Genomic DNA, 56946 nt, shown 5'->3' with positions numbered 1-56946 from the left:
CATTCCCGGTGCGCGCGGAACGGTCGTCACCGAGCAGTCGCCGTTCGGCATCCCGCTGGACGTCGCCTACCCGCGCATCGTCGAGGAAGGCCTGGACGAGCTGCTCACCGCCGCCCAGCAGGGCCTCGCGGACTGGCGCCGGGCCGGGATCGACGGGCGCACCGGTGTGGTGCTGGAGATCCTCGATCGGCTGCACAAGCGGGTGTTCGAGCTGGCCAACGCGGTCCAGCACACCAGCGGGCAGGCGTTCGTGATGGCGTTCCAGGCCGGCGGCGCGCACGCGCTGGACCGGGCCCTCGAGGCGGTCGCCTACGCGCACGAAGAGATGCACCGGTACCCGGCCACCGCGGCGTGGGAGAAGCCGGCCAAGGGCGACCCGATCCGGATGGAGAAGACGTTCACCGTCACCGGCCGCGGCGTCGCGCTGGTGATCGGCTGCAACACGTTCCCGACCTGGAACTCCTGGCCCGGCCTGTTCGCCTCGCTCGTCACCGGCAACGCGGTCGTCGTCAAGCCGCACCCGCTGGCGGTCCTGCCGCTCGCGATCACGGTCGACGTGTGCCGCGAGGTGCTCGCCGAGGCCGGATTCGACCCCAACCTGGTGACGCTGGCGACCGAGCGGGCCGGCGACGGCCTGGCCAAGCCGCTCGCGCAGCGGCCCGAGGTCAAGCTGATCGACTTCACCGGCGGCAGCGAGTTCGGCGAGTGGCTCGAGCAGAACGCGACCCAGGCGACCGTCTTCACCGAGAAGGCCGGCGTGAACGCGATGATCATCGACTCCACCGACTCCTTCAAGGCGCTGTGCAACAACCTCGCCTTCACCCTGAGCCTGTACTCCGGCCAGATGTGCACCACCACCCAGAACCTGTTCGTCCCGGCCGGCGGGATCGAGACCGACGAGGGCCACAAGTCCTTCGACGAGGTCGGCCAGGGCATCGCGACCGCGATCAGCAAGCTGCTCGGCGACGAAGCCCGCGCGGTCGAGATCCTCGGCGGCATCGTCAACCAGGCGGTGATCAGCCGCCTCGAGCTCGCCCCGGAGTACGGCGACGTGGTGCTCGAGTCGCGTGCGATCGAGCACCCGGCCTTCCCGGACGCCGTCGTACGGACGCCGCTGCTGGTCGCGATCGACGCCGAGGACGCCGACGTGTACCGGCGGGAGTGCTTCGGGCCGGTCTCGTTCCTGGTCAGGACCGCGGACACGGCGCAGTCGATCGACCTGTTCACGTCGACCGTGACCGAGGGCGGTGCGATGACCGCCGGCATCTACTCGACCGACAGCAAGATCCTCGACGAGGCCCGGGACGCGGCCCTCGACGCGGGCGTCGCCTTGTCCGAGAACCTGACCGGCCAGGTGTTCGTGAACCAGTCCGCCGCGTTCAGCGACTTCCACGGCACCGGCGCGAACCCGGCCGCCAACGCGACGTACACCGACGGGGCGTACGTCGCGAGCCGCTTCCGCGTCATTCAGTCCCGCCGCCACGTTGGGTGACAGCGGTCCTGCACGCACAGTGAAAATGACGTTAAAAAATAACTGAGCGCTACCGCTTGCGTTTTTGGATCCCACCCCCGACACTCTCAGTTAGTTGAGAGCGTAACAACTTATGCACGGGGGATCTGGGGTGGAACTGGGGACGGGCAGACCTGCCCGAATAGTGGCGCTGGTGCCTGCCCACAACGAGGAAGCGGCGCTACCGGCCGCGCTGGACTCGCTGTGGCGGCAGACCAGGCGACCGGACCGCGTGATCGTGGTCGCGGACAACTGCACCGACGGGACCGTCGCGCTGGCCACGGGGGCCGGCGCGGAGGTCTTCGAAACCGTCGGCAATCTGGACAAGAAGGCAGGCGGCCTGAACCAGGCGCTCGCCATCCTGCTACCGGTGCTGACGCCGGACGACCGCGTGCTGGTGATGGACGCGGACGGCGTACTCGCGCCGAGCTTCCTCGAGACCGCACTGCGGGAGCTGGCCGACGACTCGGTCGGGGCGGTCGGCGGGATCTTCTGGGGCGAGCCGGGCCACGGCCTGCTCGGCGAGGTGCAACGCAACGAGTACGCGCGGTACGCCCGCGACATCGCCCGGAAGAACGGCCGTGCGATGGTGCTGACCGGTACGGCGACCCTGCATCGCGTCGACGTCCTGACCCGCATCGCCGCTGCCCGCGGCCGCGACCTGCCGGGTCCGCGCGGCCTGGTGTACGACACCACCGCGCTGACCGAGGACAACGAGATCACGCTCGCGATCAAGTCGCTCGGCTACCGCTGTGTGTCGCCGGAGGACTGCTGGGTGATCACCGAGGTGATGCCGACCTGGCGGGACCTGTGGCGGCAGCGCCTGCGCTGGCAGCGCGGAGCGATCGAGAACCTGCGCGCGTACGGGATCAACCGCGTCACGCTCCCGTACGCCGGGCAGCAACTCGGCATGGGGATCGGGGTGATCGCGATGTGGTCGTTCGTGCTGCTCACCGTCCTGACGGCCGGCAACGGCCTGCGTGTGCAGCCGCTCTGGCTGTCGGTCGGCCTGATCTTCGTCGCCGAACGCGTCGTGACGGTACGCCGTCGCGGCGCCCGGCCCATGCTGCTCGCGGCCGTGATGGTCGTCGAGTGGGCCTACGACCTGTTCCTGCAGTGCGTTCTGTTGCGCGCTGTCTGGGACTCGGTGCGCCGGGCCGAGGCCCGCTGGCACCACGTCACGTCATTCAATCCACTGATCACAAGGAAGCCTCATGTACGGACACCAAAGTTTGACCTTGCCCGGAACCACGTTGGCCGCCACCGGCGCGGCGACCCAGACCCTCGGCTTGCTGGTGGCCGGGTTCGCACTCCTGTTCGCCGGACTCGCGGTGCTGAAGTTGCTGCCGAAGCGTCGTTGAGCTGACCCTGATGCGGAAGGTATGACTGAATCATCTCCATCCGCCGACCCGTCCAGGAGACCGACCGTGACTGAAAGCTTGACCGAGGCACTCGCTTACTACGACAGCTGGCTGGCGTTCAACCAGCGTTATCAGCGGGTGCCGGGCATCCAGGTCGCGGTGTACGCCGGGGACGCGATCGCGTTCTCGGCGGCGTACGGACTCGCGGACGTGGAGAACGACGTACCGCTGACCGAGCAGCACCTGTTCCGGATCGCCTCGCACTCGAAGACGTTCACCGCGACGGCTGTGATGCAGCTGGTCGAGCAGGGCCGGTTGCGGCTGGACGACAAGGTCGAGCAGCACGTGACCGAGATCGTCGGTACGCCGCTGGGCCAGCGGACCGTCCGCGAGCTGCTGGCGCACGCGGGCGGTGTCACCCGGGACGGTCTCGACGCGGACTGGTGGCAGCTGTCCACCAGCTTCCCGGACCGCGACGAGCTGCTCGCGGTACTGCGGAGCGAGTCGTCCGCCGTGATCCCGGAGAACGACCGCTTCAAGTACTCGAACATCGGCTACGGCCTGCTCGGTCTCGTCATCGAGGCGGCGTCCGGTACGCCGTACAACACCTACGTCCAGACCGCGATCGTCGACAAGCTCGGGCTGGCCGGTCTCGGTCCAGAGCTCGACCCGGCCCGGCTCACGGAGTACGCGGCCGGCTACAGCGCGCTGGCGTACGCCGACAAGCGTGTCCCGATCGAGCACATCGACACCCGGGCGCTGGCGTCGGCAACCGGGTTCTTCGGCAACGCACGCGACCTGGTCACCTACTTCTCCGCGCACCTGCCCGGCGACGACCGGCTGCTCACGGACAAGTCGAAGCGTGAGATGCAGCACCCGCTGTGGACCACCGGCGCGGACGACAAGGCGCGCTACGGCCTCGGTCTCGCGGTGACGAAGGTCGGCGACGTGGACGTCTTCGGCCACGGCGGCGGGTACCCGGGCCACATCACCCGGACGCTCGTCGACCCGGAACGGCGCCTCGTCGTGTCGGCGCTCACCAACGCGATCGATGGTCCCGCGGCGCAGATGGCGGAGGGCCTGCTCCGGCTTCTGAACCTGGCCGACTCGAAGGACCGGGTCGAAGAGTCAGGGCTGGGCCGGTTCACCGGACGGTTCGCGAACCTCTGGGGCATCACCGACTTCGTCCTGCTCGGCGGCCGCCTCTACGCCACCGACCCCTCCGGGCCGAACCCGGCCGAGGAGCCGCAGGAGCTCGAGGCCGACGGCGACACGCTGCGGGTCACCGGCGGCAACGGCTACGGCTCGTACGGCGAGTCGTACCGCTTCAGCTTCGACGCCAACGGCGCGGTCGAGTCGGTCCGCGGCTCCAGCGGTCTCAGCCTGCACCCCATCGAGAAGTTCGCCCTCCCGGAGCGGGTTACCGTGGCCAAGTGACCATTCACGGCGACCATCCGTTCCTGCCGGCCGAGTCCGAGCGGAGTCCGGTCCGGCGGTTCCGCGGGCGGCTGCCGTCACCGGTCGGCCTGTGGACGACGTCGTACGACGGGAAGCGGGCCGGGCTCACCGTGTCGTCGATGCTGGTGGCCGACGGTGAGCCCGGGTACGTGATCGGGCTGATCGATCCGGACTCGGACCTGTGGGAAACGTTGCGCGAGGCAAGGACCGCGGTGGTGTCGCTGCTCGGCGCCCCGCACCAGCAGCTCGCCGACGCTTTCGGGTACGTCGCTCCGGCCCCAGGCGGACCGTTCCGGTTGATCGACTGGACGGACACCGCTTGGGGCCCGGCGCCGGTCGGCGTCAGCACCTGGGCCGGCTGCACGCTGGTCGACCCGGACCCGCCCGAGGTCGGCTGGGGTCTGCAGGTGCAGCTGGAGATCGTCCACGTGGAGCTGACCGCCGACGAGGCTCCGGCACTGGTCCACCGACGGGGCCGATACACGACGATCTAATCTGTGCCCTATGCGTGCCACAGTGATCCATGCCCCGTTCGACGTCCGGCTGGAAGAGCTTGCGGACCCGAAGATCGAGGGGCCGGGCGATGCGGTGGTCAAGGTCGTTGCCTCATGCATCTGTGGGTCCGACCTCTGGCCGTACCGCGGTGAGCCGCCGGTGAAGCAGCCGCGGCCGATCGGGCACGAGTTCGTCGGCATCGTCCAGGACGTCGGCTCCGAGGTCCGGACGGTCAAGCCGGGCGACTTCGTCGTCGCGCCGTTCGTGGTCAGCGACGGGACCTGCCCGAACTGCCTGGCCGGCTACCAGACCGCGTGCCAGAACATCGTCGGCTACGGCCAGGGCAAGGCCGACGGCGGCCAGGGCGAGTACGTCCGGCTCCCGTACGCCGACGGCACGCTCGTCGCGACGCCCGGGATGCCCGCCGACTCGCTCGTCCCGTCGCTGCTCACGCTGTCCGACGTGATGGGCACCGGCTGGCACGCGGCGCGGTCCGCGCGGGTGAAGGCCGGTGACACGGTCGTCGTCGTCGGCGACGGCGCGGTCGGCCTCTGCGGCGTACTCGCGGCCTCGCGGCAGGGTGCGGAGCGGATCGTTGCCTTGTCGCGGCATGAGTCCCGGCAGAAGCTGGCGAAGGAATTCGGTGCCACGGACATCATTTCCGAACGCGGCGACGCGGCCCGCGACGCCGTCCTCGAACTGACCCGGGGCGTCGGGGCCGACGCGGTGCTGGAATGTGTCGGTACCGCCCAGTCGATGACGACCGCGTTCGACGTCGCCCGGGCCGGGTCGACGGTCGGGTTCGTGGGCGTGCCGCACGGGGTCGAGGTCCCGATCAGCAGGATGTTCCGGAACAACATCGGGCTCGCGGGCGGCGCGGCGCCGTGCCGGGCGTACCTGCCGGACCTGATGACCGACGTACTGGGCGGTGAGATCAACCCCGGCAAGGTGTTCGATTCGGAGCTCCCGCTGGCCGACGTGGCCGAGGGGTACGTCGCGATGCACGAGCGCCGCGCGATCAAGGTGCTGCTGCGGCCCTGAAACGCACAGCGGGTTTGCGCACAAGGCTCCTGACGGGTCAATATGTGCGCGCTCTCACACTGTCAAGGTGCGAGGGGTCACGGCTGCGCAACGCGCTTGCGCGGATCGTTGACACCCGCCGGTAACCGTCCCAGGCTTGGGCCGTCAAGGGGGCATCGTTGTCACAGGCGGCTCCATCCAATGATCGGAGAGTGAATCATGCGTGGTGGTCTGAGTAAGACCCTGGCGCTGGTGGGTGCTGCGGGTCTTCTCGCGGTGAGCGCCTGCGGAAACAGCGACGACAGCGGCGGCGGCGGTGGCAACTCGTCCGCGAGCAAGGACGTCACTGTCTTCACCTGGTGGGCCGACGGTGGTGAGAAGGCCGGCCTGGACGGCCTGGTGTCGGTGTTCGGTACCGACTGCAAGGACTACAAGTTCGTGAACTCGGCCGTCGCCGGCGGCGCGGGCTCGAACGCGAAGCAGGTGCTGGCCAACGACCTGCAGGCGGGCAAGCCGCCGTCGACGTTCCAGGCGCACGCCGGTGCGGAGCTGAAGGACTACATCAACGCCGGCCAGGTCGACGACATCAGCCAGCTGTACAAGGACTTCGGGCTGGACAAGGCGTTCCCGCAGAACCTGATCGACAACCTGACGGTGGACGGCAAGATCTACTCGATCCCGGCGAACGTGCACCGGGCGAACGTGGTCTGGGCGAACCCGACGGTGCTGAAGAAGGCGAGCATCGACGGCACGAAGGCCCCGGCCAACGTGGACGCGTGGATCGCCGACCTGACCAAGCTGAAGGCTGCCGGTGTGGCCGCCCCGCTGGCGATCTCCAAGGGCTTTGCCCAGGAGATGCTGGTCGAGGCCGTGCTGCTGGCCGAGCTCGGTCCGGACAAGTTCAAGGGTCTGTGGGACGGTAAGACCGACTGGGCCGGCGGCGACGTCACCGCGGCGCTGAACAAGTACAAGACGCTGCTGACCTTCACCAACACCGACCGCGAGGCGATCGACTGGCCGGACGCGCTCGGCTACGTGAACTCCGGCAAGGCCGGCTACACGCTGATGGGTGACTGGGTCGCCGCGCAGCAGGTGGCGGACAAGGTCCCGGACTCGGCGTACACCTACTGGCCGTCGCCGGGCACTGCCGACGACTTCCAGTTCCTGTCGGACTCGTTCACGCTGCCGACCAACGGCGCGGACCCCGACGGCGCCAAGTGCTGGCTGAAGACGGTCGGTTCGGCCGAGGGCCAGAAGGCGTTCAACACCAAGAAGGGCTCGATCCCGGCCCGCTCGGACGCCGACCCGGCCGACTACCCGAAGTACCAGCAGGGCGCGATGGCCGACTGGAAGAGCAAGACGATCGTTCCGTCCTGCGCCCACGGTGCCGCGTGCACGCTGGGTCAGAACAACGACATCCTGTCCGCGATCAGCCAGTTCAGCGGCAGCCCGGACGTCGCCAAGCTGCAGTCGGCGCTCGGCACCGCGATGAAGACGAGCTGATGCAGGGCGAGTTGCGGAACCGATCCGAGACGGAGGACTGAGCGTGCACGGAAGAATCCGCACCTGGGGACCTGGTGCCCTGGTGCTGCTGCCGACCGTGCTGCTGCTCGGGTACTTCGTCTACGGGCTGATCGCGTGGTCCTTCAACACCTCGCTGACCGACCGGCACACCGCCCGCAAGGGTCCGGCGAGCTATGTCGGGTTCGAGAACTACACGAACCTGTTCGGCGAGGAACGGTTCCAAAACTCGCTGAAGAACCTCGGCGTGCTCACGGTGGCGTTCATCGTGGGCACGCTGGTCTTCGGCCTGCTCTGGGCATTGCTGCTCGAGAAGGGCGTGCCCGGCGAGTCGGTCTTCCGGTCCATCTACCTGTTCCCGATGGCGATCTCGATGATCGCCTCGGGCGTCGTCTGGGGCTGGTTGCTGAACCCGTCCCAGGGCGAGGACGCACGTGGACTGAACCGGTTGTTCGAGATCCTCCATCTGCATTTCCTGGAGAATCCCTGGTGGACCGCCGGCAGTAGATGGACGACGATGGCGTCCATCGCGCTGCCCGCGGTCTGGCAGATGTCGGGCTACATCATGGCGCTGTTCCTGGCCGGCTTCCGGGGTATCCCACCGGAGCTGCGCGAGGCGGCCCGCGTCGACGGGGCGTCGGAGTTCAAGCTCTACCGGCATGTGCTGTTCCCGCAGCTGTCGCCGATCGCGCTGTCCGCGCTGATCATCCTCGGCCACATCTCACTGAAGCTGTTCGACCTGATCTACGCGATCACCGGGCCGAACCAGTTCCGTACCGAGGTGCCGGCCATCCTGATGTGGAACACCCTGCTACGCAGCGATCTGGCCAAGGCGTCCGCGATCGGGATCGTCATGCTCGCGGTCGTCGCCGTACTCGTCATCCCGTACCTCGCGTGGACCGTCCGGCAGGAGAACGAGCAATGACCGCCGTAGATGCCGCGACCGGCCACTCCGCCGCCGCGATCCGGCAGAAGCCTCGCCGCGGAGCGACCTCCGACGGCACAACCCGGCGCAGCCGGACCATCCGCTACGTACTGCTGCTGTTGTTCCTGCTGTTCGTGCTGATCCCGGTGTACGTCGTACTGATCACCAGCTTCAAGACCTCCGGTGACACCACCGCTGCTTCGCAGTGGAACCTGCCGAAGGAATGGACGCTGGAGCCTTGGCGCAAGGCCTGGGACGTGCTGCAGCCGTACATGATCCGGTCGCTGTCGCTGGCGATCCCGGCCGCGATCATCTCGTCGCTGATCGGATCGGTGAACGGGTTCGTGCTGGCCCGCTGGCGGTTCCCGGGCGCGAACATCGTGTTCGCGTTCATCCTGTTCGGGATGTTCATCCCGTACCAGGCGGTGATGCTGCCGCTGCGTACGACGTTCACCGAGCTGGACGTGACCCGGGGCGTGCCGACGCTGATCATCGCGCACTGCATCTACGGCATCCCGATCTGCACGCTGATCTTCCGGAACTACTACGCCACGATCGTGCCGAACGAGATCATCGAGTCGGCCCGGGTGGACGGCGCCGGGCTGGTCCAGACGTACGCGCGGATCATCCTGCCGATCTCGATCTCCGGCTTCGTGGTGACGCTGATCTGGCAGTTCACCTCGGTCTGGAACGACTTCCTGTTCGCGCTGTTCCTGACCCAGCAGAACAACGGTCCGGTGACGTTGGGCCTGGCCGCGCTGGCCGGCGGGCAGAAGGTCGACTATGCCGCGAGCATGGCCGGCGCTCTGATCACGTCGTTCCCGACGCTGATCGTCTACATCCTGCTCGGCCGCTGGTTCATCGGCGGCCTGATGGCCGGCGCCCTGAAGGGCTGACCTTCGTTGAGCACGCACCAACCACTCCGCGCGCCGCGGAATGGTTGGTGCGTGCACAAAGGTGGGTACGGCGGGTTGTCCACAGGACGCGCGCACCGGACTGCGGCGGACCGGTTCCGGACGGTAATCTCACGAAGGTGACCAAGTCTCCACGCGGACGGGACGGGCGGCGCAGCCACTTACGGCTCGTCCCCGATCCGGGCGAGCCGCACGGGCCGACGGCGGGTGTCGATGTCGACACGACGCCGAGCGTTGCCGTGCTGGAGACCCTGCTCGAAACGCTCTCGCTCGACCTGGCCGCGGTGCCGGCCGCGCTGCATCCGGTGATCGCGGAGGCGTCGGTGGCCCGCTCGGCCTCGATGCTCGCGGATCAACTGTGGCCGGCCGGGCGTCCGGACGAGATCGGCGAGGTGGAGCGATTCTTCTGGGCCGACGCCGCGCGGGTGCTCGGTGAGCGGCGCGACCCCGAATCGTTCGTCCTGCTGACGAGTCTGGCCCGGACGGTCGGTCCGGCCGGGCGGTTGCCGTTGCAGCGGGCCCATGTTTCCCGGCTGCGCACGCAGGACGCTGTGCCCGAGTGGGTGACGCGGATCGCCGGCTTCCGGCTGACCAGCGCGATCGTGTCCGAGGACATCACCGGCGACGGCCTGAGCGTCGTGCTCGACTACGACGACGAGCAGCACCCGCACACCGTGGTGGTGTTCATCGACAACAACCTCGGCGCGATCGTCAAGGACGTGTTCGTCGGCCCGCCGGTCGACCGGGTGCTGGAGGCGTACCAGCGCGGCGGCCGGGTGACGATCCGCACGGTGCGGCCCTCGACCGCGGCCGGGATCATCCTGCAGGCGCTGGGGGAGACCCGCGACTACGACGATCCGCCGGTCAGCGAGGACTTCGAGTTCTTCACCGGCCTGCTGGTGAACCGGCTGACCCAGTTGCCGGAGCGACCGATCCGCCCGCCGATCCGGCCGCTGCTGTCCCCGCGTCAGCGCGATCAGTTGGTCGAGGAGTTCCTCGAGTCCGCGCCTTCGCTGCCGGCCGATGCCGCCGACATCGTTCGGCTGTGGATCGACCACGCGGTGGATCACACCGTCGGCGGTCCGCTGCGCGTCAGCGCCGTCCTGGTCGAGCTTTTCCTTGCCCACTGGCTGCCGCGCAAGGTCCTTGCCGACAGCACGTACTTCGACGCGGTTCCCGTTGCGGTGAAGGCCTGGCTCCGGTTCGCGGGCGACCGCACGCAGTTGCCGCTGGATGCGATCGACGAGGCAGTCGATGCCGTCGACATCTGGCAGCCCGCGCTCGAGGCCGCCGCGATGATCGACCCGGTCGGCTCGAAGCCCGGCGAGCGCGTCTTCCTCGACGACACCACGAACGACCTGGAAGACGCTTACCGAGCCCTTGCCGGCCTAGGCTCCCCGCCCCAACCGGACCTGCGCGGCCTCGACAACTCGCAAGCGGCCACCCTGTCCGTCCTGGCTCCGCACGCCTGGCTGATGGCCGGCGAAACCCTCGGGACGGCGTACGCCCCCGACGCGTTCGACATCGCCGAGCGCCTGGTCCGCGACGCCCCCGACCTCCTGGCCAAGGCCCGCCTCTCCACCTGGCCCCGCGCCATCGTCTGGCTCCTCGCCCACCGCCACCGCCTCGTCGGCCCCGGCGAGCCCCTCACGCCGTACGCCCTGGCCACAGACCTCTCCTCCTCCCCGGCGACCCTCCGCAAAACCGCCAAACTATTGACCGACACCCTGATCCTCCCGCTCTGATCCCAGTCACCGGGCCCGGCGCGGATCGGGTTGAGCCGCGGCGGACAATGGGTGCATGCATGTGCGTGCGCCGGAGTTGCGGGGTCGGGGTTGGTTGAACACTGGTGGTCAGGAGTTGTCGCTTGCTGACTTCCGGGGGCGCTTTTTGCTGCTCGACTTCTGGGCGTTCTGCTGCATCAACTGCCTGCACGTGCTGGACGAGTTGCGGCCGTTGGAGGAGAAGTACGGCGATGCGCTGGTGATCGTCGGCGTGCACTCGCCGAAGTTCGCGCATGAGGGCGAAGAGGCCGCGGTCCGGGCTGCTGTCGAGCGGTACGAGGTGGGGCATCCGGTGCTCGATGACCCGGACCTGATCACCTGGCAGAACTACACCGCCCGCGCCTGGCCGACACTCGTGCTGGTCGACCCGAACGGGTACATCGTCGCGCAGTACTCCGGCGAGGGGCACGCGCACGCACTCGACGCCCTGCTGGCCGAGCTGATCGAGCAGCACGAGCAGGCCGGGACGCTCACCCGCGGCAAGTCGCCGTACGTCGCACCTGTTGCCGAGTCCACCGATCTTCGCTTCCCAGCAAAAGCCGTTGCTTTGGACAACGGGCTGCTCGTCGCGGACGCCGGCAACCACAGCATCGTCGAGCTCGCCGCCGACGCGACCACCGTCGTACGCCGGATCGGCACCGGCCGCCGCGGGTTCACCGACGGATCCGCCGACGAGGCGTCGTTCTCGGAGCCTAACGGGCTTGTGCTGCTTCCACCCGACGTCGCCGACCGGCTTGGGTACGACGTGGTAGTCGCCGACACCGTGAACCATGCCCTGCGGGGGATCTCCTTGGCGGACGGGCACGTGCGGACGTTGGTTGGCACGGGCAAGCAGTGGATGGACGGCGACGGCACCGACGTACTCAGCTCGCCGTGGGACGTGGCGTGGTGGGGCGACACGGTATGGATCGCGATGGCCGGCGTACATCAGCTGTGGACGTTCGACCCGTTCAGCGGCGTCACCGAGGTTGCCGCGGGTACGACCAACGAAGGGCTGAAGGACGGTCCACTCAAGGATGCGTGGTTCGCGCAGACCAGTGGGCTCGCAGCGGATGGCGATCGGCTGTGGCTGGCCGACTCCGAGATCTCTGCGCTGCGGTGGATCGACACCGAGGTACACACTGCGATCGGGACCGGGCTGTTCGACTTCGGCCTGCGCGACGGGAAGGCGGGCGAGGCCCTGCTGCAGCATCCGCTCGGGGTCACGGCTCTCCCCGATGGGTCGATCGCGATCGCCGACACCTACAACGGCGCCGTACGCCGCTATGACCCGCGCACCGAGGTCGTCGAGACGATGGCGACCGGCCTGGCCGAGCCCAGCGGCGCGGTTGTCGTAGGCAACGAACTCCTGGTCGTCGAGTCGGCAGCCCACCGCCTCACCCGGGTGCCGCTGGGAGCGTCCGCGATCGCCGACGAGTTCAGCACGCAGACCCAGCGCCCGCCGATGGATGTGGCCGCCGGCGAGGTCACCCTGGAGGTCGTCTTCACCCCGCCTCCCGGGCAGAAACTCGACGACCGCTACGGCCCGTCCACTCGTCTCCTCGTCTCCGCGACCCCCGACACGCTGCTGCGTGAAGGTGCTGGCGACTCCAGCGAACTCGTTCGCCGGCTCGTCATCGACCCGCACGCGGGCACCGGCGTCCTCCATGTCGCCGTCCAGGCCGCGTCCTGCGACGATGCGTCCGAGGTGGAGTTCCCCGCGTGCCACATGCACCGGCAGGACTGGGGCGTGCCGATCCGCGTCACCCCCGACGGCCCCGACCGGGTCGAGCTGGTGCTCTCCGGAGGCAAGTAGCGAACGCTTCCGGGGGCGACGGCCGGGAGCGTACCGTGAGAGCGTGGCATCGAGATCCTTGCCGCAGCGCGCGGTTCGCGCGGTCGGCGAAAGCCCGGTTTCGGAGCGGCTCGCCCATGCGCAGGAGCTGGTGTACCAACGCCTGATCGACCGGGTCCGTGACAGCCCGCTGCACACCGACGTACTCGGTCATTCGTTGCATCCGTCGCTCACCGACGTGACCACCGGGTGCTGGCTCGGTACGTCGCTTCTCGATCTCGCGGGCGGATCCCAGTCGCGTCGCGGGGCGACGGTCCTCGCCGGGTTCGGGCTGCTGGCGTCCCTGCCGACGGCGCTCGCCGGCGCAGCCGACTGGGCGGAGCTGTCGGGCGAGGAACGCCGGATCGGCGCGGTCCACGCGATCGGCGCGGACACGGCGACGTTCCTGTTCGCCGGCTCGCTCGTCGCTCGTCTGCGCGGGAAGCACGGACTCGGTGTGAGGCTCGCCATGGCCGGGAACCTGGTGATGGCCGGTGCCGGTTTCCTCGGCGGGCACCTGGCTCTGCACCGCGGAACCGCTCGCCGTCCTGCGGCCAATTAGCCGTTTGGTGAATGGGTACAGAGAGGTAGCTTTGACGATGTAGGACGACTCGCTGGGAGGCTCGCATGAGCATCGGTGTGGGGATCTTTCTGATGGTGGTCGGCGCCGTGCTCGCGTTCGCCGTCCGCGACACCTGGGACGCCGTGAACCTGCAGGTCGTCGGCTACATCCTGATGCTCGCCGGCCTGGCCGGCATCCTGCTCTCCTTCTACATCACCAACCGCCGCCGCCGCGTGGACACCGACGCCATCGACCCGGCCGTCGAGGAGGAGTACCGCGTCGTCGAGGAACACCACCGCGACATCAAGGAGTAGGCACAGTTCCCGGTCATCCCTGAGGAAGGCTCAGGGACAGCTCGGGGGATCTGCCTGATCCAGCGGCCGCGCCTTGCCGCCTACTGTCGATGCGACAACGTGGGTGGGCTCGAGAAGAGGCGGACGATGGCGGAGAACAAGCAGCTCGGCGTGATCCTGCTGGTGGCGGCGGCCGGGCTGGCGTTCTGGCAGTTCGGGGACAAGGACTCCGACGACACGCACAAGGTCGACGACAAGATCACCACGGTGCAGCTCGCCGCCGATCACTCCGACATCACGATCAACGTGTCCGACGACGACACGACCACCGTCCAGGAGCAGCGCAAGTACTGGTTCTTCAAGCACGGTGACGCGTACTCCGTGAAGGACGGCGTACTCAAGCTCGATGGTGACTGCGGCTGGCAGTGCAACGCCGACTTCGAGATCACCGTCCCGCGCGGCACGAAGATCACCGGCGAGAACGGCAGCGGCGACCTGGAGCTGACCGGTGTCGCCGGCGTCGACGCCAAGTCCCGCTCGGGCAAGGTCGAACTCCGCGACATCAACGGCGATGTGAACCTGGACGTCACCTCGGGGGACGTGTCGGTCAGCAACCTCACCGGCAAGCTGGACGTGAAGGCGAACTCGGGCGACATCGAGGCTGCAGGCCTGAAGGGCGGCCCGGTCGACGTCGAGACCTCGTCAGGAGACATGGAGCTCCAGCTCGCCGAGGCCAACGACGTGCGCGCGAAGGGGACGAGCGGCGACATCGAGATCTCCGCGCCCGGCGGCGACTACAAGGTCTCCACGGAGTCCCGGACCGGCGACGTCGAGAACTCCCTCGGCAACTCCACGGATGGCTCCCACAGCCTCACCGCGACCACGACCTCAGGCGACATCGAGCTCCACGCCCGGTAGTTCAGCGGTGGAGCTCGCCGCGGGAGACGGCTTCTGCGAGGTCGTCGCCGGTGGTGCCGTAGAAGGTGCGGGCCCAGAGGGTGTCGTCGTACCAGTAGGGCCCGTCGTCGCCGGGGAGTGAGGCTGGGGCGGTGCCGCGCTTGAGGGCTCGGCGGCAGTCGGCGCAGAGGGGGAGGGTGAGGGTCGTGCCGTCGGCTTCCACCTGGGTGGATTTGCCGGCGGACCGGCCGTGGAGCGGGTTGAAGGCGCACAGGTCCGGTACGGCGTCCGCGCGGCCGGTGACCGCGACGTCGTACTCGCGGCGTGCTTTGTCCAGGAGCACCATCGCGCCGACCAGATCCACCAAGGACGTGGAGGAGTCGAGCACCTTCCCGGCCGCCGCGTGATCGTCGAGTGCCGCCTGCTGATGCGCGAGGCCGGGACCGTCGGTCGTCGGCAGCGCGGCGAGCTTCGTGCCGAGCGTGGTCAGCTCGGCCGTCGTGTCCCGTTCCAGCCGCCGGCGTCGCTCGGCCGCGACGGTCGCGGCAACGTGCGGCGGGATGCGGAAGGCCTTCTCCCACTGGGGTGCGCGCCGCCGCAGCCCGATCACCAGACCGAGCAGCACCAGCACGACAAGTCCGCCGACGATCGACAGCGCGACGACCCAACCGTGCCCGCCCGACTCGTCGTCCGAGGACGAGGAGCCCGACGTGGGCTGCGACGTCGGACGAGGTGACGTCGACGGGATCCCCGGCGCGGCGAGCAGCTCGTACATCCGGGCCAGCACCTCGGTCGGCCCGGCGTCGTACCCCTCGTCGTCCAGCGCGCGTTCCCGCGCCGCCTGCAGCTTGTCGTCGCTGACCTGCGGTACGTCGCGCGCCTCGTACCACGGGAAGCGGTCCCCGCCGTCGACCACGACGTACAACCCCGGCTTGCGCAGCGCGTCCGTCACCAGGGTGAGCACGGTGCTCTCCTGCCCCTGGAACTCGTCGCTCGGCGTCAGCGGCAGGATGATCGTGTAGATCGGGTACCCGACCGCCTTCGCCTTCGTCCGTACGTCGGCCCGCAGCTTGTCCGGCAGCGCCGACGCGTACGCCGGATCGATGTACAGCGGGTCCTTGGTCAGGGCCGTCGCGATCTCCCGGGCCCGTTCCGCGGGCGTCCGGGCCGCCTCGGCCTCGGCCGGGACCGCGACCAGCAACACCAAAGCCGCCAGGCAGCTCAACAGCCCCTTCACGCGCTTCCCTTCCGACGCCGGGCGCCGATCGCCGCCACGATCAACACGAATCCGGCGAGCATCCCGCCGCCGATCATCCCGAGCGCGCCGCCGCCGAGACCGTTCCCGATCGCCTTGCCGACGGTGAACTTCTCCTCCGGGTACGAAGGCTCCGGCTCGGTCGGCACCGGTTCGGTCCGGGCCGGCCCGGGCGAGTAGCGAGCGTTCAGCTCGACCTCGCCCAGGTACTTCGAGAGCTGGGCGCTCAGGGTCTCGTCCTTGTCCCGCCACGTGCTCTCCGGCGCGTACGCCGCGAGCTCGTGCGCCACGCCGTACGCCGTGTCGCCGTCCATCACGACGTACACCCCCGGCTTCCCGTTCGCCGCGGCCAGCCGGCCCGCGAGCAGGTTGGCGTCGTCCTTCTCCGGAAACCACTGTCCGGTCGGTACGACGGCGACGAAGACCGGCATCTTCGCCGCCGAGATCACCCGCAGCATCTCGTTGCCATCAGCAATCGAGACGAAGTCCGGATCGACGTACAGCCCCTGCTTCGCCCAGGCCGCGGTAGCCGCGGCGATCCGGGGATCGGCGGGCGTGGCCGCCCAGGCCGTCCCGGTCAGTGTGAAGGCAGTTGCTAGCAGCAACAGAATGAGCCGCCTCATCGGACCGCGATCCGCTCGGGCAGGTCGTCGGACAAGGCACCGAAACCGGTCGCGACCATCGGGTTGTCCTCCGGATCGAGCGTCCAGTACGGAACCTTCTTGCGGTCATGACCGAGCAGCCCGGACTTGCCCCAGACCCGCAACCCGATCGGCGTCCGGCCGCGCCGGATCACGCTCACACACGACTGGCACGCGGGCACCTCGACCTGGTCCTCCCAGTCGATCGTGGTCGTCCCGGGGTTGTGGACCGGGTTGAAGAAGCACGGCGGCTGCAGCTCCGCCCCGGAGGCGACGCGCTCGGCCTGCCGCGCGAGGACCAGCGCACCGGCGGCCGCGAGCAGGTCGTCCGGCTGATCCGCGCGCAGCGTGCGCGCCGCGTCCAGCCGGCGGTACGCGTCATCGCGCTCGTCGAGCTGCTTGGTCGACTTGTTGCTGCGCTTGTCGAGTCGCGCGAGCGCGCGCTCGGCCTGCTTGATCTTGTCGTCCGCCTTGAGCTCCACGTCCCACGCCTCGATCGGCGGGCTGTCGTCGCTGCGCTCGCGCCTGGCCTGCTTGGCCGGCCGTCGGCGGCGAAGGCCGAGGAAGAGCACCAGCGCAAATCCGATCACCCCGCCGACCCCGAGGCCGACGTACGCGGACCGGTCCTCCTTGTCCGTCACCGAGAGGCCGCCTTCGCTGCGCTGCGGCTCCAGATCAGCGGCCAGGACCTGCGGCAGCGGACGACCGTCGTACGCCGTGGAGGCCTGCTGGATCGTGCGGACGACCTGCGGGGCCGGGCGCTCGTCGACGATGTCGGAGTCCTGCTTGTCGTCGGCCCGGACGCTGGACAGGTCCCGGCCACGCAACCCGGCCGGCCGGAACAGCTCAGCGTTGTCCGACCAGTAGTTGTCGTAGACAACCGCGACGATGTAGACCCCGGGCTCGCCGATCCGCGCGTGCAGCAACGTCGGCAGGTCGTAGCCGCTCGCTCGGAGGTACGGCGACTGCGGCACGAGCGCGACGTACACCGGCAGACCGGCGGTGCGCATCGCCGTACGGATCCGGGCCAGCTCGGAGGCCGGCATGGTCGCCCGCAGCCGCTCGTCCACGGAGAGATGGTCGGTCCGCCAGGCCGCGGCGATGCGGTCGGGCAGTTCGGGGGTATCGGCCTGCGCAGGCAGCGCCGGCACGAGCGCGAGCGTTGCGCCGAGAACGGCGGCAACACGGGCGGCGAGGAGGCGGGCGGCGGACATCGCCGACAGCCTACGACGACCCCAGGTGGACACACTCACACGGACGCTGCGTCCCATCGGTTGGTTCCGGAATAGACGCGACCCTGGCTCGGACAGGGGAAGCCAAGCCAGGGTCACGGTGTTGCAGGGCAGAAACGTTGCTACAACACCCCGCCGTACAACAGGGCAGATCGCGGGGCATCCCGGGGCAGATGAATCTGCCCCGAGTTGGAACCCTCCGGCTCGAGCCGCGCAAGCGCTCAAGCCGGAGGAGTCTTCAGAAGGCGGACTCCGGCAGGTCCATCACGTCGAGGTCGGTGAGCTCGGCCTTGATCCGCTCGGCCCGGACCGACGGCATCGTGCTGCGGACGAACCACTGGGCGGCCGCCACCTTGCCGGCGTAAAAGTCCTGGTCAGCAGGGGAAAGGTCGCCGCCCAGCCGCTCCAGCGCGACCTCGGCCTGGCGGAGCATCAGCCACGAGCAGACCACGTCACCGAGGACGAACAGCAGCCGCGAGGTGTTCAGGCCGACCTTGTAGATGTTGCGCGGGTCGCCGTTCTCCGCCTGCGGGTTGCTGGCCATCAGGGCCTGCCCCATGATGCCCAGAAGCTTCTGGGTGTCCTCGAGACCCTTCGCGAGCAGTCCGCGCTCCTCCTTCAGCCGGCCGTTGCCTGCCTCGGAAGCGACGAACGCCTGGACCTGCTCGGCCAGGTGACCGAGCGCCTTGCCCTGGTCCTTGATGATCTTGCGGAAGAACAGGTCCTGGCCCTGGATCGCCGTCGTGCCCTCGTAGAGCGTGTCGATCTTCGCGTCCCGCACGTACTGCTCGATCGGGTAGTCCTGCAGGAAGCCGGACCCGCCGAACGTCTGCAGCGACTCGGTGCCGAGCAGCGTCCACGACTTCTCCGAGCCGTAGCCCTTCACCAGTGGCAGCAGCAGGTCGTTGACCCGCTCGGCGAGGTCGTCGTGCTCACCGGCGTACCGCGCCTGCTCGGCCCGGTCCTGGTACGTCGCCGTGAACAGCACCAGCGCCCGCAGCGCCTCGGCGTACGCCTTCTGCGTCATCAGCGAGCGCCGTACGTCGGGGTGGTGGGTGATCGTGACCCGCGGCGCGTCCTTGGCCGGCTGGGTCAGGTCCGCGCCCTGCACCCGCTCCTTGGCGTACTCCAGCGCGTTCAGGTAGCCGGTGGACAAGGTGGCGATCGCCTTGGTGCCGACCATCATCCGGGCGTACTCGATGACCTGGAACATCTGCGCGATGCCGTCGTGCACCTCGCCGAGCAGCCAGCCCTTCGCGGGCACGCCGTCGCCGAAGGTGATTTCGCACGTCGTGGAGACCTTGATGCCCATCTTCTTCTCGACGTTCGTGACGAAGGCGCCGTTGCGCTCACCCGTCAGCTCGCCGGTCTCCAGGTCGAAGTCGTACTTCGGCACCACGAACAGGCTGAGGCCCTTCGTGCCCGGACCGCCGACACCCTCGATGCCCTGCGGTCGCGCGAGCACCAGGTGGATGATGTTCTCGGTCATGTCGTGCTCGCCCGAGGTGATGAACCGCTTCACGCCCTCGATGTGCCAGGAGCCGTCCTCCTGCAGCGTGGCCTTGGTGCGCCCGGCGCCGACGTCGGAGCCGGCATCCGGCTCGGTCAGCACCATGGTCGCGCCCCAGCCGCGCTCGATGATGTGGTGGGCGATCTTCTTGTCCCGGTCGACGCCGTTGCGCCAGAGCACGTGGGCGAAGTTCGGGCCGGCGGCGTACATGTGCACCGGCGGGTTGGCGCCGAGCACCAGCTCGGCGGCGGCCCAGCGCAGCGACGGGGGCGTCGGCTGGCCGCCGAGCTCGGCGGGCAGCTCGAGCTTGAACCACTCGGCGTCCATGTAGGCGTGGTAGCTCTTCTTGAACGCCTCGGGCATCCGGACCTCGTGCGCGTCCGGGTCGAAGACCGGCGGGTTCCGGTCGGCCTCCGCGAACGACTCGGCCAGCTCGTGCTTGGCCAGCCGGTCGACCTCCGCGAGCACCTCACGGGCGGTGTCGACGTCCATATCGGCGTACGGGCCCTGACCGAGCACGTCGCCCCGCCCCAGGACCTCGAGCAGATTGAACTCGATGTCCCGCAGATTCGACTTGTAGTGGCTCACAAAGATCCCCTTCGCAGCTTACTCACGAGTAACTTAAGTATATACCCGCCGGTAATGAAGGCAAAGTGGGATTAGGTGTGAGGTATGAAGCTGATATTCGAGACGCACTCGACCACTCTCGACAACGAGCGCGGGATCGCGACCGGTTGGCTGCCCGGGGAGTTGTCCGAGCGAGGGCGGCGGGAGTCGCGCGAGCTCGGGTTGCGGCGGACGGACGCCGACGTGGTCTTCAGTTCGGATCTGCATCGCGCGGTGCAGACGGTCGAGCTGTCGGGCCTGACGGTCCCGCGCGCCCAGGACTGGAGGTTGCGCGAGTGCAACTACGGCGAGCTCAACGGGGCGCCGACAGCGGCGCTCGAGCCGCGCGTCGACCGGGTGCACACACCGTTCCCCGGTGGTCAGAGCTACGGCGACGTTCTCGAGCTGACGCGCTCGTTCCTGGCCGACGTCAAGCGCTGGTACGACGACGCGACGGTCCTCGTGGTCGCCCACTCCGCCAACCGGTGGGCGTTGGACCACCTGCTGGGGAGCGGGAAACCACTCGAAGAGCTGATCGAGTCGCCGTTCGACTGGCGACCCGGCTGGACCTACGCCTTGTAGACGGTCGCGCTGCCGTACAGCTTCTGGGTGAACGCCGACATGTACGACGACGTGTCGGACTCGGTCAGGTTGTACGTGAGGAACACGCCGTACCCCTCGTTGACCGTTCGCTGGGCGAGGCTCGCGGCCGTCGACGAGCTCGTGTCGGTGTAGGAAATGGCAGCCGGCGAGAGGCGGGACTTCTCGCTCGGACCGCTCGGGACACCCCACGTGCCGTAGTACGGGTTCCAGGCATAGTTGAAGGTCTCCGCGATGCTCTGGCCGTTGTAGCTCAGGCGGTCGGCCGCGGGGCCGATGTCGTAGAGCGTGATGAGCTTGTTCGGGAGCTTGGCGCGGAGTGCCTGGACCAGGTAGACGAACGAGAAGTCGTTCGGCTGACCCGTGCCGTTGTTGCCGTACTCCGCGTACTCGTCGTCGAAGTCGATGCCGTCCAGGCCGTACTGGTTGACCGCGTCGGCGAGTTGCTGCGCGAACGCGTCGGCGGCCGCCTGGGTCGGGAAGTTCGCGAAGCCGGCGCCCTGGTGGTTGCCGAGGACCGAGAGCAGGACCTTGATCCCCTTCTGCTGCAGCGGGCGGACCTGGGTGGCGACGTTGTTCAGGACGTTGGTCACCTGGTCGTTGAAGAACAGGTACGCGTTCGAGCCGTCGTAGTTGATGTTCGCCGCGAAGATCACCGCGACGTCGATCACCTGCGCGCCGCCGTTGGCCAGCGTGTACTTGCCGGCGCTGAGCATGCTGTGGTCGTTGACCTCGATGTAGGCGACGGTGACCGGACCGGTCTTCCGGGCGCGGCGGCACTTGGGCGCGGCCTCGGCGGGGAGTGCGGCACCGGTGGCGGCCGCGGCAGTGCCGGCGGCCAGGGCTGACAACAGGGTCCTTCGCTTCATGAGCTGATCGACTCCTCGTCACAGTGGGCGGGTCGCTATATCGGTTAAGCACCCGTCGCCGCCCGGAGGGTGGCCCAGGCGGCGACAGGAGATAAACCGGTATAGCGACACCGATCATCGATCGGCCAAAACCCGGTGTCAAGGGTTCACCGCAACGGTACGACGTCCGTCCTGCCGTCGGCCTCGACCTTGACCTCGGCCTGCTTGCCGGGCGGCACCAGCAGCGCATTCGACCGCGCCGGGCTCCACGTGCCGCCGTCGTACCGGAAGGAGAGTTGCGCGTCCTTGCGGGCGACGGCCCAGCCCTGGTCGTCGGGCAGCTTGATCGCGACCGGAAGCGCCACCGACGGATCGGGTACGCCGCCGTGGACGATCCGGAGCTTGCCCGTCTTCGGCTTGAGTACGGCGTACACGTGGGTCGGGTCGTTGTCGAGCGCCTGCTCGCCGAGGTACACCGCGGTGCCGTCGGCGGTCACGCCGTACCCGGTCCAGATCGAGAACGCGGTGCTGTTCGCGTTCGGGTCGCTGACCTTGCCGACCGCGTCGTTGAAGACCTCGTTCGCCTTCGTGCGCAGTTTGTCCGCGCCGTCGCTCATCGCCCAGAGTCCGTCGCCCTCCTGCGCGAAGCCGGACCACAGCCGGTTGTCCGGGGTCTGCGTCATCGGCGGGCCGGTGTACAGGACGGCGAGAGAGGAGAAGCCGGTGCCCGGCATCCGGTTGATTCGCAGGTCGTCGTCCTTCTGGCCGGCCGGAAGCTTCACGACCGCCACCCGGTCGTGGAACGTCAACGGGGTGTAGACGCGCTTGACCGAACCGTCGTCGGCGTACGTGCGACCCAGCGACAGGCCGATCTGCTTGCCGGGCATCTGCACGACGACCAGCGCCTTGACGCCGTCCTTCTCGGCCACGAACGCGGTCTGCTGGGACGAACCCGGCACCGGGTAGTCGTCGCCGATGACGATCGGCTCGCCGTTCTTGCCGTCGACCACGTACCCGACCAGTGCGGCGACGCCCTCGTGGTACAGCTGAACGTCCGAGTGGTTGCGCAGGTCGGAGTTCTCGACCACGATCGCGGCCCGCCCGCCGGGGGTGTTGCCGGCCCACGCGACCTTCGCGTCTCCCTGCATGTAGTTGAAGATGCCGCGGTCGTGGTTGATCGACTTGCCGTGCGAGGACCGCCAGACCGCCAGGACCTCCCTGATGTACGTCGTGTCGCCGGCCAGGTCACCCCGGGTCGGACCGTTCATCAGGAACGCGTACGGGTCGCCTGTGCCGGGTGTGGACGCGACCGGCGGATCGGAGCGATGGTCGAACATCCCCGGCGCGGTCACCGCGACCCCGCCGACGACGGCCGACGTCAGTGCGACCGCGCCGGCGGCGAGGAAACGGCGCCGCCGAAGCCGGCGGGCGCCGCCGGCCCGGGCGCGGTCGAGCAGGTCGGGCGGGGCCTCGACGGTATCGACGTCCGCGCTCAGCCGCTGCTTGAGTTCGGTCTCGGTCATCGCAGTCCTTCCAGAATGGCGGGTTCGGTGATCAGGCGGAGCCGGTCCAGTGCGCGCGACGTCTGGCTCTTCACGGTGCCGAGTGAGCACCCGAGCGCGTCGGCGGTCTGGGCCTCGGTGAGGTCTTCGTAGTACCGGAGCACGATCACGGCGCGTTGCCGCGGCGGAAGCTCCTGCAGAGCGGTGATCAGCTGGTCGCGGACCGCGTGGTCCTCGGCGGTGTCGGGCGTCGGCCGGTCGTGATCGGCGAGTGCGACCTCGGGTTTGCGGCCCTTGCTGCGCCAGCGGTTCGCCGCGAGGTTGGCCAGGGTCTTACGGGCGTACGCGTCCGGTGCGCTGTGGATCCGCCGCCAGCGGACGTACACCCGCTCGAACATCTCCTGGACGAGATCCTCGGCCGCCGACCGGTCGCCGACGAGCAGTACGGCGGTCCGGAGCAGCCGGGTCGAGCTGCCCCGGACGAAGTCGTCGAAATCATCACCCCGCGTGACCATCCACCCCTCCTCGGTGATCGTCCTCGTAATCAGCTAGACACCGGAGCAGTCCGGAAGGTTGCCTTGCCCGAGTCGCGGCGTGGCCGCGTTGTGGATGAAGATGGACGCTCCGACCGCCATCGACGGGAGTTGATATGCGAGTGATCGGGCTGATGTCCGGGACGTCGTACGACGCGATCGACGCTGCAGCCGCCGACCTGCGGCTCGACGGCGACGTGCTGGTGCTGACGCCGCTGGGCATGCTCAGCCAGCCGTATCCGCCGGAGCTGCGGGCTGCCGTCGCCGCGTCGTTGCCACCGGCATCGACGACGGTCGAGCAGGTCTGCCGGCTCGACACCGGGGTCGGGCAGGCGTTCGCCGCGGTCGCCCAGCAGGCGGTCGAGCAGCTCTGCGGCGGGTACGCCGACCTGATCGTCTCACACGGGCAGACGGTGTTCCACTGGGTCGACGACGGGACGGTCCGCGGGACGCTGCAGGTCGGGCAGCCGGCGTGGATCGCGGAGGCGACCGGCGTACCGGTGGTGTCGGATCTGCGGGCGCGGGACGTGGCTGCGGGCGGGCAAGGGGCGCCGCTGGTCAGCATCATCGACGTGCTGTGGTTGCGCGGACGTCCCGGCGTACCGGTGGCTCTGAATCTCGGCGGGATCGCGAACATCACCGTCGTCCACGGCGAGCCGGTTGCCTTCGACACCGGTCCGGCGAACGCGCTGATCGACGCCGTAGTGACCGAGCTGACCGGGCGGCCGTTCGATGCTGACGGGGTGATGGCGGCGCGGGGGCAGGTGCATGAGGAGCTGCTCGGCCGGCTGCTGGCGGAGCCGTACTACGCGCGCCCCGCGCCGAAGTCGACGGGCAAGGAGCTGTTCAACCTCGCCTATCTGGCGCGGGCGATGGAGGGGCTGCCGGAGATCCCGGCGGAGGACCTGGTCGCCACCGTGACCACGCTGACCGCCAGGACGGTCGCCGACGCCGTACGGCGGTACGGCGGGACCGAGGTCGTCGCATCGGGAGGCGGGATCCAGAACCCGGCGTTGATGCATCTGCTCGCGGACGAGCTGGAGATTCCGGTCCGGACCACGGACGAGCTGGGGATGCCGTCAGCGGCGAAGGAGGCGTACGCGTTCGCCGTACTGGGCTTCCTGAGCGTGCACGGCCTCGGCGGGACGGTGCCCAGCTGCACCGGCGCCAGGCACTCCAGCGTCCTCGGCTCGGTCACGCCCGGTCTCAGCGGACTGCCGACGATCACAGGCGAGGCACGACCTCCCATGCGCCTTCTGGTGCAGTGACCGCACACTAGTGCTGTGACGAGGATGTTCGTGGTGACCGGGGCGCCTGGGTCGGGGAAGTCGACCGTCGTGCCGGAGCTGGTGCGGCTCAGCCCGGGGAACCTGGTCGTGATGGACATGGACGAGCTGCTGGACGACAACGGACGGCTGCTCGGGATCGACATCGCCAGTCCGACGGCGGCGCCGATCTGGCCGGCGTACAACGCGCTCTGGTTGCGGATCACCGAGCTGATCAGGCGGTCCGGGATTCCCGTGCTGCTCCTGTCCCCGCTGCTGCCCGCTGAGCTTCCCGAGGGCCGCTGGCTGCACCTGGACTGCCCGGATGCCATCCGCCGCAAACGCCTGGCGTTGCGTGGCTGGGCCGAGGACCAGATCGCCGACGCGCTCGCCGACGCGGCCGAACTCCGGACCCGGGTTCCGCGGTCCGTCCGCGGTGACCTGTCGCCGGAACGCGTGGCCCGCAGCATCCTCGACTGGATCCGCGGCGAACGGTTCGGCAAGACCATCAGCCTGTGGGGCCGGCTCCGGAGTTGACCTTCGAGTTGCTTCAGGGATCAGGGTCGGGCCCATGAGGCTGACGATCAGTGAGTTTGCGCGGGTAGTGGGGCTGGCGCCGAGTGCCCTGCGGTTCTACGACGACTGCGGGCTGCTGCCGCCCGCTTTCGTGGACGAGTCGAACGGCTACCGGTACTACGACCGCTCCCAGCAGTCCAGAGCTCGCCTGCTCCGCGACCTCCGCGAGATCGACCTGCCCCTGCCCGAGGTACGCATCGCTCTGGATGCCGAATCAGCCGATGTGGCAGACCTCGTCCGAGCCCACCTCCGAACCCTGGAAGCCAAATCCACCGCAACTCGCGAAGCCGCCACCCGCCTCCTCACCCAACTGGACACCCACCGAACGGCCGCAACCCTCGGCGGCCCCGAACTAGCGAGCGCCATCCGCCAAGTAACCCCCACCGCAGCCCCGCCGTCCGCAGGCGCCGCGGGCTCGTCCACGAGCGCTGCTGGGTCGGCCTCGGCCGGCTCCGCCTCACCCGTCGGCGCGTCGTCCCCGGCTGAGGCGGTCGGGGTGGAGGATCTGCAGGCGGTGCTGGCGTGTGTGCTGATCGAGTTCTCGCCGGACGAGATCTCGTTCGTGGCGACTGATCGGTATCGGCTGGCAGTGCGTACGGTTCGGCCGGTCGAGTTTGCGGGGGCTGGTGGGCGGGCGCTGGTTCGGGCGGATGAGCTTGCGGAGCTGAGTCGTTGGGCTGCAGCCGGCGACGTCGTACGGATGGAGCTGACACCCGGCGGGGTGGTGCTGGTGCGGGGCGAGGAGTTGCGGGAGCTGGCGGTGGTCGACGCCGAGTATCCGGCGTACCAGCAGATTCTGGACGGGCTGACGCCGCCGGTCTGCCGGGTGGTGGTGGATCGGGCCGGGCTGCTCGACATACTGGTCGGGCGGGACGTTGTTGCCTTTGACATCGACTCCGAGAGCATCCGGATCGGCGACGACGTGAAGCTCGACGCGATCGGGGCCGGGTCGGTGCGGGTCGGGTTCACGGCGAGTCTGCTCGCGGCTGCGCTGGAGGCGAGTGTCGGGCCGGACGTGTTGCTCGAGATCTGCGAGCCGGCGCGGCCGGTCGTCGTACGGTCGGCTGATCAGGGTACGTTCACCACGCTCGTCATGCCTGTCCGGCTGGACGGGTGACGCGGTCGTACTACGGCTGGCTGGCAGGCTCCACCCTCTCGGTACTCGGCGATGCCGCGCTGTTCTTCGCGCTCGGTTGGGCGGCGACGGGGATCGGCTCGCAGGTCGCGGCGCTGGTGCTGACCGGATTCACCCTGCCGCGGGCCGTACTCCTCTTGCTCGGCGGCGTCCTCGGTGACCGGATCGGTCCGCGTCGCCTGCTGCTTGCGTGCAGCGCCATCGTCGGAACGTGCTGCTTCTTGCTGGCCGGGGTGGTCGGGATGCGGGGGGTTTCGGCCGGTCTGCTGTTGACGACGGCGGTGGTGGTCGGGACGGTTGACGCCTTCGCGCTGCCGGCCGCGGGTGTGTTGCCGCGGCTGTTCGTGCCGGACGATCAGTTGCCCAGGGCAATGGCTCTGCGGACGTCGGCGACGCAGCTCATCACGTTGGCCGGCGGGCCGCTCAGCGGGTTGCTCGTGGCAACGGTCGGGCTGGTCGGGGCGCTGATGTTCGACGGGGTGACGTTCGCGGCGCAGGTCCTTGTGCTGTTCGTGCTCAGGCCGCCGTACGACATGAGTCCGGCGCCCGGCCGGTCCGTCGTGCGTGACGCTTTGGACGGGTTGCGGGTTGCTGCTGCAGATCCTGTGCTGCGGATGGTGCTGGCCGTGGTGGCGTTGGTTGCGGCCTTCGTGCTGCCGGTGACGTCGTTGTGCGTTCCGTTGCTGGCCCGATCGCACGGGTGGGCGGCCGGGCCGGCCGGGTTTGTTGTGGCTGGCAACGTTTGTGGCGGGTTGGTGGTGACGGTCCTGGTTGCCCGGTTCGGCACGTTCCAGCGTCCCGAGTTGACCGGTGGCGTCGGGTGTCTGCTCGCCGGGGCCGGGATCGCGGGCCTCGCGCTGGCGCCTTCCGTCCCGTCGGCGGTCGGTGCAACGCTTGTGCAGGGCGTTGGCATCGGGCTGTTCACGTCGCACCTTGCGCCGGTGTTCGTCCGCAGTACGCCGAAGTCGCATCTGACCCGGCTGCAGTCGCTGCTGTCGTTGGTGCAGACCGTTCCGCTGATCGTGTCGACGAACCTGCTGGCGACGCTCGACGTACGCCGTGCGCTCGCCCTCGCCGCCGTCGCGACCGCACTCGCCGGCTTCCTGCAGGTCCGCGCCTATCTACCGAAGTCGATCTCGAAGGTCGGGTAGTCCGGCTGCGGGCACGGCTCACCGCGATACCCCAACTTCTCGTAGAACGGCGCCGCCCGCTCGTGATGCCCCTGCCACTCGAGATGCCGGACCCGGGTCGATGCCCACTCCGCCACCGCGTCCATCAGCGCCCGCCCAACCCCACCACGCCGCCGCTCCGGCATCACATACAGATCATGCAACCGCCCGTGGTGCCGCCGCCCCGCCCGCAAGTGCGTCCCGTAGTCCTGCACCGCGGCGTACCCGATCAGCTCCCCGTCGTCGTCGTACCCCAACGCCACCCACCGCGGATCCGCCACCAACTCCTCGAAGTACCCCCGCGACTCCACCTCTGAATACTCAGTCCCAAACCCCTTCACCAGAGGCCACAACCCGTCCCAGTCACCCACCGTCAACTCACGCACACCCATCCCCCCACCCTCCCAGTCCAACCCGCCCCGAAGCACCCGATTTCTGGTCTTGTAAGACGGACTGTCTTACGATGAGTGTATGGCGGACACGATCACGATTCGTACAGACGCGGAGACCGAACATGCACTGGCCGTGCTGACCCATGACGGGAGTTCGCGGTCCGCGGTCATCAGGCAGGCGGTGCTCGAGGCGGCGTCACGTCGCGAGCGAGCTGCGGAGCTGCGCCGCGCGGTACTGCGCATGCCGCTCGGCGAGCCCGACGGCGTCGACGTCGCGGCCGAGTTGTCCCAGGACCGGGACGGGGAGCGCTGAGTGATCTACCTCGACTCGGCAGCGATCGTGAAACTGGTCCACGCCGAGACCGAATCGCAGGCGCTGCGCGACTGGCTCGACGAGCGCGCCGAGGTGGACTGGGTGAGTTCCGTTCTCGCCGAGGTCGAGTCGTGCCGGGCTCTGGCCCGGCATGCTCCCTGCGCGGTGTCGCGACTGCATCTGGTCCTGGATCTCATCGACCTCGTCGACCTTGATGCAGGAACGCGGATTCTTGCGCAGACGGTTCGGCCGGCGACGGTGCGGAGTCTGGACGCCATCCACCTCGCGACCGCCCTTCGCATCCAGCCGCTCACCGCCTTCGTCACGTACGACAAGCGCCTCGCCGACGCGGCCCGCGCGGCCGGCCTCACCGTCGACGCCCCCGTCTGATCCATTGACAACACGTTGTCGTGATGACAGCATGTTGTCTATGAGGACAGCTTATGTGGCGGTGTACGAGACGTTGGCGGACTGGGAGATCGGGCATCTGGTGGTGGAGTTGCGGACGGGGCGGTTCACCGGGGTGCCTTGGAGTGTGGTGACGGTGGGGGAGTCGTTGGAGCCGGTGGTGACCATGGGTGGGATGCGGGTCGTGCCGGATGTGACGATTGCCGACGTCGAGCCGGATGCGGGGGATCTGCTGGTGCTGGCCGGGTCGGGGCAGTGGGACAACGGGGGTGGGGACGCGTTCGCGAAGTTGGCGGCGCGGTTCCTGGAGGCTTCGGTGCCGGTGGCGGCCATCTGCGGTGCGACGGCAGGGCTGGCCCGGGCGGGGCTGCTGGACGAGCGCAAGCACACGAGTGCCGCGAAGGAGTATCTGCAGGCGACCGGGTACCAGGGCGTCGGCAACTACGTCGACGAGCGGGCTGTCATCGGCGGGGATCTGATCACGGCGGGGCCGGACTCGCCGGTGCAGTTCGCACGGGCGGCGCTGCAGCGGCTCGAGCTGGCGGACGAGCGGAAGCTGGATGCGTACGAGGGCGTGTTCCATCGCGCGGACCCGGCGGCGTACGGCGTGCTGGTGGGATGACGCGGGCGGCCGGCGCGGACCGGCGTACCGGATGATGGTCCGATGACGGTTCCACCCCGGGAAGAGTGGCCGAAGCCGACGAAGCAGTCGGAAGGTGGTGCGGTGTTGACGGATGTCGTCCTCGCCACCTTCCGGCTGAACGCGCGGCTGATGGAGGCCGCCCAGGACCTCGCCGCGCACGGCGGCCTGACGGCTGCGTGGTGGCAGGTGCTGGGCGGTGTGCTCGACGAGCCGCGGTCGGTGGCCGACGTCGGCCGGATCATGGGCGTCAGCCGGCAAGGGGTACAGCGGATCGCGGATCTGCTCGTGGAGCGCGGGCTCGCGGAGTACCGGCCGAACCCGGCGCACCGCCGCGCCAAGCTGCTTGCCTGCACCGAGGCCGGTTACTGGGCGATCCGCCAGATCGCGGTCGCCCAGCATCCGTGGACGTCGGAGCTCGCCAAGGCCGTCGACCTCGACGACCTGCGTACGACGCTCGCCACCATGCAGGCGATCATCACCAAGCTGGAAGAAGCTTGATCGCCAGACTGCTCCCGTAGGTGTGGCGGGTGGTGAAGGTCAAGCGTGTGCCGGTGAGCGTCCGCGTCACCTGAACGCCGGGTACGGGCGTCGCGGGCCTGAGGTACTGCGCCCAGAGGTTGACCGTGATGGTGTCGCGCTGCGTCGTCGGATCGGACACCGCCACCTGCACGCTCGACACTTGCCGCCGAAGGAGCAGTGAGGCCGGGCCGTCGATGGTCAACCCAGGAAGGTTGTGAGGGCCGGCCGTGAAGGTATTGGCAGCCGTCAGCCGAAGGCCCAAGTGCTGGATCGCCTGCATTTTAACGGTGTTGGCGAGCGGCAGGATCCGATTGTGCCGGTATGCCTTCAATGCGGATTCCGTTGCGTTGGGCACCAATGCGTAGGCGAGGGATCCGCCGGACCCGGCGGGTTGGGTGGCGGTGAGAGCGAAGACCTGCTTGGTGATCGCGGTGTCCGGGTTGGACGTACGCACGACTCGGCGGCTCCGGGTGATCGCCTGCAGATCGACGGACAGCTCGGACGGCTGGAGGAAGTGGTAGCCGATGGCGGCCGTGCTGTTGGCGTAGCGGAGCCATCGCGGGGAGACGGTGCCGGGCCCGGTCCACGGCCGGCCGTCCCGCCGTACGCCGGTGATCGTGACGGGGTCGGTCGCACCGGCGATGCGGGTGTCGAGGGTCGTCGTGACGGCGCGGGTCGCGTCGCCGACCCCGGCCGCGAGTACGACGATCTCGTCGTCGAGCAGGAACCACGACTTGGTCGCCGACGCGTTCTTGTAGACCACGAAGTCGTCCGGCAGGCTCGTGCGCGACGCGTAGGCGACGTCGTCCGACTGCACCCAGCCGACCGCGCCGTACGCGTCGAGGGTCGCGCCGCCGGACTGCACGTTGGTGCCGGTAGGGAAGTACACGTAGGTGTTCTGCTCTTCCGACGACGCGGTGAAGGTCGGCGGATTGTCGTACCACGCCGTCCCGTAGAGCTCCGGCACCGACTTCCGCGTCTCGACCGGAGCGGTCACGCCGCCGAGCGCGTACGGCGAGACCGTCGTGTAGTAGTCGATACCGAACGACTTGGTCTGGTCCTCGCCCGCCAGATACAGGTAGTGCGCGCCGTCGCCCTGGAACCACGGCATCAGGTTCTCGCCGCTCATGTACTCGTACTTGCTGATCCGCTCCGAGTTCCGCGCGACCGCGAACGCGTACCCGGGCCGCCGATGCACGGTCCGGTCCATCGCGTTGAAGGCCGTCGTACTCGCGGCCGGATTGAGGTCCGCCGGCACGATCGCAGGATCGTTCTTCAGGTCCGCGAACCGTCCGATGCTGACCGGTGAGACGAAGGAGTTCACGTTGATCGTCGGCCGCGCGGTGAACTTCGCGAACGCCTTCAACCGCTGGGCGTCCGCGCCGGTCGCGTAGTCGGCCAGGTCGACGATCGCCTCGACGACGACCGCCACGTCGTCGTACCCGGTCGCCGTCCGCGAGACCGCGCGGCCCTTGACGATCTCCATCATCCAGCCCTCGAAGATCAGCGGCGCGAACCCGTGCTCGACCCAGCCCTGCACCACGCCGACCAGGTCGTCGCCCTGCGCGTACTCCGTCCCCGCGAGCGTCTTGATCGTCTGTACGACCCGGCTGAGCAGGCCTTTCCCGTACGAACCCGTGTACGCGACCGAGGCGTGCTGGATGAACGAGCCGTCCGCGTAGTACCCGTCGGTGACGTCGTGCTGCAGGTTGTACGGATCGATGGTCGCGAAGACCGTGAACTGGTCCTGCAGCGCCTTCCGGATCCGCGCGTCGTCGTCCAGCAGGGCGCCCTGGAGAACGCGGTTCGCGGTGATGTCGACGAGGTTGGCGCCGGTGTGGAAGCGCGAGTCGAGGTCGACGTCGCCGTTCTTCCCGTTGCGCAGGTACGCGTCCATGGAGGCGACGTACTGCGTGACCAGGTCGGCCGGGGCGTCGATCAGCGCGAGCGTCTTCGACACGAACGTCGAGATGCCGATCTCCCACGTGAACCAGTTGCCGTAGTACCCCTTGGACTGGTCGCCGTAGTAGTTCGCGTGCAGCCAGACCAGCTTCTCGGCGATCCGCGCGCGCACCTGCTCGTTGCCCTGCAGGTCGGACGCGGGACCGGGCCGGCGGAAGGCGAGCGCGATCTCGTAGAGGTGCTGGTACGACGAGCTCAGGTTGGGATCGCTGGTCCCGAGGGGGAGGCCGGCGAACAGCTCGCCGGCTCCGGCGCGGTCGAGCGCGGACAACCAGGTCCGGGCGGTGCTGTCGATCGCGGCGACCTTGGCGGCGACCTCGGGGCGCGCGTTCGACTCCGCCGTACCGGCGTAGATCGCGATCGCGTTGGCCAGCAGTTGGCCGGGATCGGCGGTCACCGTCCGCCCGTCAGCGCGGGCGGCCGGCGCCGGGTTGACCGCGGTCAGCAGGGCGGTGGCGGGGACGAAAGACAGCAGGCGGCGACGAGTGATATCCACTGGAACTCCCGGGCGGTGGGAAAAACCTCACCCCGGGAGTCAAGCAGCCGGAACTATCTTCCGGCAAGCGCTTACTGGCCGCCGGCTCCGACGAGTTGCGGGTCGATCGACAGGACCCGGACCGCTTCACCGCTGGACTTCGCCGGGATGACCAGTGCGACCTGGTGGAGGTAGTCCTGGTGCAGGCTCTGCGTGTACTTGACCATGCTGCTGAAGGCGGTCGCCTCGCCGCTGGTCCAGTACGCGTTCGAGCCCGGCTCGACACGCTGCAGGTACTGCTCGGTGAGCGTGAGGAACACCAGCGCGTCGCCGGACGACGTGATGAACGTCAGCGGCTCACCGGATGGCAGGAACGCGTCCGTCACGCTCGCGATGTACGGCTCCGCGGTGTCGCCGGCCTTCGACGTCGCCCGCAGCTTGAGGAAGCTCGTCAGGCCCGGGCTCGGCGTGAACAGCTTCGACTGCGGGGCGTTCGGGCCGCCGGTCAGGTACGTCGCGAGGTCCTTCGCGACCGTCGCCGGCTGACTCTGCAGCTTGCTCAGGTCGCTCTTCTCCGGGGTCCGCATCCCGTCGACCGGTGGCAGCTCGACCCCCTTCGGCGGGTAGACCGAGTGCGTCAGCAGCCACGGGCTACCGGCGTTCTCCCGCTGCCAGACGCCGAGCTGCCGGTTGCCCGGCGCGTTGGAGACGCCCGAGCTGACCACGAACCGCATCGGGTACGACGCGAACTGCGGCGCGCCGATCTCCGGATCGGTGTAGCTGAACGGCTTCGAGACGTCCTTGCCGGCGGCGTCGAGCTTGCGCCCGATGACGAAGCCCGCCCGGGTCTGCGCGAGCGTCGGGTTGCCCTCGATCGTCGCGGAGAGCTTGGCGTCGCGGGACTGGTTCGCCTGGTTGTTGAGCTGGTTGTAGCGCTGGACGACGGCCTGCGCGTCGGCGAGCGTGACGGCCGGGCGGCTGTCCGGCGCGGTCAGGCTGTTCTTCGGCGGCATCAGCCCGCAGCTCGTTGTCGTGAGCAACAAGGCGCCGCTGGCCAGTAGGGCGGCGGTGCGGCGGACCGCCTCGTCGCTCTTCTCGAACTCCGGCGAGGCCGCCAGCGGGACGGTCTCGGTCTCGGGCCCGGTGGATCCGGCCGGCCCGGAGGCATCGGGGCGCTCGACGGTCGCGGTGCGCTCGGTCAGCTCGTCGTACAGCGGCTGTGCGGGCTCGTCGTACCGCGGGGAGGCGCCGACGCCGATCAGGGCCGGCGACTTCGCCCGGGCGACTGCGGCCGGCGACATGAACATCGGTGCCGCCGGCATCGGCGTCGGCGTCGGCCTGACCGGCGCGGGCCTGGGGTTCGGCTTGACGGGCGCCGGCACGGTTTCTGCGGACTTCGCGGCCGGCTTCGACCCGGCGGGGGCGAACGGGCTGAGCCGCTCCGGCGCGAACGGCGAGACTCGGTACGCCGGTGCGTTGTCCTCCGATGTACCGACCGCGACCGGAACCAGGACCGGGATCCGCGAGCTGACCGGCAGCGGGATCTCGGTCGTCGCCTCGATGTCGGCCGGGGCCTTCCGGCGACGGAACATCAGCGCCAGTCCAGCCGCGAACACCAACACGCCCGCGCCCAGCACCAGCAGGCAGATCCCGAACAGCCGGTGCACCTGTACCCCGAAGCTGACCTGCGCTCCGACCGCCGGGGTGCCGTCCGCGTTCATCACGACGACCTCGTACCGACCGTCCTGCATCGGCCAGCTCACCGACTGCGAACCGGAGGCGGACTGCGCGACCCACCAGTCGAGCTGACCGGGCGGCGTCAACTTCCCGCTGCGGCCGCGCAGGTCCTGCGTGCCGAAGGTGCCCGGCGGCTCGAAGCGGGTCAGCCGGGTGTGCGCCGACCCCGCGAGGTAGTCGCGAACGTCGAGGTCCTGCGCGATGCCGACGAACAGCGGCTTGTCGCCGGACGCCTCGACGTGCAGGGTCGGGCCGTGCCGGTCGAGCAGCGTGGGCGCGGTGACGACGGCGAGACCCGAACTGGCGAACTCACGGCCGGGGGTCGAGATCGTGTTGTCCGGACCGACCAGCCAGAAGGCAGCGACGGCTCCGGCCACGGTGGCCACCAGACCTGCCAGCGTCAGCAGCAGACCGAGGGTGATGCGGGCGAAACGCATGAAGAGGCTCCCGTTGTACGACGAGCCCGGCGACGGACGGGTGCACCGGACGGCGGGGTGACTGGTCCGGACCCCTCTCCAGGTATCCGGAAGCTCACCCGTTGTCACTGAATAACTGAGCCAACAAGAATCTGTTACGGCCACCTCTCAATGCAGGTACGACGCTCCGTTGAAGTCGAGGACCGCGCCGCTGGCCCAGGTCGCCTGCCCGGACGCGAGCCAGAAGATCGCGTCTCCTACTTCCTCGGCGGTCGCGACACGGTCGAACGGGCTCTGGGCGCGGATCGCGTCGCCGCCGGGCCCCGCCAGGAAGGTCTGGGTCATGTCGGTGGCGATGAAACCGGGCGCGATTGACGTCACGCTGATGTCATATGGCGCCAGCGATGCCGCCAAGGACTGTCCGAGCGAGTGCAACCCGGCCTTCGAGGCGCCGTACGCGGGCACATCCGGCTCGCCGCGGTAGGCGCCGCGGGATCCGACGTTGACGATCGAGCCCCGCCGTACGCCGTCCGCGGGGTCGTTGTCGAGCATCTGCCGCGCCACGCACCACGTCACGTGCGCCGCTCCCTCGAGGTTGACGGCCAGCGTACGGCGCCAGGTCGCGACCCACTCGTCGTACGACGTCTCGGCCAGCGGGTGACCGACCCGCCGCGACCCGCCGACCGGCTCGTCGACGAACATTGCCGCGTTGTTGACGAGTACGTCGATCCGCCCGAGCGCGGTGGCCGATTCGTCAACCAGGGCAGGGATTGCGGCCGGATCGCCGAGGTCTGCGGCGATCACCGCATGGCCGTCGCCGGGCAGCCCGGCCCGGATCTCCTCGGCGCGGTCGACAGCCCCGCGACAATGCAGCACGACCCGGTCGCCGGCTCGTGCGAACGCCTGCGCGGCGGCCGCGCCGACGCCCCTGGACGCGCCGGTGATGAGTACGCCTCTGGACACGGATCCTCCCTCGGTTGACTGCACGCCATTCTGCCTGTGCCGCCACTCTGGCGACGACCTGACATCAGAGGGGTTGACAGTGACGTCATCATGACGTCATGATGATGCACATGGAACTTGACCACTACCTCGAGTCGGTCCGGCGGAGCGTCGAGAACGCCACCGCCCTGGCCGATGAGCAAACCCGCTCCGTGGCCCAGCGCCTCGGGGCGACGCTGGATGACGCGGGCCGCCTGGCCCTCATCTCAGCCCTGTCCGACGCCGCCGGGGAGATCAGCCGCGAGCTGTCCCCGGGCTCGGTCGAGCTCCGGATGGCCGGTGGCCGTCCTGAGTTCGTGGTCACGCCGGCCCCGAGCCAGCTGACCGGTCCGGATGAGACCGACGACGACATCGACGACGAGGCCGACGCGGAGGCGGGCGAGCAGTTCGTGTTCGACGCCGACGAGCCGACCGCCCGGATCACCCTCCGGCTGCCGATGTCGATCAAGAACAAGGTGGACGAGGCCGCGAATGCCGAGGGCATCTCCTCGAACGCGTGGCTGATGCGCACCGTGATGACCGAGCTCAGCGACCGGGGCCGCCGCGGCGGCTCGCGTCCGCCCCGGCCGCCGCGCCCGCCGCGGGGTCCGGTCTTCGGTCCGGAAGGCCCGCTGGGCCCGAACGGCCCGCTCGGCCCCGACGGCGTCTTCGGTCCGAACGGCGTGTTCGGCCCGAACGGACCCTTCGGCGACGAGGGCGTCTTCGGCCCGGAGCGCGGCCGCCGCGACCGCGACCGCCGGCGTGACGATCGCGACCGGCGCCGCGAGGACAAGGAACGACGCAAGGGCGGACACGGCCCGGGACAACGGATGACGGGGTGGGTCGAATGAGCGGGTTCAGCCAGCAGATCACCGACGACGAGAGCGACCGGATCAACCGGATCCGGATCGAGATCGGCTCCGGTCTGGTCGAGCTCAAGGCCAACCCGGACGGCGCGGGGACCGCGGTCGCCATCGACGTCGACGAGGGCCGCGAGGAGGACGTGATCGTGGAGGTCGTCGACGGTGAGCTGATCATCGAGGGCCCGCGCAACGTCCGCCGCGGACCGGAGATCCAGGTCCGGATCGCCACCTCGGCGGTCCTCGAGGCCCGGGTGAAGACCGGCTCCGGAGACATCAGCTCCGAGGTGCCGCTCGGCCCGGCCCGGCTGTCCACCGGCTCCGGCGACGTACAGCTGACCCGGGTCGAGGGCGAGCTCGGCGTCAACACCGGCAGCGGTGACGTCAAGGTCGAGTCCGTCGCCGGCGCGGTCAAGGCCAGCACCGGTTCGGGTTCGATCGACATCGACGAGGCCGGCGACGCGCTCGGCCTGAGCACCGGCTCCGGGGACGTCACCGTAGGCGACGCCAACGGTCCGACGTCGGTCAAGGTCGGCTCGGGTGACATCACCATCGAGCGGATCCGCGACCACTCGGTCGCCACCTCCGGTTCCGGCGACGTGAAGGTCGAGATCGCCGACGGACCGAGCGTCCAGGCCGAGACGGCCCGCGGCGACGTCCAGATCGGGGTGCCCGAGGGCCTCCCGACGTACCTCGACCTGAAGACCGTCACCGGGCAGATCCGGTGTGATCTCGAGCCCGGCGAGAAGCCGGCCGAGGGGGAGCGCGCCCTGATGCTGCGGGCCCGCACCGTCTCCGGCGACATCACCGTCTACAAGGTCTGACCACGAACAACGCCGTCCGCGTCGGATCGGCGCAGTCGGGTTCGTTGGGTTGATGTAAGCGATCGAGGTCCCGCCGCGCACCAGCGGCGGCGGGACCTGAGCGAAGCACTGCCAAAAACCAGTCACGGGGATTACCTGAGGGGAACACGACCATGATCACCGAACACCAGGAAGTTGCCCGCTACCGCGTCGCCGAGCAGCTGCGCGCCGCCGAGGCCCGCGCCATGCTCCACGACCGCAAGGCGAACCGCACCAGCCCGCGGGAGGGCCTGGCCAGCGCACTGCGCCGGCTGGCCGACCGCCTCGAGCCCACCCGCCGCCTGGCCGAGCCCGCGTCCCGGGTCCTGGCCGACCAGCAGCCCCGCCACCGCGGGACCGGGCTCTCGATCGTCCGATGAACGGCGTACCGGTCAACAGCGCGGCCGCCGCGCTGTACCACCTGCTGCAGCGTCTGGGGCTCGCCCGGACCAGCTGAGCGATTCCCCGACGCTTGCAGCTTGGTGCAAGGCCTGTGGATAACTGCCGGGCCGACCCATGGACACTGCTAGCGTTCAGTCGATCATTCTCGGTCGACCTTGGGGAGAGAAACCAACGATGTTGCGCCCGATGGTGGCAACTACAGCCGTCACCGCCGCCCTGATCCTCGTGGCCGGTTGCGGCGGCAACGACGACAAGAAGTCCGACGGGGGATCCGACAACGGCGGCCAGTCCACCACCTCGGCCACGCCGTCGGCCCCGACCGTCCCGTCTTTCGACCCGCCCAAGGCGTTCAGCGTCGCGGCAGCGTTCCCGTCGGCCGACTACCCGGGCCGCTCCGCGCTCGACGAGTCCCAGATGGGCATCGCCGGCCAGGTCGCGCTGATCGGCGGCTACGCCGGCCTCAGCGGGCGCGACGTCGCCAACCCGAACAACCAGTGGATGATCCCGTCGAAAGCGGCCGATACCACCACGGTAAGCGCGGCGAGCGCGCCGATGGCGGCCAAGCTCGACGGCAAGGACGTCGCGGTGGTCGCCTACGCCGAGACCGACAAGGGCAACGGCACCCAGAAGCCGAAGGGCCTGATCGTCGTCCACTGGATCGACGTCATGTCCGGCCAGAAGATCGCCGAGGCATCCATCCCGGTCAGCACGGTCGAAGGCACGGGCACCGACGCGGTCGGCACTCCAGGCATCACGAACGCAGTGGTCGACCCGGAGACTGGTCAGATCGCCATCGGTTCAGGGACCAGCGGAAGTTCTTCGGTGCGGAGCACCACTCTGTCGGTGTATGCGGATCCGAAGACGAAGAAGGCCACGCTGCTGCCGGGCATCACCGCGGCCGCCGTCCACGACGGCGTCATTGCGGGTGCGAAGCCGGCGAGCCCGACCCAGAACGCGCAGGACGCCATGATCGTGCTCGCCGATGGCGCGAGCGGGAAGATCACCAAGCAGATCCCGGCGAAGGAAGGCGTGCTGAACCCACTGGCCGGTGCGGCCAAACACGCCTATTTCTACGGCTCGAGGTACATCGACTACGGCCAGGGGACCAGCGCCTCCGCGATCCTCGCGGTCGACCTGGCGACCGGTGCCGTCGTGCAGACGGCGCTCGGGTACTCGGAGAACGCCAGCTACAGCTGCGTCGCGGACCAGGCGGCCTCGATCGTCTGCACCGGCGTGGTGTCCGGCTCCGGCAAGAGCGAGATCATGGGTTTCGACGACAACACCGCGAAGAAGACCTGGGGCTTCAACAGTGATTCCGGCGGGCGGGTCGTGCCCACCGTGACTGCGGCGTACCACGGTGTCGTGTACGCGAAGACCGAGGCGCAGCCGGTGATGCTGGACGCCAAGACCGGCCAGGACCTGCCGAGCGCGGCCCCGTCCGGCAGCCCGAGCTCGAGCGACACTCCCTCCTCGAGCGACACTCCTTCCTCGGGTGACACCCCGTCGTCGGGCGATACGCCGTCCGACGGCTCGTCCACGTCGCCGGGCAACGACAACGCCGACGCGGGTCTCAGCCTCTACAACGGCAAGCAGGAGTCGCCCGTCGCCGTCTCCCCGTTCGGAGGCGTCTACCGGCAGTTGCCGACCGGCTACGACTCGTCGGATCTCGAGTCGATCTGCGTCTTCGTCAAGGCGACCGCCTGATCGCACCACATGAGTAAAGCCCCGGGACCAGTTCACCGCTGGTCCCGGGGCGTCTTTTCAGGCTGTCAGATGTCGCTGCGATGGAAGTTGCGGTAGGAGCGCGACGGCGTCGGGCCGCGCTGGCCCTGGTAGCGCGAGCCGTACTTCTCCGAGCCGTACGGGTGCTCCGCGGGGGACGACAGCCGGAAGAAGCAGAGCTGGCCGATCTTCATCCCCGGCCACAGTTTGATCGGCAGCGTGGCGACGTTCGACAGCTCCAGCGTCACGTGCCCGGAGAAGCCCGGGTCGATGAAGCCGGCCGTCGAGTGCGTCAGCAGCCCCAGCCGGCCGAGCGAGGACTTGCCCTCGAGGCGGGCCGCGACGTCGTCGGGGAGCGTGATCAGCTCGTACGTCGATCCCAGGACGAACTCACCGGGATGCAGGATGAACGGCTCCTCGCCGTCCGGTTCGACCAGCCGGGTCAGATCCGGCTGTTCCTCGGCGGGGTCGATATGCGGGTATCGGTGGTTCTCGAAAACCCGGAAGAACCGGTCCAGCCGTACGTCGACACTCGACGGCTGCACCATCGCAGCATCGAACGGATCCAGCTGGACCCGCTTCGCGTCGAGCTCGGCCAAGATGTCACGGTCGGAGAGCAGCACGGTCGCACGTTAGCAGCGTGCTGCTCCTTCCGCCCAGCCTGAGGCCGTTCCCAGCGGCTGGTGGTGAATCGTCCGGAGCCCTCAGCTCTCCGGCGGGATCACACCACCAACCTGGGCCTGAGGCAACTAACCTCAGTCGGCCAGCTTGTTGAACTTCGACACCTGGGTGGCGAAGGTCTTCACCTGGGCCGGGGACCAGTCCTTGAGCAGGTCCTCGATCACCTTGTGCCGCTTCTTCCGGGCCGCCGTCAGCTTGCGCTTGCCGGCCGCGGTCAGTGTCAGCAGGGTCGCCCGCGCGTCCGACTTGTCGGCGGCACGCTTCAGCAGACCTTCTTCTTCGAGTCGCGCGCAGGCCCGGCTGACCGGACCCTTGTCCACCTCGAGCGCTGCCACCAGGTCGGCCATCCGCACCGGCGCCAGCTCCTCGACGTGGTTCAGCAACGCGTACTGCGCCGGCTCCAGGTCCGGGTGCGCCTCGTCGGACAGCGTCCGCTGCAGACCCCGCAGCCGCCGTGCCAACGTGACGAGTTCCTTCTCCAGGTTGTCCACCGCGTCACTTGTGTCTGTTGCCACCGTTCACCCCTTCATCCAGTTGCCCCGCAACCATTTTGTCCGGTCCGGAGGACCGCGTCCTCACGTTGCGTCGAATGTTGCCCCCGGCAACGCGTTCTAATCTGCCAGAAGATGACGTACCTGCCCAGTCCTGAACGCGCCCTTTGTGGAAAACTGCCCAAGAACCCCCGGCGCAAACCGTCCGCACCCCGATTTTCGATGCATTCGGCACCTTCTGGGGACAACACCCTGACCGCGCAACAACCGACGCGCGGACCCGGCGTGGTTGCGAGCCCGCCGATCGGCTATCCTCATCACTGCTGCCGGGAGACCGGCGACGCGCGGGTGTAGTTCAATGGCAGAACATCAGCTTCCCAAGCTGACAGTGCGGGTTCGATTCCCGTCACCCGCTCCACCACAGCCCCAGGTCGGGAGCAGGTTTCTCACCTGGGGCTGAGTCGTGTCGGTTATCGTTTGGCGGCATGAGCTACCCGCAGCAGCCGCCGCCCCAGTTCCAGCCGCCGCAGCCGTATCAGCAGTTTCAGCCGCCGGGTCCGATGGGGATGCTGCAGCTGACCATTCAGGGCAGTGCGATGACGTCCAACATGATTCCGCCGACCGTGCACCTGAACGGTTATCCGGTGCCGGTGAAGTACGGCCGGAACGATATCCCGGTGCCCGCCGGGCCGCTGCACATCGATATCCACGCGCAGTGGATTCGCGTCTACGGCAAGGCCGCGCTCGACTGTACGGTGCAGCCGAACCAGGCGGTGCCGGTGTTCTACGCGTCGCCGTTCCACCAGTTCACGTCGGGGAGCATCGGCCACACCAAGGTGAAGCGTAGAGGCCTCGGCGCGCTGATCGGCATCATCGCCGCCATCGTCGTCGTGTCCGTTCTGCTGACGGTGCTCTCGTCCCTCGGCTGAGGCAACCGGCGTCCTCCGTCCACCCGAACGTTGACCCGCGCAACTATCCGGCCAGGCAAGGAAAACGAACGCTTCAGGCGTTCGTTTGACGCGCTTCTAAGGAAGCTCTAAAGCTGGCTGAAACCACAGCTGAGGCCGCGCTGTTTGGGTGTTCCCACGGCGCCGGTTCTCGGCCGGCGCGTTCAGTGGACGAAAGGACTCACGATGATCAAACGATCCCAGCGAATCGTGGCCACGGTCGTGCTCGCCGCGCTGGCCACGACCGGTACGGCGTCGGCGCAGACGTCCGGTTCGGATCCGAAACCCGGTGCCGCGAAACCCGGCGCCCCGGCAAAGACCGACGGCGGGTCCAAGGCCGCCGCAGATGCCGACTTCGCCGCGGTCGCGGCGAAGCTCGGGGTCACGACCAGCCGGCTCACCGCGGCGTTGTCCGCGGCCAAGCTGTCGCTGGCCGGCCGGACCAAGGTGACGCCGCAGGCATTCGTCGCGGCGGTCGCGGCCGAGCTGCGGCTGCCCGTCTCTCGGGTCAGGGCAGCCGTCGAACCGCTGCTGCTCAAGCCCGGGCGTCCTCGTGGCGGTGACGAGGGGCACAAGGGCAAGGAAGGGAACGACCCGAAGAATTCGCCGTTCGCTTCGAACGCCGCGGCGGCACGCCTGGCCACGGACCTCGGCGTCTCCCGGGCCAAGGCCAAGGCCGCCCTGATTACCTTGGTATCGGCTCCGGACGGAATTACGCCGACCTCCAAGGCCTTCCGTCAGATCGCTGCCTCCCTGGGAGTCAGCCCTGACCGTCTGATGAACGCTTTGGGACGGCTGAAGCAGTCACTGGCCAACGGCTGATCACCGTTGTGTCCGACCTCATCAGACCTTCATGATTGACGGCGAGGATGGACGACCATGCGGATACTTGTCGTGGACGACGACCCGGCGGTCCGGCGGTCGTTGGAGCATGCGCTGCGCCGGGACGGGTACGACGTGGCATCCGCCATGGACGGTGCGTCCGCCCTCGCCGAGCATGGCGTGTTCCGCCCGGACGCGGTGGTGCTCGACGTCCTGATGCCCGAGCCGAACGGGCTCGAGGTCTGCAGGCGGCTGCGTTCGGGCGGGCACGACACACCGATCCTGATGCTGACAGCCCGGGACCTGGTCACCGACCGGGTCGCCGGGCTCGACGCCGGAGCCGACGACTACCTGGCAAAGCCCTTCGCGTTGGAGGAGTTGCGGGCTCGGCTTCGAGCCTTGCTCCGGCGTAGCGGCGCGAGGGCAGAGGTGCTGCACTTCGCGGATGTCGATCTGGACCTGAGCGGCCGCCGGGTCGAGCGTGCCGGTCGGCGCCTGGAGCTGACCAAGACCGAGCTGTCGCTGCTGGAGTTGTTTCTGCGCAATCCCGAGCGGGTGCTCAACCGGACCCAGATCTTCGAGTCGGTGTGGGGCTACGACTTCGGCCCGGAGTCGAACGCGCTGTGGGTCTACATCAGCTACTTGCGCAGCAAGCTCGAAGCCGACGGCGGCAGCCGACTGATCCAGACAGTGCGCGGCCTCGGGTACGTCCTGCGCGAGGAGCCATGAACCTGCGCACCCGGCTGGCCGTCGCCGGAGGGTCCATCGCGGCAGCCGCGATGCTGCTCGTGTCGGTAGTTCTGTACCCGGCCGTGGAAGCCAACCTCCGCGGCCAGATCGACAGCGCTCTGGTGAAGGCGGCCGGCAAGGCCCCGGACGTGGCGAAAGCCGTCAAGCAGAAGTTCCGGGGGACGGCCAACGAAGCGGAGTTCCCGACCGCTCCGCTGGCGATCGGGAGCACCCAGCTGCAGATCGTGCCGGACCCGGTCCGGGCCGGGCCTTCGACGCAGTTCGTCGACCTCACGGCCCACGACGTCGAGGTTGCCAACGGAACCGCCGCTGCGTACTTCCGTACCGCGGTCTACGACGGCGTCGCCTATCGCATCTACACCGCTCCTTTCCCGGGAGCACCCGGCACTCTGGTGCGTACGGCGATTCCGCAGTCCGACCCGGCACCCACCCTGCACCAACTCGCCTGGCTGCTCGCCGGATCGACCGTGGCCGCCGGACTGCTGGCAGCTGTCGCCTCCCGGCTGGCCGCCCGCCGCGTCCTGCGGCCGGTACGCCGCCTGACCGAGACTGTCGAACGGATCCGCAGTACCGGAGACCTGGCCATCCCGATTCCCGCCGAGAGCCAGGACGAGATCGGCCGGCTGGGATCCGCGTTCGCGGGGATGACCGCCGCGCTGGACGAATCCGTCGGGGCCCAACGACGCCTGGTCGCAGATGCCTCGCACGAACTGCGCACACCCCTCACGAGCCTGACCGTCAATCTCGAACTGCTGGCGGAGAACCTGGCTGACACCCAGGCTCCACACCTGGCTGCCGAGGCACTCGGTCAGGCCGGCGAACTCAAGACCCTGATCAACGACCTGGTCGACCTCGCCCGCTACGGCCAACCGGCGTTCCACACCGAGGACGTCCGTCTCGACCTCGTCGCGGAGCGCGTCGTGGCCCGCGCGGCACGTCGGGCGGCGGACATCGGGTTCGACCTGACCTGCGCGCCCACTCTCGTGCACGGCGATCCCGACGCCCTGGAACGCGCCGTCGCGAACCTCCTCGACAACGCTGTGAAATGGAGTCCACCCGGCGGCCGGGTCCGGATCAGCCTCGAGGCGGGCGCTCTCGACGTCGCCGACGCCGGCCCGGGGATCCCCGACAGCGACCTCAAGTTCGTCTTCGACCGCTTCTACCGCTCGCCCGCCGCCCGCGCACATCCCGGATCCGGGCTCGGCCTGGCCATCGTCCGGCAGGTCGCCGAAGCTCATGGTGGGACCGCCGAAGCCGTGCCGTCCCGGACCGGTGCCCTGCTCCGTCTGAAGCTGCCGATCTGTCAGCTCCCGTAGACCTCCAGTTCGACGATGCGGGAGTACGTGTGGTCGTTCCCGTCGAGGCAGAGGATGCGTACGGCGTCCGCGTGGACCGGGGTGAACGTCGAGGTGACGTGCCCGACGGTGTTGCCACGGACCTGGTCGACGGTCTGCCAGGTGTCGCCGACCTTGACCTGGACATCCCAGTCGCGCAGACCGTTCACGCGGGCGGGGTACTTCGTGGAGTCCAGCGTGTAGAGCTCGACCCGGTTGATGGTGGCCGGTGTCGACAGCGCGACGTCGTACGTGTCGGGGAAGGCGGCGCGGGTGCCGTCGTTCCAGCCGGTCAGTGTGTCCCAGTGCTCGGAGTCCTTGTCGCCGTCGACGGCGCCGCAGAGGGTGAAGTTGCCATGGGTGGACGAGGCCGTTGCCTGCTCGCCGAGTGCGAGGTTGTCGCCGGGACCCTTCGGCGGCAGCGGGTTGACGGTCACCGGGACGGTCACGCGCTTGCGGTCGACCTCGACGCCGATCTGGTACGACCCGGGCAGGGCATCGCGCGGTACGCGGACCTCGACGGGCGCGGAGACGGGCTGATCGGGATCGAGTGCGGGCAGCCATGACGAGAAAAGCGTCCGGGAGAGCTGCAGCGGACCCGTCGGCTCGAGCGTGAGGTCGGCGTACCGGTCCTGTGCGCCGGTGTCGGTCATCGTCAGGTTGAGCAGGCCGGGGAAGCACGGGAGGCCGACCACGCTCAGCTGCTCCGGTGCGACACTCACCGCCACGTCCGAGGTAGTTGCCTTGGGCACCGAGCTGGACCCGAGCAGCGCGGCTGCCGCGAGCGTTCCGACCGCGATCACGGTCTGCCGGGGGATCTTCATGCTTGCACCTCCGAGATGCCGGGGCGGCCGTCCTCGACGAGGAGTTTGGCGCGGGTGCTGACAGTCCCGTTCTTGACCGAGACCTTGTCGACCACGCGGTAGTCGGAGACCCACAGCTGTGGGGTGATCGTGCAGCTGACGTACCCGCGCTGGAAGTTGCCGAACTTGATGTGCGGGTTCTCGTTCAGCAGGGTCTGGCCACCTGGATCGAGATCCATCCCGTCGATTCCGGACGTGATCGAGGTACCGACGAACTCGGCGGCGACGGTCTGCGAGCCGGGATCGGTGAAGTCGAGCTTGAGGTCGGACGCGACGCTGCGGTGCAGGTCGCCGGCGATCGCGACCAGGTTGCGCACCTTGCGCTGCGCGGCACCGCCGAGGATGCGATCGCGGGACGCCTCGTAGCCGTCCCAGGTGTCCATCGGGACGAGCACGTCCGGACCGTCCTTGGTGTCGAGCCGAGCGATCGCGGTCTGGTTGGCCATCACGTTCCAGCGCGACTGCGACGCGGTCCAGCCGTCGAGCAACCACTTCTCCTGGGCGTCGCCGGTGATCGTGCGGGCCGGGTCCTTGGTCTCCGGGCCGGGCGCCTTCGTGCCATCGCCGTAGGCCTGGTCCGAGCGGTACTGCCGGGTGTCCATCACGCTGAACTCGGCCAGTCGCCCGTACTTGATCCGCCGGTAGAGCTGCATGTCCGGGCCCTTCGGGAACTGGGAGAACCGCAGCGGCATGTGTTCCCAGTAGGCGCGGAACGCGTTGGCCCGGCGCACCCGGAACACCGCCGGCGGTGCGCTCGGGTGCGCCTCGTCCGCCCAGTTGTCGACCACCTCGTGGTCGTCGAGGGTCACGATCCACGGCGCGACCGCGTGCGCATGCTGCAGGTCCGGATCCAGCTTGTACTGCGCGTACCGCTGCCGGTACTCGTCCAGCGTGACGGTTTGCTGGGTATTGATGACCTCTTTCGAGTCCGGGCGGATGCCGCGGTCGATGCCGAACTCGTAGATGTAGTCGCCGAGGAAGAACACCACGTCGTGGTCGCGCCGGGCCAGGTCGGCGTACGCCGTGTACCAGCCCTCCCAGATGGCCTGGCAGGACGCGAAGGCCAACGACAGCTTGGACAGCTGGGTGTCGGCGGTCGGCGCAGTCTTGGTCCGGCCGACCGGGCTGAGCTGACCGTTCACGCGGAAGCGGTACCAGTAGTGCCGCCAGGGACGGAGCCCGCGGACGTCGACGTGGACCGAGTGACTCGCCTCGGGACCGGCCTTCACCGAACCGTGGCGGACGACTCGGCGGAAGTGCTCGTCCTCCGCCACCTGCCACTCCACGTCGACCGGCCGGCGATCCATCCCGCCGAACGGCGCGAGCGGATCCGGCGCGAGCCGGGTCCAGATCACGACCGCGTCCGGCAGCGGGTCGCCGGACGCGACGCCGAGCGTGAACGGGTCCCGCCGGTCCGGACGGCCGGTCCAGCCGGCCGCGGCACTCTTGATCTCCGGAAGACTGCCGGTCAGCGCGAGCGCTGCCGCCGCCCCGGTCGCTGTCAGAAAGCTTCGTCGACTACTCCGCATCCGCACAGGCCCCACCCGATCATCGAGAGGTGATCACATCCGTAACGGGAGATTACGAGAAGTTCACACAATCGGGTGGGAACTGACCGGTTCCGGTCGTTACTTGACGATCTTGCTCGCCGGCGGCGCGGTGATGTGCACCGGCTTGTTGTAGTCGGTCATGGACATCACCATCGAGACGCCGACCAGGTCGAACGACATCCGCCGAACCAGGTGCGAGCTGTCCATCCAGAGTGAGTACGTCATCGACTTCGGGGCGCCGGCCGGCAGCTTCTTACCCTGCAGGGCGAGCGCTTTGGCAGTGCTGACGCTGATGTCGTAGCGCTCGAGCTTCTGGCCGTCGACGGTCTCGGGGCCGACGTACTTCACGCTGCCCAGGCTGGAGCCGAACGAGTTGAAGATCTTCGTGGGGTCGCCGCTCTCGAGCAGTTCGCCGACGTCACCGGTCTTCGCCCCGGTGAACTTCACGAACTTGCCGGCCGAGGTCAGCCCGGGGAACGACATGTACGCGACGTTCTTGATGGCGACGATCCTGGCGGTCTTGCCCTCGAAGGCCGCGCCGGCCATCTCCATCGACAGCGCGTCCGGCTTGGCGGTCTGGAAGCCGTCCATCGTCATCAGCGTGCTGCCGTTGGCCGTTACCTTGCCGACGATGTGCCACGACTTCTGCTTGGTCAGTGCGGCCTTCATCGCCGGGACGAAGGTGACGCGGTTCAAGCGGGCGACCGGCGCCTTCACGATCGGCGCCGCGGTCTTGGTGACGATCGCGGTCGGCGTCTCGGCCGGGACCGACGGGCGGTAGCCGGTGGCTTTCGGGTCGCCGTTGCCGCACGCGGCGAGGCCGAGAACCAGTGGTACGGCGGCAACGGTCGCCACCGCGGTGTGCAGCTTCATGTCCCTCCCCAGATGATGCAGACGAGGGATATTATGGTCTGGACCACCTGGGGAGGAAGGGGATTGCAGCTAGTTGCAGCTACTCGCCACGTTTGACCGATGCGAGCAGGAGTTGCGCGACGTCCTGCACCTCGACTGACTCGCGCGCGGAGCCGTCCGCCTGCTTGGCGGTGAGGCCGTCCGACAGCATCACGCGGCAGAACGGGCAGCCGGTGGCGATCTTGTCGGCGCCGGTCTCGACCGCCTCGGTGGTGCGGTTCAGGTTGATGCGGGTGCCAAGCTTCTCCTCCATCCACATCCGCGCGCCGCCCGCGCCGCAGCAGAACGATTTCGTCTGGTTGCGCGGCATCTCGGCGTACTGCGCTCCCGGGATGATGTCGAGCAGTTCGCGCGGGGCGTCGTACACCTGGTTGTGGCGGCCGAGGTAACACGGGTCGTGGTACGTGATCGTCTGCCCGTTGAGCGAGCTGTCGGCCGGCGCGACCGGGGTCAGCTTGCCGTCGCGGACCAGGCGGTTCAGCAACTGCGTGTGGTGGATGACGTCGAGCTCGACACCGAGCTGCGAGTACTCGTTCTTCAGCGTGTTGAAGCAGTGTGCGCAGGTGGAGACCACTTTGCGGACCTTGGTCTCTTTGAAGACCTCGGCGTTCTGCATCGCGAGCTGCTGGAACACGAACTCGTTGCCGGACCGCCGGGCCGGGTCGCCGGTGCAGGTCTCGCCGTCACCGAGTACGGCGAACGTCACGCCCGCGATGTTCAGCAGCTCGGCCACCGCCTGCGTGGTCTTCTTCGCGCGGTCCTCGAACGCGCCGGCGCAGCCGACCCAGAACAGGTACTCGACCTCGTCGAGCGACTCGACGTCGGTGCCGACCTGCTTGACCTCGAACGGCAGGTCCTTGGCCCAGTCCATCCGGCCGGACGGGTTCATGTTCCACGGGTTGCCCTTGTTTTCCAGGCCCTTGAACAGCCCGTTGAGCTCGGACGGGAACGACGACTCGATCAGCACCTGGTACCGGCGCATGTCCATGATCGCGTCGACGTGCTCGATGTCGACCGGGCACTGCTGCACGCAAGCGCCGCACGACGTACAGGCCCACAGCGCTTCCTCGTCGATGACCGCGACGTCCGCGGGTCCGACCAACGGTTTGTCCTGCTCGGCGAGCACCAGCTCCGGCAGCGACTTGCGGGTGTCGTCGTCGCTCGCCAGCAGGTACGGCGCCTTGGCGTAGGCGTGCTCGCGCAGGCCCATCATGATCAGCTTCGGCGACAACGGCTTCTCGGTGTTCCAGGCCGGGCACTGCGACTGGCACCGTCCGCACTCGGTGCAGGTGGTGAAGTCGAGCAGTCCTTTCCAGGTGAAGTCCTCGACCTTGCCGACGCCCAGCGCGGCGTCCTCGTCGAGCTCGTCGATGTTCTCGAAGTCGATCGGCGCGCCGTTGACCATGATCGGCTGCAGGGCGCCCAGCGCCGTACCGCCGTCGGCCTTGCGCTTGAACCAGATGTTCGGCCACGCGGTGAACCGGTGCCAGGCCACGCCCATTGTCGCGTTCAGCGAGATCGTGATCATCCAGGCGAACGAGATCAGGATCTTGATCATCGCGACCAGGTAGACCGCGTTCTCCAGCCCGTGCTCGCTCAGCCCGCCGAAGAGACCGGAGCCGATGAAGAACGTCATCGGGAAGTGAAACTTGTCGCCATCGCCCAGCTGGTACTCGAGACCGCGCAGCAACAGGATGCAGACGAGCACCCCGAGGATCGTGTACTCGACGTAGTACGCCTGCCAGGCGGTCGAGCCGTAGAACCGGGACGAGCGGGGGTTGTCGCCCTTCGGCAGGTGCATCAGCCGATAGATGATCAGGCCGACGATCGACACCAGACCGGTCCAGGTGAGGGCCTCGCTGACCCACTCGAAGACGAACCAGTGCCCGATGACCGGCAATGCCCAGTGCGGGTCGAACAGCTGGCCGAACGCCGTCACCAGGGTCAGGAACAGCCCGATGAACCCGAACGCGACGAACCAGTGCATCACCCCGATGTGACTCCACTGCAGCATCCGGGTGTGGCCGAGGGTCTCCTTGGCCAGGGTGACGGTCCGCTTGCCTGGGTTGTCGGTCCGGCCGGCCGGCTGTCCGAGCTTGATGACGGACACGATGTGCCCGATCGTCTTGCCGAACAGCGCAACGGCGACGAGCGTCACCGCGAGCGAGACGACGATGGCGAGGATCTGCATACCAGCGATGTTATTGGTTGGTTACTCGTCAGTCATGTCCTTGCGGTCATCATCACGCCCGCGTGTTTCGTGTCACGTTGCGCTCAGTCGACCAGTCTCGCCAGCCGTGCCGCGACCGCGGCGTGGCGCGGATCGGCGGCCGGGAGTACGGCGGCCAGCGACTCGAAGATCTCCACGTCCTCCGCGCCGGTGGACGTCTGGGCGAACTGCCACAGGACGTCCGGGCTGCGCGTGTCGAGGGTGGCGCGTCGGATCGTGGCGTCGAGCTCGTCGCGTTCCATGCGCAGAGCCGGTGCGTCGGAGCGGGCGAGGAGCGGACCGGCGTACAGGGTGAGCGCGGTGTGCAGGTTTCCTTGCCGGAGAGCGGTCTGGACCTGGGTCACGTCGCCGGTGACGTCGGCGATGATCCGGTACGGCTTGGTGTCGAGTACGCCGCCGCCGAGCAGGTTGCGGAGCCGGTGCATCTCCGCGCGCACGGTGGTCGGGTTGCCCTCGTCGCCGTAGAGCTGGAGCATCAGCTGCTCCGCGGTCAGTCCCGACGGATGCAGTAACAACAGTGCGAGTACTTCGGCCCGCCGCAGCGTCAGCGCGATCTCGCGACCGCCGACTATCGCGGTCGGCTGACCGGAGCCCAGCAGCTTCAGCTGGAGTGACGGGCGCGAACGGCGTACCGGCGTACCGGGCATGCGGAGCAGATAGCCCTCGTCGAGCCGCTCGACCAGTCCTTCGCGTCCGTCGCCGAGGTCGATCCGATCGGCGCCGTCCGGTACGACGAGGCGGTCGGGCAGCCACTCGAGCGGCTGTACCGCGAGCACGCGGCCGGTCGGCGTCAGCAGCGCGCCCGGTGCGTCGCCGAGCGCCATCAGATGCCGCATGTTGCGGGCGCGGAGCATCTCGTCGGCCGCGGCCATCCGGACCTTCAGCTGCCCTTCGGCGAGCTGGGCCGCCGCGGTCACCAGCGCGACCATTGCGGGGTGGACCGTGCGCAGCGGTCCGGAGACGTCGACCGCACCGAGCAGCTTGCCGGTGTCGGGGTCGTGGACGGGCGCGGCGGCACAGGTCCACTCGTGGATCCGGCGGACCAGGTGTTCGGCCGAGTGGATCTGGACCGGCTCGCCGACCGCGAGCGCCGTACCCATGCCGTTCGTGCCGATCTGGTCCTCGGACCACACCGCGCCTTCCGACAACGCGATCCGGTCGGCCTGGCGTTTGACCTCGGCGGAGCCCTCGCGCCACAGGATCATGCCCTGCGCGTCGGTGATGATCATGATGTGCGACGCCTCGTCGGCGATCGTCGTCAGCGTCTGCCGCAGGACTGGGAGGACGGCGCGGAGCGGATGGTTCTCGCGCAGCGTCTCGACCATGTCGTGGTTGAGGACGAGCGGCGGCTGGTCCAGCTCCGGGTCGACCGCGGCGGCCAGTGAGCGCTCCCAGGACGCGGCGACGAGTGGGCGTGGCGCACCCGGCACCCGCGCGCCGCCGAGCACTTCGTCGTACAACTCGCTCAGCCGGCGGGCCTGTTCCCGTTGGTCCATGCCGCCTCACTCCGCGCTGCAACGTTCGTGCAACGTCAACCAGCCTACGGTCGGTCCAACGTCGAGGGAGGACCTATGACGATCTTCGCAGCTCCCGGGCAGGATGGCAGCCCGGTCACTTACAAGTCGCGCTACGAGCACTACATCGGCGGCGAGTGGGTCCCGCCGGTCAAGGGCCAGTACTTCGAGAACCCGTCCCCGGTGACCGGGGAGACCTTCACCGAGATCGCACGCGGTACGGCGGACGACGTCGAGCGCGCCCTCGACGCCGCCCATGGTGCCGCGCCGGCCTGGGGCCGGACGTCGCCGGCCGAACGGGCGAACATCCTGAACAAGATCGCCGACCGGGTCGAGGCCAACCTCGAACTGCTCGCGGTCGCCGAGTCTTGGGACAACGGCAAGGCCGTGCGCGAGACGCTCGGCGCGGACCTGCCGCTGGTGATCGACCACTTCCGGTACTTCGCCGGCGCGCTCCGGGCCCAGGAAGGCTCGGTGTCGGTGATCGACGACGACACCATCGCCTACCACTTCCACGAGCCGCTCGGCGTGGTCGCGCAGATCATCCCGTGGAACTTCCCGATCCTGATGGCGACCTGGAAACTGGCGCCGGCGCTGGCGGCCGGCAACACCGTCGTACTGAAGCCGGCCGAGCAGACGCCGGCGTCGATCCACGTGTTCCTGGAGCTGATCCACGACCTGCTGCCGCCCGGTGTGCTGAACATCGTCAACGGGTTCGGCGTCGAGGCCGGCAAACCGCTTGCCTCGAGCAACAGAGTTGCGAAGGTCGCGTTCACCGGTGAGACCACGACCGGCCGGCTGATCATGCAGTACGCCTCGGAGAACATCATCCCGGTCACGCTCGAGCTGGGCGGCAAGAGCCCGAACGTGTTCTTCGCCGACGTCGCGGCCGCGAACGACGACTTCTACGACAAGGCGCTCGAGGGTTTCGCGATGTTCGCGCTGAACCAGGGCGAGGTCTGCACCTGTCCGTCCCGGGCGCTGATCCAGGCCTCGATCTACGACGACTTCCTCGGCGACGCGACCGCGCGGGTGAAGGCGATCAAGCTGGGCAACCCGCTCGACACCGAGACGATGATGGGCGCGCAGGCCAGCAACGACCAGTACGAGAAGATCCTGGCCTACATCGACATCGGTCAGGCCGAGGGCGCGAAGGTGCTTACCGGCGGAGCCCGCGCGGAGCTGGACGGCGATCTGGCCGGCGGGTACTACATCCAGCCGACGATCTTCGAGGGCGACAACAAGATGCGGATCTTCCAGGAGGAGATCTTCGGGCCGGTCGTCTCGGTGACCAGGTTCGACGACTACGCCGACGCGATGAAGATCGCCAACGACACGCTCTACGGGCTCGGCGCCGGAGTCTGGTCGCGCGACATCAACACGGCGTACCGGGCCGGGCGGGAGATCCAGGCCGGCCGGGTCTGGACGAACTCGTACCACACCTATCCGGCGCATGCGGCGTTCGGCGGGTACAAGAACTCCGGCATCGGCCGGGAGAATCACAAGATGATGCTCGACCACTACCAGCAGACCAAGAACCTGCTGGTCAGCTACAGCCCGTCGAAGGTCGGGTTCTTCTGATCATGCAGGTCGAGAAGGTGTTGCTCACGGACGAGGCGGCGGACTGGCTCCGTCGTCTCACCGCGATGCACGGTCCGCTGATGTTCCACCAGTCCGGTGGGTGCTGCGACGGCAGTTCGCCGATGTGCTACCCGGACGGGGAATTTCGAACGGGGTCGGCGGACGTGCATCTCGGCGATCTCGCCGTCGACGGCCTGGACCGGCCGATCGCCTTCTGGATGTCGGCGAACCAGTACGGGTACTGGAAGCACACCCAGCTCACCGTCGATGTGGTCAAGGGCCGTGGCAGCGGCTTCTCGGTGGAGGCCCCCGAGGGCGTCCGCTTCCTGATCCGCTCCCGGCTGTTCACCGACCAGGAGTCCGCAGCGCTCGGACTCCTCTGAAGCGAGTGCCGACCGTCCGGTGGCGTTGCCGGACGGCCGGCACTCTTCCTGTGGTTGACAGATCTTTCCCGGGAGGGAAGGCTCATCCGGAAACTTCTTTCGGAATGATCCGTTCTTAAGTGCGTTGACCTTCGCCCGAGGTGACCCGCCATGAGACCTTCCTTTCGCGCAGCGCTGACTGCTCTCCTCGTCCTCGTCCCGCTTGCGATCGCACCGGTCGCTTCTATAGCTGTTGCTCCAGCCGCTCCAGTTGTTGCTTCGCCCGCGCGTGATGCGCTGGTGCGGTTGGTCGGACGGCAGTACGCCGACCAGGTCACGCTGCAGACGCTCGACCGCGGTACCGGCAAGGACTACTTCCGGGTGTTCGCGGTCGGCCACCAGCTGGTGATCGCCGGGACCACTCCGGCCGTGCAGCTGACCGGCTTCGGCTGGTACCTGCGGCACGTCGTACATGCCGACATCGAGCTGGAGGGCGAGCAGCTGAACCTGCCGGCGCGGTTGCCGCTCCCGAAGCAGCCGGTCGAGCAGCGTGCCTCCGTCGACAACCGGTTCGCGCTCAACGACACCAACGAGGGGTACGCCGGTCCGTACCTCAGCTGGTCGCAGTGGCAGCGGCGCATCGACGTACTGGCGCTGCACGGCATCAACCAGGTGCTGGTGTACGAGGGGCAGGAGGCTGTCTATGAGCAGGCCTTCCAGAAGTTCGGGTACTCCGCTGAGGAGCTGCGCGCGTGGATCCCGCAGCCGGCGCACCAGGCGTGGTGGCTGCTGCAGAACGAGTGCTGTCTCGGCAGTCCGATCTCGCAGCAGCTGATCGACCGGCGCGTCGTACTCGGCAAGCAGATGGCCGACCACCTGCGCGAGCTGGGCATGGTGCCGGTTCTGCCCGGGTACTTCGGCACTGTGCCATCCGGCTTCACCAGCCGGAACCCTGGTGCGAAGACTGTGCCTCAGGGCAAGTGGGACGGGCTGGCCAGACCGGACTGGCTCGACCCGACGAACCCGGTGTTCGCACAGGTCGCAGCTGAGTTCTATCGGGTGCAGACCGACCTGTTCGGTGCCAGCACGATGTACAAGATGGACCTGCTGCATGAGGGCGGCACAGCCGGCGACGTGAGTGTCCCGGATGCCTCGAGGGCGGTGCAGGCTGCGCTGGAGGCCGCGCACCCTGGTGCGATCTGGACGATTCTCGGGTGGCAGAAGAACCCGCTGCCGGCCACGCTGCAGTCGATCGACCGGTCCAAGATGCTGGTCGTCGACGGTATCTCCGAGGCGGTGAACATCACCGACCGGGACAAAGACTTCCTGGGTACGCCGTATGCGTTCGGGACGATCTGGAACTTCGGAGGGCACTCGAACCTCGGCGCGAGCCTGGCGTTGTGGAACCAGAAGTTCCATGCCTGGCTGGACAAACCGGGTACTGCGCTCAACGGCATCGCGCTGATGCCCGAGGCGATCGACAACAACCCGGCCGCTGTGGCGTTCTTCACCGACCTGGCCTGGCAGAGCCAGCCGGTGGACTTGCAGCAGTGGTTCGCGGACTACGCCACCAGCCGGTACGGCGCGGCCGACCCGCATGCGATCGCTGCGTGGCGGATCCTCGGCAGCACCGTCTACAGCTGGCCGGCCGAGGCAGACAGCAAGCACCCGACCGGGCTGTTCGACTACGAGCCCAGTCTGGGCGTCACCGGTACGGCGATCCCGTATGACCCGGAGGTGTTCCGCCAAGCGCTCGGTGAGCTCCTGGCGGTGCAGCCTGCACAGCGGCGGAGTACGGCGTACCGCTATGACCTGGTTGACGTTGCGCGGCAGGTGGTTGCCAATGACAGCCGGACACTGCTGCCGCGGATTGCGTCGGCGTACCACTCCGGCGATCTGACTGCGTTCCGGAAGCTGACTGCGGACTGGTCGCGGCGGGTGTCTCAGCTCGACGCTCTGCTCGGTACTGACGACAACTTCCTGCTCGGGTCTTGGCTGGCCGGCGCTACGGCGCAGGCTGCCTCGCCGGAGGAGGCGGCGGCGCTGCGGTACGACGTACGCACGCTGGTGACGGACTGGACGGCTACGGCGACGCTGCAGGACTACGCGCGGCGGGAGTGGAACGGGCTGGTCGGCGACTACTACGGCGGCCGGTGGCGGACGTACTTCGCTTCGCTCGACAAGGCGTTGTCCACAGGGCAGGCGGCTGTGCCGACGGACTGGAAGGCCTATGCGGAGCGGTGGGCGCAGACGGATACGCCGTACCCGGTGAAGGCGCGGGGCGACGCTTATGAGCTGGCGTCGCAGATCGCGGCCATCCCGACCGGCGCTGTTCGGGTGGAGCCGTCTGCGCGCGGGGTGCGGGCTGGTGAGACAGTGCGGGTCACGGCGACGTACACCAACACGAACACGCTCCGGGCGGCTCGCGCGGTGCGGGTGGGGCTGAGCGCTCCGCCGACGTACAAGGTGAAGCCGGTCGGACCGTCTGTTGCCGGTGAGGTTGCGCCGGGCGGGACGTTCAGCGTCGCTTATACGGTCACTGTCCCTGCTGGTGCACATCCGTTGGACGTGCCAACGTTGACCGCGACCGCTAAGTGGTCTTCGGCTTCGGAGTCTGCGAGCACTCGGCTGCTGGTCAGCGGTGAGGTCGGTACGCCGTGGCACAGGCAGTCGACCAACGATGCTTCGTTCGCCGTGTCGGGCGACGACGTGGGGATCGCCGGTGGTGGCGACGACATGTGGAAGGGGACCGACGAGCACGGCGCTGTGTACCGCTCACAGGTGCTCGGGGAGGGGCAGGCGGTGACCAGCGAGGTCACCTCGCAGGACGCGACAGCGCCGTACGGCCGGGCGGGGCTGCTGGTGGGCAACGACCTGTCGGCGGCCAGTCCGGTTGGCTACGCGAACATCGCGGTCACTCCGCAACACGGATGTCTGTTCAGCTGGGACTCCAATGGTGACGGGACGCTGGACACCTACACGGCTGCGGATGGCTTCACTGCGCCTGTGTATGTGCGGATCGCTCGGTCCGGTGGGCGGCTCAGCGGTGCGTGCAGCCAGGACGGCGTGAACTGGACAGTGGCCGGCTCGGCGGTTGTGCCGGGCGCTGCGGCGGTCCAGGACGTCGGCATGTTCATGAGCGCTGTGAACACGCATACCGGGGTCACCGGGGTCGCGACATTCCATGGCTTCGCAGTCGCGCCGTACGCACCACGGGACACGTCGGCCGACGCCGTACTGAGTGTCGGCAAGCCTGTAACAGCTCTGAGCTCGGAGGACGGCCACCCAGCGACAGCAGCAAACGACGGCAGCCGCTCCAACAACCCCTACTGGGGCGGTCCGCTAGGCCCCACCTGGTGGCAAGTGGACCTCGGTGCCCCATCGCTGGTGTCGTCCGTCAACGTCCGCAACTACGTGGACGGCACCCGCTACTACAACTACCGCCTACTAGGCAGCCAAGACGGCACCCACTGGTACCTCCTGGGCGGCCGCGGCGGCACCACGCCGGTCACAGACGCCGGCGACACCTTCCACACCGAAACCACCACCCGCTACATCCGCATAGAAGGCATCTCCAACTCCGCCAACAACACCTTCCACCTAACCGAGCTAACCGCCACCGGGACCACTGGCTAGCACTGCGCGATAGATGTCGGAACTGCTCAGGTCCGGGCCGGCGGCCTTCAACCGCAAGATGGTGAGCCGCTGGTCCGCCGAAGCATCCCGTAAGCGCAGGGCGTCGGCGACGTGTGGGCGGTCGGCGACGTGGAGCCAGAACGTTAGGTCTATTTTCCAGGTGGGGGTGTGGAGTA

52 protein-coding genes and 1 tRNA gene (2 of these 53 running past the window's edge) are annotated in these 56946 nt (G+C 68.6%); 34 read left to right on the top strand and 19 right to left on the bottom strand.

All coding sequences use genetic code 11. From position 1 onward, the window contains the following. From paaN to ABT313_RS40490, 13 genes are all read left to right on the top strand, one after another. A protein-coding gene (gene paaN / locus ABT313_RS40550) for a phenylacetic acid degradation protein PaaN (protein WP_350865670.1) crosses the window boundary here: on the top strand, positions 1-1492 show its 3' portion. It extends 179 nt beyond the left edge of the window; only the last 1492 of its 1671 coding nucleotides appear in the window; the start codon falls outside the window, past its left edge; it ends in the stop codon at positions 1490-1492. Between the two features lie 112 nt (positions 1493-1604). Further along, positions 1605-2876 carry a glycosyltransferase family 2 protein gene (locus ABT313_RS40545; RefSeq protein ID WP_350865668.1) on the top strand — a complete coding sequence of 424 codons (1272 nt, stop codon included), beginning with the start codon at positions 1605-1607 and terminating at the stop codon, positions 2874-2876. A 61-nt stretch (positions 2877-2937) separates the two neighbouring features. Next, the gene (locus tag ABT313_RS40540; protein WP_350865665.1) at positions 2938-4308 is read left to right on the top strand and encodes a serine hydrolase domain-containing protein; all 1371 of its coding nucleotides are present in this window, start codon (positions 2938-2940) and stop codon (positions 4306-4308) included. Then, positions 4305-4823, top strand: a complete 519-nt coding sequence (locus tag ABT313_RS40535; protein ID WP_350865663.1) for a flavin reductase family protein — start codon at positions 4305-4307, stop codon at positions 4821-4823. The genes ABT313_RS40540 and ABT313_RS40535 overlap by 4 nt, the downstream gene beginning before the upstream one ends. A gap of 10 nt (positions 4824-4833) precedes the next feature. After that, positions 4834-5865, top strand: a complete 1032-nt coding sequence (locus tag ABT313_RS40530) for a zinc-dependent alcohol dehydrogenase family protein (RefSeq protein ID WP_350865660.1) — start codon at positions 4834-4836, stop codon at positions 5863-5865. 198 nt (positions 5866-6063) lie between these two features. Next, the gene (locus ABT313_RS40525) at positions 6064-7347 is read left to right on the top strand and encodes an ABC transporter substrate-binding protein (protein WP_350865657.1); all 1284 of its coding nucleotides are present in this window, start codon (positions 6064-6066) and stop codon (positions 7345-7347) included. Between the two features lie 43 nt (positions 7348-7390). Next, complete coding sequence (locus tag ABT313_RS40520; RefSeq protein WP_350865654.1) at positions 7391-8290, top strand: carbohydrate ABC transporter permease; 900 nt, start codon at positions 7391-7393, stop codon at positions 8288-8290. Beyond that, positions 8287-9186 (top strand): carbohydrate ABC transporter permease, encoded by a 900-nt coding sequence (locus tag ABT313_RS40515; RefSeq protein ID WP_350865651.1) that lies wholly within the window; start codon positions 8287-8289, stop codon positions 9184-9186. The genes ABT313_RS40520 and ABT313_RS40515 overlap by 4 nt, the downstream gene beginning before the upstream one ends. 137 nt (positions 9187-9323) lie before the next feature. Further along, on the top strand, positions 9324-10949 hold the full coding sequence (locus tag ABT313_RS40510) for a hypothetical protein (RefSeq protein ID WP_350865648.1): 1626 nt from the start codon (positions 9324-9326) through the stop codon (positions 10947-10949). Positions 10950-11004: 55 nt separating this feature from the next. Continuing rightward, complete coding sequence (locus tag ABT313_RS40505; protein ID WP_350865645.1) at positions 11005-12783, top strand: NHL domain-containing thioredoxin family protein; 1779 nt, start codon at positions 11005-11007, stop codon at positions 12781-12783. Positions 12784-12826: 43 nt separating this feature from the next. Further along, complete coding sequence (locus ABT313_RS40500) at positions 12827-13363, top strand: DUF2231 domain-containing protein (RefSeq protein ID WP_350865643.1); 537 nt, start codon at positions 12827-12829, stop codon at positions 13361-13363. 65 nt (positions 13364-13428) lie between these two features. After that, positions 13429-13677: a DUF6458 family protein gene (locus ABT313_RS40495; RefSeq protein WP_350865640.1), complete on the top strand. Its 249-nt coding sequence runs from the start codon at positions 13429-13431 to the stop codon at positions 13675-13677. 126 nt (positions 13678-13803) lie between these two features. After that, entirely contained in the window at positions 13804-14574 is a 771-nt protein-coding gene (locus ABT313_RS40490; protein WP_350865637.1) for a DUF4097 family beta strand repeat-containing protein, read from the top strand. Between the two features lies 1 nt (position 14575). Here ABT313_RS40490 and ABT313_RS40485 read toward each other — a convergent pair whose 3' ends face one another. From ABT313_RS40485 to ABT313_RS40470, 4 genes are all read right to left on the bottom strand, one after another. Continuing rightward, entirely contained in the window at positions 14576-15790 is a 1215-nt protein-coding gene (locus ABT313_RS40485) for a hypothetical protein (RefSeq protein ID WP_350865634.1), read from the bottom strand. Further along, positions 15787-16431 (bottom strand): hypothetical protein, encoded by a 645-nt coding sequence (locus ABT313_RS40480; RefSeq protein WP_350865632.1) that lies wholly within the window; start codon positions 16429-16431, stop codon positions 15787-15789. The genes ABT313_RS40485 and ABT313_RS40480 overlap by 4 nt, the downstream gene beginning before the upstream one ends. Continuing rightward, a complete protein-coding gene (locus ABT313_RS40475) occupies positions 16428-17663 on the bottom strand; it encodes a hypothetical protein (RefSeq protein ID WP_350865629.1) in 1236 nt (411 codons plus the stop codon). Before ABT313_RS40475 ends, ABT313_RS40480 begins: the two co-directional genes overlap by 4 nt. A gap of 256 nt (positions 17664-17919) precedes the next feature. After that, positions 17920-19779: an acyl-CoA dehydrogenase gene (locus tag ABT313_RS40470; RefSeq protein ID WP_350865626.1), complete on the bottom strand. Its 1860-nt coding sequence runs from the start codon at positions 19777-19779 to the stop codon at positions 17920-17922. An 84-nt stretch (positions 19780-19863) separates the two neighbouring features. Between ABT313_RS40470 and ABT313_RS40465 the strand changes: the two genes are divergently transcribed. Continuing rightward, a complete protein-coding gene (locus tag ABT313_RS40465) occupies positions 19864-20379 on the top strand; it encodes a histidine phosphatase family protein (RefSeq protein WP_350865623.1) in 516 nt (171 codons plus the stop codon). Here the strand turns inward: ABT313_RS40465 and ABT313_RS40460 are convergent. The 3 genes from ABT313_RS40460 to ABT313_RS40450 all read right to left on the bottom strand — a co-directional run bounded on the left by ABT313_RS40460 (position 20367) and on the right by ABT313_RS40450 (position 23262). Next, the gene (locus ABT313_RS40460) at positions 20367-21266 is read right to left on the bottom strand and encodes an endo-beta-N-acetylglucosaminidase H (RefSeq protein ID WP_350865620.1); all 900 of its coding nucleotides are present in this window, start codon (positions 21264-21266) and stop codon (positions 20367-20369) included. The genes ABT313_RS40465 and ABT313_RS40460 overlap by 13 nt on opposite strands. 146 nt (positions 21267-21412) lie before the next feature. Next, positions 21413-22768, bottom strand: coding sequence for a hypothetical protein (locus tag ABT313_RS40455; protein ID WP_350865617.1), 1356 nt, complete (start codon positions 22766-22768; stop codon positions 21413-21415). Beyond that, the gene (locus tag ABT313_RS40450) at positions 22765-23262 is read right to left on the bottom strand and encodes a SigE family RNA polymerase sigma factor (protein ID WP_350865614.1); all 498 of its coding nucleotides are present in this window, start codon (positions 23260-23262) and stop codon (positions 22765-22767) included. Before ABT313_RS40450 ends, ABT313_RS40455 begins: the two co-directional genes overlap by 4 nt. A 134-nt stretch (positions 23263-23396) precedes the next feature. On the opposite strand from ABT313_RS40450, the gene ABT313_RS40445 reads away from it, so the two are divergent. The 4 genes from ABT313_RS40445 to ABT313_RS40430 are packed head-to-tail and all read left to right on the top strand — an operon-like array spanning position 23397 to position 27407. Continuing rightward, positions 23397-24548: an anhydro-N-acetylmuramic acid kinase gene (locus ABT313_RS40445; protein ID WP_350865612.1), complete on the top strand. Its 1152-nt coding sequence runs from the start codon at positions 23397-23399 to the stop codon at positions 24546-24548. Between the two features lie 24 nt (positions 24549-24572). Beyond that, positions 24573-25082 (top strand): AAA family ATPase, encoded by a 510-nt coding sequence (locus ABT313_RS40440; protein ID WP_350865861.1) that lies wholly within the window; start codon positions 24573-24575, stop codon positions 25080-25082. 34 nt (positions 25083-25116) lie between these two features. After that, on the top strand, positions 25117-26238 hold the full coding sequence (locus ABT313_RS40435) for a DNA polymerase III subunit beta family protein (protein WP_350865610.1): 1122 nt from the start codon (positions 25117-25119) through the stop codon (positions 26236-26238). Further along, a complete protein-coding gene (locus tag ABT313_RS40430) occupies positions 26235-27407 on the top strand; it encodes an MFS transporter (RefSeq protein ID WP_350865607.1) in 1173 nt (390 codons plus the stop codon). Before ABT313_RS40435 ends, ABT313_RS40430 begins: the two co-directional genes overlap by 4 nt. On the opposite strand, the gene ABT313_RS40425 is transcribed toward ABT313_RS40430, so the two are convergent. Then, positions 27374-27736 carry a GNAT family N-acetyltransferase gene (locus ABT313_RS40425; RefSeq protein ID WP_350865604.1) on the bottom strand — a complete coding sequence of 121 codons (363 nt, stop codon included), beginning with the start codon at positions 27734-27736 and terminating at the stop codon, positions 27374-27376. The genes ABT313_RS40430 and ABT313_RS40425 overlap by 34 nt on opposite strands. A gap of 160 nt (positions 27737-27896) precedes the next feature. Between ABT313_RS40425 and ABT313_RS40420 the strand changes: the two genes are divergently transcribed. Genes ABT313_RS40420 through ABT313_RS40405 form a run of 4 tightly spaced genes read left to right on the top strand, consistent with a single transcriptional unit; the run spans position 27897 to position 29679 of the window. Next, complete coding sequence (locus ABT313_RS40420; protein ID WP_350865600.1) at positions 27897-28130, top strand: hypothetical protein; 234 nt, start codon at positions 27897-27899, stop codon at positions 28128-28130. Then, positions 28131-28520, top strand: a complete 390-nt coding sequence (locus ABT313_RS40415; protein WP_350865597.1) for a type II toxin-antitoxin system VapC family toxin — start codon at positions 28131-28133, stop codon at positions 28518-28520. It begins immediately after the preceding gene. A 40-nt stretch (positions 28521-28560) separates the two neighbouring features. Next, complete coding sequence (locus ABT313_RS40410; RefSeq protein WP_350865595.1) at positions 28561-29160, top strand: DJ-1/PfpI family protein; 600 nt, start codon at positions 28561-28563, stop codon at positions 29158-29160. A 42-nt stretch (positions 29161-29202) separates the two neighbouring features. Further along, complete coding sequence (locus ABT313_RS40405; RefSeq protein WP_350865592.1) at positions 29203-29679, top strand: MarR family winged helix-turn-helix transcriptional regulator; 477 nt, start codon at positions 29203-29205, stop codon at positions 29677-29679. Here ABT313_RS40405 and ABT313_RS40400 read toward each other — a convergent pair. The 3 genes from ABT313_RS40400 to ABT313_RS40390 form a co-directional block, all read right to left on the bottom strand. Further along, a complete protein-coding gene (locus tag ABT313_RS40400) occupies positions 29657-32158 on the bottom strand; it encodes a polysaccharide lyase family 8 super-sandwich domain-containing protein (protein ID WP_350865589.1) in 2502 nt (833 codons plus the stop codon). The genes ABT313_RS40405 and ABT313_RS40400 overlap by 23 nt on opposite strands. Before the next feature lie 71 nt (positions 32159-32229). Then, positions 32230-34311, bottom strand: a complete 2082-nt coding sequence (locus tag ABT313_RS40395; protein ID WP_350865586.1) for a DUF8094 domain-containing protein — start codon at positions 34309-34311, stop codon at positions 32230-32232. A 147-nt stretch (positions 34312-34458) separates the two neighbouring features. After that, positions 34459-35253 (bottom strand): SDR family NAD(P)-dependent oxidoreductase, encoded by a 795-nt coding sequence (locus tag ABT313_RS40390; protein WP_350865583.1) that lies wholly within the window; start codon positions 35251-35253, stop codon positions 34459-34461. A 110-nt stretch (positions 35254-35363) separates the two neighbouring features. On the opposite strand from ABT313_RS40390, the gene ABT313_RS40385 reads away from it, so the two are divergent. The 4 genes from ABT313_RS40385 (at position 35364) to ABT313_RS40370 (ending at position 39079) form a co-directional block, all read left to right on the top strand. Further along, a complete protein-coding gene (locus ABT313_RS40385) occupies positions 35364-36122 on the top strand; it encodes a hypothetical protein (protein WP_350865581.1) in 759 nt (252 codons plus the stop codon). Next, positions 36119-36955 carry a DUF4097 family beta strand repeat-containing protein gene (locus tag ABT313_RS40380; protein ID WP_350865578.1) on the top strand — a complete coding sequence of 279 codons (837 nt, stop codon included), beginning with the start codon at positions 36119-36121 and terminating at the stop codon, positions 36953-36955. The genes ABT313_RS40385 and ABT313_RS40380 overlap by 4 nt, the downstream gene beginning before the upstream one ends. A 152-nt stretch (positions 36956-37107) precedes the next feature. Continuing rightward, the gene (locus ABT313_RS40375; protein WP_350865575.1) at positions 37108-37353 is read left to right on the top strand and encodes a hypothetical protein; all 246 of its coding nucleotides are present in this window, start codon (positions 37108-37110) and stop codon (positions 37351-37353) included. A gap of 208 nt (positions 37354-37561) precedes the next feature. Continuing rightward, a complete protein-coding gene (locus ABT313_RS40370; protein ID WP_350865572.1) occupies positions 37562-39079 on the top strand; it encodes a hypothetical protein in 1518 nt (505 codons plus the stop codon). Between the two features lie 65 nt (positions 39080-39144). Here the strand turns inward: ABT313_RS40370 and dcd are convergent, their stop codons facing one another. Together dcd and ABT313_RS40360 are read right to left on the bottom strand one after the other, a co-directional pair. Next, positions 39145-39720, bottom strand: coding sequence for a dCTP deaminase (gene dcd / locus ABT313_RS40365; RefSeq protein WP_350865569.1), 576 nt, complete (start codon positions 39718-39720; stop codon positions 39145-39147). A gap of 132 nt (positions 39721-39852) precedes the next feature. Then, positions 39853-40293 (bottom strand): MarR family winged helix-turn-helix transcriptional regulator, encoded by a 441-nt coding sequence (locus ABT313_RS40360; protein WP_137256174.1) that lies wholly within the window; start codon positions 40291-40293, stop codon positions 39853-39855. Positions 40294-40613: 320 nt separating this feature from the next. On the opposite strand from ABT313_RS40360, the gene ABT313_RS40355 reads away from it, so the two are divergent. From ABT313_RS40355 to ABT313_RS40335, 5 genes are all read left to right on the top strand, one after another. Further along, a tRNA-Gly gene (locus ABT313_RS40355) sits at positions 40614-40687 on the top strand. 67 nt (positions 40688-40754) lie between these two features. Then, on the top strand, positions 40755-41198 hold the full coding sequence (locus ABT313_RS40350) for a hypothetical protein (RefSeq protein ID WP_350865566.1): 444 nt from the start codon (positions 40755-40757) through the stop codon (positions 41196-41198). 204 nt (positions 41199-41402) lie between these two features. Beyond that, positions 41403-42038, top strand: coding sequence for a hypothetical protein (locus ABT313_RS40345; RefSeq protein WP_350865563.1), 636 nt, complete (start codon positions 41403-41405; stop codon positions 42036-42038). 57 nt (positions 42039-42095) lie between these two features. Next, positions 42096-42767 (top strand): response regulator transcription factor, encoded by a 672-nt coding sequence (locus tag ABT313_RS40340; protein ID WP_350865560.1) that lies wholly within the window; start codon positions 42096-42098, stop codon positions 42765-42767. Further along, positions 42764-44104, top strand: a complete 1341-nt coding sequence (locus ABT313_RS40335; protein ID WP_350865557.1) for a sensor histidine kinase — start codon at positions 42764-42766, stop codon at positions 44102-44104. Before ABT313_RS40340 ends, ABT313_RS40335 begins: the two co-directional genes overlap by 4 nt. On the opposite strand, the gene ABT313_RS40330 is transcribed toward ABT313_RS40335, so the two are convergent. From ABT313_RS40330 to ABT313_RS40310, 5 genes are all read right to left on the bottom strand, one after another. After that, positions 44092-44946 carry a galactose-binding domain-containing protein gene (locus ABT313_RS40330; protein WP_350865554.1) on the bottom strand — a complete coding sequence of 285 codons (855 nt, stop codon included), beginning with the start codon at positions 44944-44946 and terminating at the stop codon, positions 44092-44094. The genes ABT313_RS40335 and ABT313_RS40330 overlap by 13 nt on opposite strands. Continuing rightward, positions 44943-46514, bottom strand: coding sequence for an alkaline phosphatase D family protein (locus ABT313_RS40325; protein WP_350865859.1), 1572 nt, complete (start codon positions 46512-46514; stop codon positions 44943-44945). Before ABT313_RS40325 ends, ABT313_RS40330 begins: the two co-directional genes overlap by 4 nt. A 99-nt stretch (positions 46515-46613) precedes the next feature. Further along, a complete protein-coding gene (locus tag ABT313_RS40320; RefSeq protein WP_350865552.1) occupies positions 46614-47408 on the bottom strand; it encodes an SCO4651 family lipoprotein in 795 nt (264 codons plus the stop codon). Positions 47409-47487: 79 nt separating this feature from the next. Next, positions 47488-49638: a (Fe-S)-binding protein gene (locus tag ABT313_RS40315; protein WP_350865549.1), complete on the bottom strand. Its 2151-nt coding sequence runs from the start codon at positions 49636-49638 to the stop codon at positions 47488-47490. 83 nt (positions 49639-49721) lie between these two features. Next, positions 49722-51173, bottom strand: a complete 1452-nt coding sequence (locus ABT313_RS40310) for a GAF domain-containing protein (protein WP_350865546.1) — start codon at positions 51171-51173, stop codon at positions 49722-49724. A 75-nt stretch (positions 51174-51248) separates the two neighbouring features. On the opposite strand from ABT313_RS40310, the gene adh reads away from it, so the two are divergent. The 3 genes from adh to ABT313_RS40295 all read left to right on the top strand — a co-directional run bounded on the left by adh (position 51249) and on the right by ABT313_RS40295 (position 56770). After that, positions 51249-52772: an aldehyde dehydrogenase gene (gene adh / locus ABT313_RS40305; protein WP_350865543.1), complete on the top strand. Its 1524-nt coding sequence runs from the start codon at positions 51249-51251 to the stop codon at positions 52770-52772. Between the two features lie 2 nt (positions 52773-52774). Then, the gene (locus ABT313_RS40300) at positions 52775-53155 is read left to right on the top strand and encodes a DUF779 domain-containing protein (RefSeq protein WP_350865540.1); all 381 of its coding nucleotides are present in this window, start codon (positions 52775-52777) and stop codon (positions 53153-53155) included. Positions 53156-53305: 150 nt separating this feature from the next. Next, complete coding sequence (locus tag ABT313_RS40295; protein ID WP_350865538.1) at positions 53306-56770, top strand: alpha-N-acetylglucosaminidase TIM-barrel domain-containing protein; 3465 nt, start codon at positions 53306-53308, stop codon at positions 56768-56770. On the opposite strand, the gene ABT313_RS40290 is transcribed toward ABT313_RS40295, so the two are convergent. Next, positions 56744-56946 carry the 3' end of a hypothetical protein gene (locus ABT313_RS40290; RefSeq protein ID WP_350865535.1) on the bottom strand. The gene runs 298 nt beyond the window's last position, so only the last 203 of its 501 coding nucleotides appear in the window; its start codon lies beyond the right edge, outside the window; its stop codon occupies positions 56744-56746. The two genes, ABT313_RS40295 and ABT313_RS40290, sit on opposite strands and share 27 nt — an antisense overlap.

The sequence above is a fragment of the Kribbella sp. NPDC000426 genome (assembly GCF_040300265.1).
Classification (GTDB): domain Bacteria; phylum Actinomycetota; class Actinomycetes; order Propionibacteriales; family Kribbellaceae; genus Kribbella.
The sequence above is the reverse complement of the archived record's forward strand: the minus strand, read 5'-3'. Positions and strand labels throughout refer to the sequence as shown.

Bases quoted from the DNA above. Each gene is read 5' to 3' on its own strand.
- ABT313_RS40375 (WP_350865575.1), top strand. From the start codon at position 37,108: ATGATCACCGAACACCAGGAAGTTGCCCGCTACCGCGTCGCCGAGCAG.
- ABT313_RS40410 (WP_350865595.1), top strand. From the start codon at position 28,561: ATGAGGACAGCTTATGTGGCGGTGTACGAGACGTTGGCGGACTGGGAG.
- ABT313_RS40320 (WP_350865552.1), bottom strand. From the start codon at position 47,408: ATGAAGCTGCACACCGCGGTGGCGACCGTTGCCGCCGTACCACTGGTT.
- ABT313_RS40495 (WP_350865640.1), top strand. From the start codon at position 13,429: ATGAGCATCGGTGTGGGGATCTTTCTGATGGTGGTCGGCGCCGTGCTC.
- ABT313_RS40330 (WP_350865554.1), bottom strand. From the start codon at position 44,946: ATGAAGATCCCCCGGCAGACCGTGATCGCGGTCGGAACGCTCGCGGCA.
- ABT313_RS40395 (WP_350865586.1), bottom strand. From the start codon at position 34,311: ATGCGTTTCGCCCGCATCACCCTCGGTCTGCTGCTGACGCTGGCAGGT.
- ABT313_RS40380 (WP_350865578.1), top strand. From the start codon at position 36,119: ATGAGCGGGTTCAGCCAGCAGATCACCGACGACGAGAGCGACCGGATC.
- ABT313_RS40465 (WP_350865623.1), top strand. From the start codon at position 19,864: ATGAAGCTGATATTCGAGACGCACTCGACCACTCTCGACAACGAGCGC.
- ABT313_RS40475 (WP_350865629.1), bottom strand. From the start codon at position 17,663: ATGTCCGCCGCCCGCCTCCTCGCCGCCCGTGTTGCCGCCGTTCTCGGC.
- ABT313_RS40385 (WP_350865581.1), top strand. From the start codon at position 35,364: ATGGAACTTGACCACTACCTCGAGTCGGTCCGGCGGAGCGTCGAGAAC.
- ABT313_RS40455 (WP_350865617.1), bottom strand. From the start codon at position 22,768: ATGACCGAGACCGAACTCAAGCAGCGGCTGAGCGCGGACGTCGATACC.
- ABT313_RS40405 (WP_350865592.1), top strand. From the start codon at position 29,203: ATGACGGTTCCACCCCGGGAAGAGTGGCCGAAGCCGACGAAGCAGTCG.
- ABT313_RS40490 (WP_350865637.1), top strand. From the start codon at position 13,804: ATGGCGGAGAACAAGCAGCTCGGCGTGATCCTGCTGGTGGCGGCGGCC.
- ABT313_RS40295 (WP_350865538.1), top strand. From the start codon at position 53,306: ATGAGACCTTCCTTTCGCGCAGCGCTGACTGCTCTCCTCGTCCTCGTC.
- ABT313_RS40335 (WP_350865557.1), top strand. From the start codon at position 42,764: ATGAACCTGCGCACCCGGCTGGCCGTCGCCGGAGGGTCCATCGCGGCA.
- ABT313_RS40300 (WP_350865540.1), top strand. From the start codon at position 52,775: ATGCAGGTCGAGAAGGTGTTGCTCACGGACGAGGCGGCGGACTGGCTC.
- ABT313_RS40435 (WP_350865610.1), top strand. From the start codon at position 25,117: ATGAGGCTGACGATCAGTGAGTTTGCGCGGGTAGTGGGGCTGGCGCCG.
- ABT313_RS40420 (WP_350865600.1), top strand. From the start codon at position 27,897: ATGGCGGACACGATCACGATTCGTACAGACGCGGAGACCGAACATGCA.
- ABT313_RS40315 (WP_350865549.1), bottom strand. From the start codon at position 49,638: ATGCAGATCCTCGCCATCGTCGTCTCGCTCGCGGTGACGCTCGTCGCC.
- ABT313_RS40345 (WP_350865563.1), top strand. From the start codon at position 41,403: ATGATCAAACGATCCCAGCGAATCGTGGCCACGGTCGTGCTCGCCGCG.
- ABT313_RS40530 (WP_350865660.1), top strand. From the start codon at position 4,834: ATGCGTGCCACAGTGATCCATGCCCCGTTCGACGTCCGGCTGGAAGAG.
- ABT313_RS40480 (WP_350865632.1), bottom strand. From the start codon at position 16,431: ATGAGGCGGCTCATTCTGTTGCTGCTAGCAACTGCCTTCACACTGACC.
- ABT313_RS40340 (WP_350865560.1), top strand. From the start codon at position 42,096: ATGCGGATACTTGTCGTGGACGACGACCCGGCGGTCCGGCGGTCGTTG.
- ABT313_RS40450 (WP_350865614.1), bottom strand. From the start codon at position 23,262: ATGGTCACGCGGGGTGATGATTTCGACGACTTCGTCCGGGGCAGCTCG.
- ABT313_RS40370 (WP_350865572.1), top strand. From the start codon at position 37,562: ATGGTGGCAACTACAGCCGTCACCGCCGCCCTGATCCTCGTGGCCGGT.
- ABT313_RS40515 (WP_350865651.1), top strand. From the start codon at position 8,287: ATGACCGCCGTAGATGCCGCGACCGGCCACTCCGCCGCCGCGATCCGG.
- ABT313_RS40460 (WP_350865620.1), bottom strand. From the start codon at position 21,266: ATGAAGCGAAGGACCCTGTTGTCAGCCCTGGCCGCCGGCACTGCCGCG.
- ABT313_RS40525 (WP_350865657.1), top strand. From the start codon at position 6,064: ATGCGTGGTGGTCTGAGTAAGACCCTGGCGCTGGTGGGTGCTGCGGGT.
- ABT313_RS40445 (WP_350865612.1), top strand. From the start codon at position 23,397: ATGCGAGTGATCGGGCTGATGTCCGGGACGTCGTACGACGCGATCGAC.
- ABT313_RS40310 (WP_350865546.1), bottom strand. From the start codon at position 51,173: ATGGACCAACGGGAACAGGCCCGCCGGCTGAGCGAGTTGTACGACGAA.
- ABT313_RS40505 (WP_350865645.1), top strand. From the start codon at position 11,005: ATGCATGTGCGTGCGCCGGAGTTGCGGGGTCGGGGTTGGTTGAACACT.
- ABT313_RS40350 (WP_350865566.1), top strand. From the start codon at position 40,755: ATGAGCTACCCGCAGCAGCCGCCGCCCCAGTTCCAGCCGCCGCAGCCG.
- ABT313_RS40545 (WP_350865668.1), top strand. From the start codon at position 1,605: ATGCACGGGGGATCTGGGGTGGAACTGGGGACGGGCAGACCTGCCCGA.
- ABT313_RS40440 (WP_350865861.1), top strand. From the start codon at position 24,573: ATGTTCGTGGTGACCGGGGCGCCTGGGTCGGGGAAGTCGACCGTCGTG.
- adh (WP_350865543.1), top strand. From the start codon at position 51,249: ATGACGATCTTCGCAGCTCCCGGGCAGGATGGCAGCCCGGTCACTTAC.
- ABT313_RS40325 (WP_350865859.1), bottom strand. From the start codon at position 46,514: ATGCGGAGTAGTCGACGAAGCTTTCTGACAGCGACCGGGGCGGCGGCA.